Source organism: Thermus thalpophilus, assembly GCF_022760915.1.
Taxonomy (GTDB): Bacteria; Deinococcota; Deinococci; order Deinococcales; family Thermaceae; genus Thermus; species Thermus thalpophilus.
Genome location: NZ_JAKTNS010000015.1, coordinates 1 through 53,074 on the forward strand (window position 1 = coordinate 1; position 53,074 = coordinate 53,074).

The window sequence follows — 53,074 nt, forward strand, 5'->3', positions numbered from 1 at the left end:
AAGCGGCTGGCTAGGGCCGCGTAGCTGGCCGTGGAGGACTTTTACGACAGCCTCTAAGGCCGGGCTTCCGCTTCCGCATCATGGATCTGGCCCAGACGGAGCGGGATAGCCACATCACCCTGGACGCCCCCGAGCGGCTTTACGATATCGCCACCCTGCTCCGCGACTCCCACCGCTTCGCCATAGAGTCCATCTGGTCCCGCAGGCACGGGGAGATCGCCGCGGTGGTGAGCACCACCCGGCTGCGGAACATCGCGGGGCGCTACGTGGGCAAGGACGATCCGGTGGCCCTCATCCGCACCCAGAAGATCTTCCCCGCCACCGAGGAGTTCGGTCCCCCCTTCGCCCTGGCCCCCTTTGTGGCCGGGGACACCCGGGGAAGCCACCATATGCCCCTGATGCCGGTGAGGGCCAACACCCAGGCTTCCAGCTTTTTCTGCGTGCCCATGGTCTGCGCCCTGGCCTTCTCCCTCAAGGAGGGGAAGCTTTCCGAGCCCGTGGACCTCTTCGCCGACCCCGTGTGGGACGCGGTGCGGGCCAAGGTGGTGGAGAAGGCCCAGGAGATGCGCCGGCAGGGCTTTTACGGCCCCGCCATGCTCCCCATGGAGGAGCTGGAGTACACGGGGATCGCCGAGCGGTTGAAGGAATTGGCCCAGGAGTTTAGCTAGCGCCCTTGCGGGCCACCAGGGTGAGGAGGGTGTAGCTGGCCACGGTCTTGCCCTCCTGGTTCACCACCTCCACCGCCCACTCCACCACCCCGGTACGCTCGTCCCGGGGGCGTTTGGCCTTCACCGTGAGGCGGGCCTGCAGGGTGTCCCCCGCGGCCACGGGCTCGGTGAAGCGGAGGCCCTCCAGGCCGTAGTTGGCGAGGACCGGCCCCGGGGCGGGGTCCACGAAGAGCCCAGCGGCCGCGGCCAGGACGAAGTACCCGTGGGCCACCCGCTTGCCGAAGAGGCTTTTTTGGGCGGCGAGCTCGTCCGTGTGGGCATAGAAGTGGTCCCAGGAGAGGTGGGCGAAGAAGGCGATGTCCGCCTCGGTGACGGTGCGGCGGTGGGTGGTGAGGGTTTCCCCCACCGCGAGCTCCTCGTAATGCTTCCGGAAGGGGTGGACCTGGGCGGGGGTCTCCGCCCCCTTGGCGTACTCCGAGAGGAGGGATTGGAGGGTCTTGGGGTCCCCCTGGAGGGCGAGGCGGGAGAGGTGGCGCTTCACGGAGAGGAGCCCGCCGAGCTCCTCCCCGCCCCCCGCCCGGCCCGGCCCCCCGTGGAGGAGGCGGGGAAGGGGAGAGCCGTGGCCCGTGGAGGTGTGGGCGTCGTGGCGGTTTAAGAGGTGGAGCCTCCCCACCTCTCCCGAGAGCCCCTGGAGGAAGAAGCGGGCCTCCTCGAGGTCCAAGGTGGCCAAGGTGGCCACGAGCATGCCCCCGCCCATGCGGGCGAGGCGCAGGGCCTCCTCCCGGGTGCGGTAGGGGAAGAAGGTGGCCACGGGCCCGAAGGGCTCCACCCGGTGGAGGGCCTCCTTCCAGGGGTCTCGGGCCAGGAGGAGGGTGGGGGGGAAGAAGGCTCCATCCCTTCGCCCCTCGTGCTGCCAGTAGACCTGGGCGCCCGCTTTCCGTAGGGCCGCCACCGCCGCCTCCACCTCCTCCTTCTGGGCTGAGGAGGCCAGGGGGCCCAGGTCCACCCCCTCCTCCCGGGGGTCGCCCAGGCGCAGGGGGGCGAGGCGGGCTTGGGTGGCCTCGAGGAGGTCCTGGAGCCTTCCCTCCGGCACCAAAACCCGGCGGATGGCGGTGCAGCGCTGCCCCGATTTGATGGTGAGCTCCTGGGCGATCTCCTCCGCCAGGCGCAAGAGCTCCTCTTCCCCCGCCCCTTCCCCCAGGATGGCGGCGTTTAAGGAGTCCGTTTCGGCGTTGAAGTGGGCCCCCCGTTCCAGGAAGGCGGGGTGGCGCCGGAGCTGGTCCGCCGTGGCCTTGGAGCCCGTGAAGTAGAGGCTGTCCCGGTAATCCAGGGCCTCCAGGGCGTCCCCTAGGCCGCCCGCCACGAACTGGAGGCTGCCTTCGGGGAGGAGGCCCGACTCCAGCATCATCCGGGCCAGGGCCTCCGCCACGTGGGCCGTGGGGGTGGCGGGCTTGACCAGGGTGGGAACCCCGGCCAGGAAAGCGGGGGCGAACTTCTCCAAAAGCCCCCAGACGGGAAAGTTGAAGGCGTTCACCTGGAGGGTGATCCCGCCCTTGGGCCCGAGGACGTGCCGCCCCTGGAAGGAGAGGTCCTTGGAAAGGGGGAGGTAGTCCTCCTCGGGGAGGAGGTTGCCCTCGGGGAGGGTGCGGGCGAGGCTGGCGTAAGCGTAGAGGACCCCGATGCCCCCGTCCACGTCGTACCAAGCGTCCCGCCGCGTGCCCCCGGTGGTGGCGTAGAGCCGGTAGAGGACCTCCTTGCGCTCGGAAAGGTACTGGGCCAGGGCCCTAAGCCGCCTTCCCCGCTCCTGGAAGCCTAAGGCCAAAAGGCCCTTTCCCCCCACCTCCCGCCCATGGGCCACGGCCTCCTTGAGGGGAAGCCCCCCCGCCGTGACCCGGGCGATCTCCTCGCCCGTGGCGGCGTCCCGAATGGGAACGCCCTCGCCTTCGCCTTCCCACCAAGCGCCTAGAAGGTAGCTTTGGAGCTTCATCCTCACACCGCCTTAAAGGCCTCAAACACCTCGCCGCAGGCACCGCACTGGTAGAGCATCTTGCAGAGGGTGGCCCCGAAGGCGTTTTTGAGGACCACCTCCCGGCTACCGCACCGGGGGCAAGGGGGGTCCTGGTGGGCCAGGGGGAGGGGCAGGGGTGGGGCGATGCCGTAGGCGGCAAGCTTTTCCTTGGCCTCCCCCGCCATGGCCTCCGTGGACCAAGGGGTGCGGGCCTCCTCCACCTCCACCGCCTCTGCCCCCGCCGCCTTCAGGGCCCGCACGATCTCCTCGCGGATGAGCCTAAGGGCGGGGCAGCCGGAGAAGGTGGGGCGGAAGCGCACCTTAACCCGGGATCCTTCCGCCTCCACCCCCAGGACCATCCCCATCTCCACGATGTTGAGGACGGGGATCTCGGGGTCCTTGACCCCCTTTAGGGCCTCCCAGTAGCGGTCTACCACGCCTTGGCCTCCGGGTCCCAGCGGGCCACGGACTGCATCTCCGCCAGCAGCGACCATAGGTACTCCGTGTGCTCCTTCCGGCTTTTGGGCACATAGCCCCCCTGGGGAGGCTTGAGCCCCGAGCGCTCCAGGTGCCGGGTGACCTCTTCCAGGTAGGGGGCCTCGAGGGCCCTCAGGTCCGGCACCACCCCCGCCTCCGCCAAGGCCTCCTCCTCCGGGAGGGGGATGAAAAGCTGCTTGGCGTAGGGGAAGAGGAGCTCTAAAGCTTCCTGGGCCCGGCGGTGGCTCTCCTCGGTGCCCAGGCCCAGGCGCTCCACCCAAAGGGCGGAGTGCCTCAGGTGGAAGCGCTCCTCCTTCAGGATGCGGCTTGCCGCTTCGGCCAAGGGTTCATAGGCGCTCCCTTGCGCCTCCTTGAGCCAAAGGTTCTCGTAGGCGTCAAAGAGGTACTGCCGCACCAGGGTGAAGGCCCAGTCCCCCTTGGGAAGCTCCACCAGGATGGCGTTTTGGTACTCCAGGGGGTCGCGGAGGAAGATCAGGCGGTCGGGGTCAGCGCCGTCCAGCTCCTGGCGGAGCTCCAGGTAGAGCTTGGCGTGGCCCAGCTCGTCCTGGGCCAGGTTGGCGATGGCGATGTCCTCCTCGAGGATGGGCGCGTGGCCCACCCACTCGGAAAGGCGCTGGGCCAGCACCACCTCGTCGTCGGCCAAGGCGGTTAGCTTGGCCACCAGGGCTTCCTTGAGGTAAGGGTCAAGGGGCATCCTCCACCTCCTTGGCGGTGACGAGGCCATAGTAGCTCTGCAGGCGGTAGGTCTTGTCCTTGGCCGGGGCGAACCAGCTCTCTATGACCTCCTCCTTGGGCTCCGTCCCCACCACCAGCCGCTCCGGCACCGCCCAGAAGGCCACCCCTTGGGCGTGGAGGAGGGCCTCCCGGATGGCCGAGGCTGGGCCCTTGGCCAGGAAGCGGCCCACCAGGTCCCCATACACCATGCTCCGGCGGTGGCTCCGCTTGGCGAAGACCCAGTAGGCCTCCTCCGGGCCCTCCTCCAACCCTTCGCTCCATGGGCCCTTCAGCCCCTCCTGGGTCACGTGGAAGAAGGCCTCCGCCGGAGCCACAAAGAGGGCGTAGGCGGAAGGCCGGCGCACGAAGACGTGCCGGGCCAGAAGGAGGGCGTGCTCGGGGTCGGTGGCGTGCACCGAGCCCACCATCTGGGGCGGGCTTTTGGGGGTGTCCTGCTTGATCACCTCGTAGCGGGGCCACTCGGTTCCCCACATGGCCGCCTCCTAGTCCGCCGCCTGCGCCAGGCGGCGCTTGGCGTGGGCCTCCATGGCCTCCCGCACCCAGCGCCCCTCCTCGTGGGCCCGCTCTCTTGCCAAAAGGCGGTGGCGGTTCATGGGGCCCTCCCCGTTGATGACCTTCCAGAACTCGTCCCAAGGGATGGGGCCGTGGACCCAGTTCCCCGTCTTCTCGTCGTAGCGGAGCTCGGGGTCTGGGGGGGTAAGCCCCGCCTCCAAAAGCTCCGGCACGTGCTCGTTCAGGAACTCCTGGCGGATCTGGTCGTTGGTCTTGGTCTTGATGCCCCAGCGCAGGAGGAGGGGAGTGTGGGGGGAGTCGGTGTCGTGGGGCCCCGCCATCATCAGGGTGGGCCACCACCAGCGGTTTAGGGCGTCCTGCACCATCTGCCGCTGCTTCCTGGACCCCCGGGCGTAGAGGAGGACCGCCTCCTTGCCCTGCTTGTGGTGGAAGGTTTCCTCGGCGCAGATGCGCACCATGGCCCGGGAATAGGGCCCGTAGGAGCACTGGGCCAGCATGGTCTGGTTCTTGATGGCCATGCCGTCCACCAGCCAGCCGATGATGCCCACATCGGCCCAGGTGAGGGTGGGGTAGTTGAAGATGTTGGAGTACTTGGCCCTTCCCGAAAGCAGGGCCTCCACCATCTCCTCCCGGGTCACCCCAAGGGTTTCCGCGGCGTGGTAGAGGTACTGGCCGTGCCCGGCCTCGTCCTGCACCTTGGCCAGGAGGATGAGCTTGCGCCTCAGGGAGGGGGCCCGGGTGATCCAGGCGCCCTCGGGAAGCATGCCCACCCACTCGCTGTGGGCGTGCTGGGAGATCATGCGGATGAGTTGCCTGCGGTACTCCGCCGGCATCCAGTCCCCGGGCTCAATCTTCTCCCCCCGGGCGATCCTGGCCTCAAACTCCGCAAGCCTTTCCGGGTAGTCTGGGTCCTCCGGGTAGCCGATCCTAAGCTTCACCATCCTTGCCTCCTTCCTCCACGCCCAGGGCCCGAAGCACGAGCCTGGCGTAGGCTTCCGCAAGCTCCTCCAGGGAAAGCGGCCCATCCGGGCGGTACCACTGGTAGGTCCAGTTGAGGGCGGAAAGGACGAAGAGGGTGGCGAGGCGCACGTTTTCCACGCGGAAGGCGCCCTTCTCCACCCCTTGCTGGATCACCCCTTGCACTCCTTCCTCGTAGCGGCGTCTGAGCGCCTTGGCCTCCTCCAGTAGGGGAGGCGAGAGGTGCTTCCACTCGTGGAAGAAGACCGTGGCCCGGGGGAGTTCCTCGGCGATGACCCGAAGGTGGCCCTTCACCAAGGCCCTCACCCGATCCACGGGGCTGCCTTCGGGAAGGCTTTCCAAAACGGCGAGGAAGCGCTCCGCCGCCTGGCGCACCACCTCCAGGAGGATCTCCTCCTTGGACTGGATGTGGGCGTAGAGGCTTCCCCCTTGCAGGTTCAGGTGGCGGGCGAGCTCCCGCATGCTGGTGGCGTGGTAGCCCCGCTGGCTGAAGAGGGTTCCGGCCACGTGGAGGATCTCGTCCCGGCGCTCCATGGCTAACGATCGTTTGTTAGTTTTGCACACCCGGGGCGAAGGGACAAGTGTCCCAGCTCACCTTTTCCCTTGACACAGGAGGGCGGTGGGTATAGGGTGTACTTACCGACCGGTCGGTGAGCCATGGTGACCACGACCAAAGACCGCATCCTCGAGGAGGCCGCCAAGCTCTTCACCGAGAAGGGCTACGAGGCCACCGGCGTCCAGGACATCGCCCAGGCCCTGGGCCTTTCCAAGGCGGCGCTGTACCATCACTTCCGGAGCAAGGAGGAGATCCTTTACGAGATCAGCTTGAAAGCCCTTTGGGGCCTGGTGCGGGCGGGGGAAGAGGCCATGGCCCACCCTGACCCGGAGGAGGCCCTTCTCCGCTTCATGGAGGCCCACGCCCGCTACTTTGAGGAGAACTACCCCTTCTTTGTCACCATGCTGCAAGGCATCAAAAGCCTTTCCCCGGAAAACCGGGCGGCCACCAATGAACTGCGGGACCGGCACGAGGCGAACCTCAGAAACATCCTCCGGCGGGGGGTGGAAGCGGGAGCCTTCCGCCCCGTGGACGTGGCCCTGGCGGGGCGGGCGGTGCTTTCCCTGCTCAACTGGATGATCCGCTGGTTCCGCCCCGGCAGCCCTAAGCGGGCGGTGGAGTTCGCCCGGGCTTACCATGACCTCATCTTGAGGGGGTTGAAGGATGGAGATCCCGGAGCACAAGGAGCTTAGAGAGGTGGCGCGTCGCTTCCTGCAGGAGGCGGCGCCCAAGCTAAAGGAGTACGAGGAAAAGGAGGTCTTCCCCTGGCCCCTGGTGGAGCGCATGGGGCATCTGGGCTTTTTGGGCGTCTTCGTCCCGGAGGAGCTGGGCGGGGCGGGGCTGGATTTCTTCGCCTACCTCGCCCTCTTGGAGGAGATGGGGGGGTACGCTTCCTTGCGCTCCATCCTCTCCGTGCAGCAGAGCCTGGTCCTAACCCCCCTCCTCGCCTACGGCACCGAGGCGCAGAAGCGGCGCTACGTGCCCCGCTTGGCCCGGGGGGAGATCCTCGGGGCCTTTGGCCTCACCGAGCCCGAGGCGGGCTCGGATGCGGCAAGCCTCCGCACCCGGGCCTACCGGGAAGGCGACCACTACGTGCTGGAGGGGCAGAAGACCTTCATCTCCCACGGCAACGTGGCGGAGGTCTTCCTCATCTTCGCCAAGACGGACCCGGAAAAGGGGGCTAGGGGCATTACTTGCTTCCTGGTGGAGCGGCAAGACGGGGTGAGGACGAGCCCCCTAAAGGGGAAGCTCGGCCTGAAGGCGGCGGATACGGGGATGGTGTTCTTGGATGGGGTGCGGGTGCCGAAGGAAAGGGTTTTGGGACGGGAGGGGGAGGGCTTTAAGATCGCCCTTTCCACCTTGGACACGGGCCGCATCTCCTTGGCGGCGGGGGCGGTGGGGCTTATGCAAAGGGCTTTGGATCTCTCCCTCGCCTACGCCCGGGAGAGGAAGCAGTTTGGCAAGCCCCTGGCGGCCTTCCAGCTCATCCAGGAGCACCTTGCGGCCATGAAGCTGGACCTCGAGGCGAGCCGCCTCCTCACCTACCGGGCGGCCCAAAAGAAGGTGAGGGGGGAGGCGTATACCCTCGAGGCCAGCATGGCCAAGCTCTTCGCCTCCGAGGCCGCCAACCGGGTGGCTTACCGGGCCATCCAGGTCCACGGGGGGTACGGCTTCTTTGAGGAGTACGAGGTGGCGAGGCTCTATCGGGATGCCCGCATCCTCACCCTTTACGAGGGGACGAGCGAGGTGCAGAAGCTCATCATCGGGGCCCACCTCACGGGGATTCGGGCCTTCGCCTAAGGAGGGAACCCATGCCCATGTACTTTGAGGACTTTGAGGTCGGCCAGCGCTTCACCACCCCGGCCCGCACCGTCACCGAGGCGGACGTGGTGAACTTCGCTGGGGTCTCGGGGGACTACAACCCCATTCACACCGACGCCGAGTTCGCCAAGTCCACCCCCTTCGGCCAGCGCATTGCCCACGGGCTTCTGGTCCTTTCCATGCTCACGGGGCTCAGGCAGCGCGCGGGCCACTTTGAGGGGACGATCATCGCTTGGCTGGAGATCCGGAACTACAGGTTCCTGAAGCCCGTCTTCATCGGGGACACGGTCCGGGGGGAAAGCGAGATCCTGGAGAAGCGGGAGACCTCCAAGCCCGACCGGGGCATCCTGGTGCAGCGGGTGAGGGTCTACAACCAAAGGGGCGAGGTGGTGCAGGAAGGGGAGTTCGTGACCATGGTGCGGCGGAGGCCCTCCCCGGGCGCCTAAGGGTTATACTGGGTCTAACCCAATGGAGGGGGAAAGGATGAACGCGTTCCCGAGCACCATGATGGACGAGGAATTGAACCTTTGGGACTTCCTGGAGCGGGCGGCGGAGCTTTTCGGGAGGAAGGAGGTGGTCTCCCGCCTCCACACCGGGGAAATCCACCGCACCACCTACGCCGAGGTCTACCAAAGGGCCAGGAGGCTCATGGGGGGCCTCAAGGCCCTAGGGGTGGGGGTGGGAGACCGGGTGGCTACCTTGGCCTTCAACCACTTCCGCCACCTCGAGGCCTACTTCGCCGTCCCCGGAATGGGGGCGGTCCTCCACACGGCCAACCCAAGGCTTTCCCCCAAGGAGATCGCCTACATCCTAAACCACGCCGAGGACAAGGTCCTCCTCTTTGACCCCAACCTCCTGCCCTTGGTGGAGGCCATCCGGCCCGAACTGAAAACGGTGCAGCACTTCGTGGTTATGGACGAGCAGGCCCCGGAGGGCTACCTGGCCTACGAGGAGGTCCTGGGGGAGGAACAGGACCCCGTGCGGGTGCCGGAGCGGGCCGCCTGCGGCATGGCCTACACCACCGGGACCACCGGCCTGCCCAAGGGGGTGGTCTACAGCCACCGGGCCCTGGTCCTCCAGAGCCTGGCGGGCAGCCTCACGGACGGCACCGCCCTCTCGGAGGCGGACGTGGTCCTCCCGGTGGTCCCCATGTTCCACGTGAACGCCTGGTGCCTGCCCTACGCCGCCACTATGGTGGGGGCCAAGCAGGTCCTGCCCGGGCCCAGGCTGGACCCCGCCTCCCTGGTGGAGCTCTTTGACGGGGAAGGGGTGACCTTCACCGCCGGGGTGCCCACGGTCTGGCTCGCCCTGGCAGACTACCTGGAAAGCACGGGCCACCGCCTCAGGACCCTAAAGCGCCTGGTGGTGGGGGGCTCGGCGGCTCCCCGGAGCCTTATCGCCCGCTTTGAGGCCATGGGGGTGGAGGTGCGCCAGGGCTACGGCCTCACCGAGACCTCCCCCGTGGTGGTGGTGAACTTCATCAAAAGCCACCTGGAGAAAGATCTTACCCCCGAGGCCCGCATCGCCTTCAAGGCCAAAACCGGCCTCCCCATCCCCCTGGTGCGCCTAAGGGTGGCGGACGAGGAGGGCCGCCCCGTGCCCAAGGACGGGAAGGCCCTGGGGGAGGTCCAGCTCAAGGGGCCCTGGATCACCGGGGGCTACTACAAGAACGAGGAGGCCACGCGGAGCGCCCTCACCCCGGACGGCTTCTTCCGCACCGGGGACATCGCCACCTGGGACGAGGAAGGGTACATAGAGATCAAGGACCGGCTCAAGGACCTGATCAAATCGGGCGGGGAGTGGATCTCCAGCGTGGACCTGGAAAACGCCCTCATGGGCCACCCCAAGGTGAAGGAGGCGGCGGTGGTGGCCATCCCCCACCCCAAGTGGCAGGAGAGGCCCTTGGCGGTGGTGGTGCCCAGGGGCGAGAAGCCCACCCCGGAGGAGCTGAACGAACACCTCCTAAAGGCCGGCTTCGCCAAGTGGCAGCTTCCCGACGCCTACGTCTTCGTGGAGGAGATCCCGAGGACCTCGGCGGGCAAGTTCCTCAAGCGGGCCCTTAGGGAGCAGTACAAGGACCTCTACCAGGGGGCCTCCTGAGGATGTTCCTGGGGAAGTTTCGCTTGGACGGGAAAGCGGCCCTGGTGACGGGAGGGTCGCGGGGGCTTGGCCTCGAGGCCGCCCTGGCCCTCAAGGAGGCGGGGGCTAAGGTGGCGGTGATGGCCCGGCGGGCGAGCTTTTTTGAGGAGGCCCGGGCCCAGTTGGGCGAAGATGCCCTCTACTTAGAAGGGGACGTGCGGGACGAGGCCCGCCTCGAGGCCATCGCCGAGGAGGTGGAGGAGAAGCTCGGGCCCCTCACCATCCTGGTGAACGCCGCCGGAATCACCTGGGGGGCGCCTTCCCTGGAGATGCCCGTGGAGAAGGTGCGGGAGGTTTTGGAAGTGAACCTGGTGGGGGCCTTTCTGGCGAGCCGGGTGGCGGCCCGGCGCATGAAGGAAAGGGGCTACGGCAAGATCGTCCACATCGCCTCCGTGGCCGGGCTCAAGGGGGAGTACCCCGAGGTGCTGGACGCCGTGGGCTACTCCGCCTCCAAGGGGGGCCTCATCGCCATGACGCGGGATTTGGCGGTGAAGTGGGGGCGGTGGGGCATCCGGGTGAACGCCTTGGCCCCCGGCTTTTTCCCCACCCGCATGACGGAAAAGGTCCTGCCTCGGGCCGAGCCCCTCCTCAAGGCCACCCTACCCCTAGGCCGCCCGGGAAGGCCCGGGGAGCTTGGGGGGGCGGTGCTTTTCCTGGCCAGCCCCGCCTCGGACTACATCACGGGGGTGGTGCTGCCCGTGGATGGGGGGGCCACGGCGCTTTAGAGGTCGGGAAGTCTCCCGGCCGCCTCCTTGAGCCTTTCCCGGGAGGCGTGGAGGTAGATTTGGGTGGTGGCGATGGACTCGTGACCAAGGAGGTCCTTCACCGCATCCAGCTCCACCCCCACCTCCACCAGGAGGGTGGCGTAGGCGTGGCGGAGCTTGTGGGGGGTGAAGCGCCGGGGGTCCAGGCCCGCCCGGAGGGCGGCCTCCCGGAACTTGGCCTCCACGTAGCGGGCGGAGGGGACGCGGCCCTGGCGGCGCCCCTGCGAGAAAGTGAAAACGGGCACATTACCCTGGGGAGGGCCCAGTTCCATCAGTACCTCCCGGGCCGTCTTGGAAAGGGGCACGAGCCGTTCCTTGTTACCCTTGCCCACCACCCGCACCGCCGCCGGCAGGCCCCCTTCCAGCACCACGTTGCGCCCCTTGAGGGAAAGGGCCTCGGAGATGCGAAGGCCGGTGCCGTAGAGGAAGCGGGCCAAGGCGGTGAGAAGCCTCGCCTCCTTTTCCTCGGAAAAGGCCGAAAGGAAGCGCTTTAGCTCCTCGGGGGTTGGGTGCAGGGGAAGCCTGCGGCCCGCCTTGGGCCGACCGATGCCCTCCGTGGGGTCTTCCACCGCCTCGCCCCGCACCTGGGCCAGGTAGCGGTAGTAGCTCCTTAGGGCCGCGAGGAACCCCTGGACCCGCCTGGGGGCCCAGCGCTCCTGCAAGAGGAGGACCCGCACCGCCTCGGGGCCTGGGGGAAGCTCCTGGGCCTTTAGGAAGCGGAACCAGAAGGCCAGGTCCTGGAGGTAGCGGCGCACCCCCCGGGGGGAGTAGCCCCGTTCCAGGAGGAGGTATTCCGCATAGGGGGCAAGGGGAAGGAGGGCGCTGTCGGGGCTTGTAATGCCTAGGGTTTTCCAAAGAATGTGGGCGGGGGCGCTGGGGTCCATGGGGGCATTATACATGCGCGAAATGTACCTTTCGCGAACACAGGGGAAGCCACCACCAGAGCGCCCAGTCCCAGCCCCGCCACAGGTCCGGCCGCTTCCGCCCAGACGGAAAAAGGCTTCCTGGGCCTCGAGGGAAAGTTCCAGCCGCAGGGGGTGAGGTCGTGCCCGCCATCGTTAGGGCTCGGCGGCGGCGGAAAGGCGTACCGGGGGTGGACCTTCACCGCTAGGCCCGGCGCCTCCTCTTCCACCATCCGGGGGTGTTCCTACCCCAATCGCCCGCCTAACCCCCTAAACCCCTACCCCTTGCCGGAGCCCCGCCTGGGCGGCGGCCAGGCGGGCGGTGAGGACCCGGTAGGGGCTCGCCGAGGTGTAGTCCAGAAGCTCCGCCACGAAGCGAACGCTTCCCGCCTCGCCCCCGTGCTCCCCGCAGAGGCCGAGCTTGAGCCTGGGGTTGGCCCGCCTGCCCTCCTCCTCCGCCAGCCTTAGAAGCTTCCCCACCCCCTTCTCGTCCAGGCGCTCCGTGGGGTCAAAGGGGAACAGCCCCTCCTCCACGTACCGGGGCAGGAACTTCCCGGCGTCGTCCCGGGAGAGGCCAAAGGTCATCTGGGTGAGGTCGTTGGTGCCGAAGCTGAAGAAGTCCACCAAGGGAGCGATCTCCCCCGCCAGGAGGGCGGCCCTCGGGGTTTCTATCATGGTGCCGAAGGGGATGGGGCCGTACTGGGCGAAGAGTTCCTCCGCCAACAGGCGGGCCCTTTCCACCTCCTTGGGGTCCGCCACCAGGGGAACCATGACCTCGGGGTGGGGGTCAAGCCCCTCTTCCCTTAGCTCCTTGGCCGCCTCGAGGAGGGCCTTAAGCTGCATGCGGAAGATGGCGGGCCTTAAGAGGAGGAGCCTAACTCCCCGGAAGCCCAGCATGGGGTTCGCCTCCTGGAGGGCCTTCGCCCGCTCCAATAGGCGGGCGGCTTCCCCGTCCCCCGCCTTGACCGCCTCTTCCAGCTCGGCCAAGGGCGGTAGGAACTCGTGAAGGGGCGGGTCCAAAAGCCGCACGGTGACGGGAAGCCCGTCCATGGCCCGGAGGATTTCCTTGAAGTCCTCCTTTTGGAAGCGGAAAAGCTCCTCCAGGGCTTCCCTTTCCTCCTCCTCCGTCTGGGCCAGGATGAGCCGGCGCACCCAGGGGAGCCGCTCTTCCTGGAAGAACATGTGCTCGGTGCGGCAAAGCCCAATCCCCTCGGCGCCGAAGGCGCGGGCCCTTCGGGCGTCCTCTGGGGTGTCGGCGTTGGCCCTCACCCCAAGGCGCCTGAAGGGCTCGGCCCAGGAAAGGAGCTTCTGCAAAAGGGCTTCCCCTTCCGCCTCCACCAGGGGCACCGTCCCCAGGTAAATCTCTCCCGTGCTCCCGTCCAGGGTGAGGAGGTCCCCTTCCCGGATCTCCACCCCGTCCACCACGGCCCTCCCCTCCTCCGGGTAGACCCTTAGGACCTCGGCCCCCACCACCGCCGGCACCCCCAGGCCCCGGGCCACCACCGCCGCGTGGGAGGTGAGGCCGCCCCGGGCGGTGAGGATGCCCCTGGAGAGGTACATGCCCGTGATGTCCTCCGGGGTGGTCTCCGGGCGAATAAGGATGGTGGGGAGGCCCTGGGCGTTAAGGCGCTCCGCCCCCTCGTTGGAGAAGACGGCGTGGCCGCTGGCGGCCCCCGGGCTTGCGGGAAGCCCCTTGAGGAGGGGCCTGGGGGCCTTGTCCCGGTCCACGCTGGGTTTGAGGAGGCCGGGGAGGGCGTTGGCCTCCACCCTCAAGACCGCCTCCTCCTTGGAGATGAGGCCCTCCTCCGCCATCTCCACGGCGATGCGCACCGCCGCCTTGGCCGTGCGTTTGCCGGAGCGGGTCTGCAGGAGGTAAAGCCGCCCCTTTTCCACGGTGAACTCAAAGTCCTGCATGTCGCGGAAATGGCGCTCCAGCCGCTCCGCCACCTCTAGGAGCTCGGCGTAAAGGGCGGGGGCGTAGTCCTGGAGGCGCTCCAGGGGCTCGGGGGTGCGGATGCCCGCCACCACGTCCTCCCCTTGGGCGTTGCGCAGGTACTCCCCGTAGAGGCGCTTCTCCCCGGTGACGGGGCTCCGGGTGAAGCCCACCCCGGTGCCCGAGTCCTCCCCCAGGTTGCCGTAGACCATGGCCTGGACCACCACCGCCGTGCCCAGGTCCTCGGGGATGCCGTAGATGCGGCGGTAGGTTCTGGCCCGGGGGTTGAGCCAGCTCCGGAAGACCGCCTCCACGGCGGCGGAAAGCTGCGCCCAAGGGTCCATCACCCTCCGCTCCGCCTTCAAGGCGGCGAGCATCCCCTCAAAAACCTCCGCCTTCTCCCCCAGGACCACCTCCCCGTACATGGCCAGGAGGCGGCGGAAGGTGTCCCAGGCGAAGCGGGGGTTTTCCGCGGCCCGGGCCAGGGCCTCCACCCCTTCCAGGGTGAGGCCCAGGTTCAAGATGGTGTCCATCATCCCCGGCATGGACACCGGGGCCCCGCTCCGCACGGAGACCAAAAGGGGAGGGGTCTTCCCCTCCCCCTGGCCGAAGCGCTTCCCGGTTAGGCCCTCGAGGGCCGCCATCTTAAGGCGTACCTCCTCCATAAGGCCCGGCACCTCGCCCCGCTCCAGGTAGGCGCGGCAGGCCTCCGTGGTGATAATCAAGGCCGGGGGTACGGGAAGCCCCGCCCCCGCCATGGCCACAAGGCCATACCCCTTGCCCCCGAGGAGGTCCTTGGAAAGGCCCTGGGCCTCCGAAAGCAGGAATACACGGCTTTCCACATCCCGAGTATCCGGGAGGGCGTGGAAACGTGGAAAGGTGTACTCCCGGGAAGGCTACACCGTTCGCCCTTGGGGAACCAGGAGGGCTCGCCACTCGGCCAGCATGGCCTGGGCGAAGCGGGGAAAGGCCTCGTGGTAGCGGCGCAAGAGCTCCCCCGGGGGCACCCCCTCCGCCTTGAGCTTCCCCAAGAAGGCGCGGGCCTCCCCGGGGGGCCCGTGCCAGCGGGCAAGCTCCTCCCAATCCTCCCCCAGGAAGACCACGGTGGGAACGATGCGCTTGCCCTCCTTGGCGTACCGCTCGGCCAGGTCCGGGTTCTCGTCCCGGAAGAGGAAACGGACCCCTAAGGGAAGCCTCGCCAACACGGGGATGGCCTGGAGGCAGTCCGGGCACCAGGCTTCCACCAGGGCCAGGACCCGGGCCGCCCCCGGAAGGGGATCCAAAGGTTCCAGGAGCTGGTAAAAGGCCTCCACCCGTGTCCGCCCTGCGCCTAGCCTGGGAAGAAGTGCCTCATAGGAAAGCCCCTGGGTCCAACGCTCGGAAAGCATGGCCCCATGGTGCGCCCAAGCCCCCCTGAAGGGCAAGGAGGGCCATCACACCCGTTCCGGCGCGCGGGAATTAGGCTTAGCCCATGGACCGGCGGCTTTTCGCCCTCCTTTCCGGGGTGCTCCTGGGGACGATCAACGAAAGCAGCCTGGCCCCAGCGCTTCCCCTCCTTCAGAAGACCTTCGCCGTGGGGCCGGAGGCGGCCCAGGGCGTGGTGTCCATGGGACTTCTGGGGGCGGCCCTGGCCTACTTGCCCGTGGCGGGCCTGGCGGGGCGGGTGGGGGCGGCGAAGCTCTTCCGGCTGGGGCTTCTCCTCCACGCCCTCTTCGCCCTCCTCCTGGCCTTGGCCCCAGGGGTGTGGGCCCTTTACCTCCTCCGCTTCCTCCAGGGGTTGGCCACGGCCATGGTGGTGGGGCTCGTGCCCGGCCTGGCCGCCACCGCCTTCCCCAGCGCCCGGGGCTACGCCCTGGGTATGGTGGCGAGCACGGTGGCCACGGGCACCCTCCTGGGCCCGGCCTTAGGGGGGCTTGCCGCTGGCAAAAGCCTCTCCCTCGTTTTCCTCCTCCCCCTTCCCGCCGCCTTTTTGGCCCTTCTCCTTTCGGGCGATCTGCCAAGCCTACCGGAACAAGGAGGTTCTCTGAAACAACTCCTCTCCGCCCCCGGGTTCCTCCGGGCCCTTCTCGCCACGGGGCTTTACTTCGCCCACACCCTGGGGACCACGGTGGCCTTAAGCTTCCACCTGGGGGCCGAGGGGCTATCCTCCAGGGCCATCGGGGGGCTTCTCCTCCTGGGGCCCTTGCAGCTCCTCCTCCTCGGGGCTTGGGCGGGCAGGCTGGCGGACCGGAAGGGCTACCGGCGGGTGGCTCGCCTCGGGGCCCACCTCCTCCTGGGGACGGGAGTGGCCTTCGCCTTCTTGCCCCTGATTCACCCCCTTTGGGGGGCTGCCTTGGGCCTCGCCCTCCTCGGGGTGGGGCGGGCCCTGTTCCAGGCGGCTAACAACGCCCTGGTCCTTTCCCTCGCCCCTTCGGGCACGGAGGGGCTCGCCTCGGGGGCCCTTTCCGTGGCCCGCTCCTTGGGGCAGGCCCTGGGAAGCGCCCTGGCCGGGGGGAGCCTGGGGCTTTTCCACCGGGCTTTCCCCCACCATGGCCCGGCCTTCGCTGCCGCCGCCCTTCTCCTCGCGGGGCTCATGGGGCTCGCCGCCCTTTTGGTGCGGGGGAAGGACCTAGCCCAGGAGGTGGGCCATGCGGCGCCCGATGATCCGGGCAGCGAGGAGGGGGCTTAAGCGGTGGAGGAGGTCCATGGTGCGGGCGTCCCGGCCCAGGAGCACCCGGAAGGCATCCCGCTCCACGGCGTCCAGGAGGATGCGGGCGGCTGCCTGGGGTTCCAAAACGGGCACCTTCGCCCCCTCGGCCCCAGGGGCTTCCACCCCCGAGTGCTGCGCGATCCCCGTGCGCATGGCCCCGGGCAGGGCCAAGGTGACCCGCACGGGGGTGCCCTGGAGCTCGGCCCAAAGGGCCTCGGTGAGGAGCATCACCGCCGCCTTGGAGGCCCCGTAGACCGCCTGCCCCGGCACCGGCACGAAAGCCCCCATGCTGGAAACGTTCACCAGGTGGGCCTCGGGGCGCTTGAGGAGCCTGGGCAGAAAGGCTCGGGTCATGTGGAGGGTCCCGTAGAAGTTCACCCGCATCACCCGCTCCATGGCCGCCTCGTCCAGGTCCAGGAGCCGCTTAAAGGGCTGGATGATGCCGGCGTTGTTGATGAGGCCGTCCACCCGCCCGTGCGCTTCTTCCACCTCCTCGGGCAAGGCTAGCACCCTCGCCTTATCGGTGACGTCCAAAGGGTGAAGGCTAAGCCCAGGGGCCAGGCTCCCCGCCTGGGCCTGGGTTTCCCGTAGGCCCTCCTCCCTTAGGTCCACCGCCGCCACCCTTGCCCCCCGCCGGAGGAGTTCCAGGGTGAGGGCCTGGCCCAATCCGCTTCCCGCCCCCGTGACCACCACCACCTTGCCGGCGAGCTTCATGGGCCCAGCATACCCTTCTTCACCTGCCAGCGCTCCCGGAGCTGGGCGAAGAGGGCTTCCACCTTGGCCTTGGGCAGGATTACCTGCTCCGTGCGCCCCACGCCGATGAGGTCGCCGAGCTCGTTATAGGCCTCCATGGTGGCGTGGACCCGGTTGCCCTCGGTCCGCTCGTGCCGGGCGACGATCCTGACCCGCATCCCCGGGAGGGCCGAGGCCAGGTGGCGCACCTCCACGTAGCTCCCGATCCCCTCCTCCCCTTCCTCCAGAAAGGGGAGGATGATCTTCCGCCCGGCGAGCTCCATGTGCTTGGCCATCCAGTAGGTGGCGTAAACGGGGTGGACGGGCCCGAGCTCCTCAAAGTCCACGGTCATGGCCTCGGTGACCACCGTTTCAAAGGTGGCCTCGTAGCCTTCGGGTATGGGGCGCATGGCTACTTGCGCAGGTCCAAAACCCGCCTTAGCTTCCCCCCTTCACTCCTCGGGGCCTCCCCGGGGGCGAGGAGGGTGACCCGCATGCTAACGCCGATGGTGTCCTTGATCTTGTGGGCCACCTTTTCCCGAAGGGCGTGGAGGCGGTGGTCCGCCTCAATCACCTCGTCGGAGAGGGCTTTTCTGCCGATTTCCTGGAAGAAAGCCTCGGACACCTCCACCTTAAGCTCCGCCTCGTCCAAGGTGCCCTCCCGCCGCACCACGATCTGGTAGTAGGGCTCCACCTCGGGGATGCCCAAAAGCACCGCCTCCACCTGGGTGGGGTAGACGTTCACCCCGCGGATGATGAGCATGTCGTCCGTGCGGCCCAGAATGGGCCCCATGCGCACGTGGGTGCGGCCGCAGGTGCAGGGCGCGTAGGTGAGGAAGGTCAGGTCCCCTGTCCAGTAGCGAAGGAGGGGCATGGCTTCCTTGGTGAGGGTGGTGAGGACCAGGACCCCCACCCTGCCCTCGGGAAGGGGCTCTCCCGTGTCCGGGTCCACCACCTCGGGCAGGAAGTGGTCCTCCCAGATGTGGCTCCCCTGGCGTTCCTCCACGCACTCGTTGGCCACCCCGGGGCCGATGATCTCGGAGAGGCCGTAGATGTTGGTGCTCTTCACCCCAAGCCCCTCGTCCACCTGCTTGCGGATAGCCTCCGTCCAAGGTTCGGCGCCCAGGACGGCGTACTCCAGGGAAAGGGCCTCGGGGGGAACCCCCCGCTTCCTGAACTCCTCCGCCAGGGTCTGGGCGTAGGAGGGGGTGCAGGAGATCACCTCGGGGCGGAAATCCTGGATGAGCATGACCTGGCGCTCCGTCATGCCCCCGGAAACCGGCACCACGGTCATGCCCAAGGCCTCCGCCCCCCCGTGGAGGCCAAGCCCCCCGGTGAAGAGGCCGTAGCCGTAGGCGTTGTGGAGCATCATCCCGGGCCTCGCCCCCGCCGCCGCCAGGGAACGGGCCACCACCTGGGCGAAGACCTCGAGGTCGCCCCGGGTGTAGCCCACCACCGTGGGCTTGCCCGTGGTGCCACTGGAGGCGTGGATGCGGGCCAACTTCTCCCGGGGTACGGCGAAGAGGCCAAAGGGGTAGTTTTCCCGCAGGTGGTCCTTTTTAGTGAAGGGGAGCTTGGGGAGGTCCATGAGGCCCCGGATCTCCCCCGGGCTCACCCCCGCCTCGTCTAGAAGCCTTCGGTAAAAGGGCACCCGCTCGTAGACGTAGGCCACCACCTGGCGCAGCCGCTCCTCCTGAAGCGCCCTAAGCTTCTCCCTGGGAAGGGTTTCCAACTCTGGCTGGTACATCCTCACCTCCTAAGCGAAAGACGGTGCCCGTGAAGAGGGCCACCAGTTTTCCCTCCGAAACCACCTCCACCCGGTAGGTGGCGGTGCGCCGGGAGAGGTTCACCTCCACCGCCCTTGCTTCCACGAGGGCCCCGGGGTAGAGGGGCCGGAAGTAGTCCATGCGGCAGGAAAGGGCCACCGCGGGCCCCCGGGAGTTGGAGGCGAGGGCGAAGGCGCTGTCCGCCAGGGCGTAGAGGAACCCCCCGTGGGCGGTGCCGTGGAGGTTCAGGTGCGCCTTCTCCACCCGGCCCACCACCTTGGCTTCCCCCGGGGCCAGGTGCACCACCTCGAGGCCCAAGGCCTCCATGAAGGGATCCCTCATCCCTCCCCCACCTCCCGCTTAAGGCCCAGGTAAGCCTCCACCACCTTCGGGTTTTGCCAAAGCTCCTTGGCGCTTCCCTCCAGGGCCACCTCCCCCGCCTCCAGCACAAGCCCCCGGTCGGCGAGCTCCAGGGCCACCTTGGCGTTTTGCTCCACCACGAGAAGCGTCACCCCCTCCCCCTTTAGGGCGGCCAGGATGCGGTAGATCTCCCGCACCATCAAGGGGGCAAGCCCCAAGGAGGGCTCGTCCAGGAGGAGGAGGCGGGGCCTCGCCATGAGGGCGCGGCCGATGGCCAGCATCTGCTGCTCCCCCCCGGAAAGCGTCCCGGCGAGCTGCCCCCGCCTCTCCTTTAGCCGGGGGAAGAGGCCGTAGACCCGCGCCAAATCCGGCCTCAAGTCCTCGCCCTTCCGGAAGCGGAGGAACCCCCCAAGGCGGAGGTTGTCCTCCACGGAAAGCCCGGGGAAGAGGGCCCGCCCCTCCGGCACCAGGACGAGGCCCCGCTGGAGGAGGTCCTCGGGGCTTCGCCTGACCAGGACCTCCCCATCCAGGGCGACGCGGCCCTCCGTCCGGGCCAGGCCCAAAAGCCCCCGCAGGAGGCTCGTCTTCCCCGCCCCGTTGGGGCCGATCACCGCCAAAGCCTCCCCCTCCCGGAGGTGGAAGGATACCCCCCGCACCGCCTCCAAGGGCCCGTAGCGCACGGAAAGGCCTTCCACCCGGAGCATCAGGCCACCTCCTCCCCCAGGTAGGCGGCCCGCACCAGGGGGTTCTTCTGCACCTCCGCCGGGGTTCCCTCGGCGATCTTCTCCCCGTAGTTCATCACCACCACCCGGTCCGCCAGGCCCATGACGAGGTCCATGTCGTGGTCCACCAGAAGGAGGGTGTACCCCTCCTGGGCCAGGGCCCTAAGGAGGTGGGCGAGCTCCCGCTTCTCCCCCGCCCGCAGCCCCGCCCCCGGCTCGTCCAAAAGGAGGACCTCCGCCCCCGAGGCCAGGAGGCGGGCGATCTCCAAAAGCCTTTGCTGCCCCACGCTAAGCCGCTCCGCCCGCTCCCAGGCCAGGGACTCCAGGCCCACCCGCTTCAGCGCCCGGTGGGCGGTGGCGAGGGCCCTCGCCTCCTCCTTCCGGTGGAGGCCCAGGAGGACCGGGAGGAAGCCCGCGCGGGTGCGGGCGTGGGTGCCCAAGGCGGCGTTTTCCAAGACGGAAAGCTCGGGGAAGAGGTGGGGGTGCTGGAAGGTGCGCCCGAGGCCCAGGCGGTGGATGCGGTAGGGGGGAAGCCCCGTCACCTCCTGGCCGAAGAGGAAGACCCGGCCCCCATCCGGGGCCAGGGCCCCGGTGATGAGGTTGAAGGTGGTGCTCTTCCCCGCCCCGTTGGGGCCGATGAGGGCCAGGATCTCCCCCCGCCTCAGGGCGAAGGAGACCCCGTTCACGGCGAGGAGGCCGCCGAAGGCCTTTTTCAGGTTCTCCACCCGGAGGACCACCTCCCCCCTCGCCCCCTGGGGCGGGGTGAGGGGGAGGGGTTCGGCCTCAAGGAGGCGTCCTTCCCTTCGGGGAAGCCTCGCCGCCAGGAGGGGCCAAAGCCCCTTGGGGGCCAGGAGGAGGATGAGGGCCAGGAGGAGGCCGTAGGCGATGACCTCGTAGTTCCCCTCCCGGCCCAGGAGGAGGGGGAGGAGGTCCTTGAGCCAGTCCTCCAGGCCCGTGAAGAAGGCCGCCCCCAGCACCACCCCGGGGATGGTCCCCACCCCGCCCGCCACCGCCATCACCAGGTACTTGATGGAGGCCTCCAGGGAGAAGGGGGTGGGGTTCACGAAGCGCAGGAAGTGGGCGTAGAGGAAGCCCGCAAGCCCCGCCATGGCCCCCGCCAGGAGGAAGGCCTGGAGGCGGAGGCGCGCCGGCTCCACCCCGAAGCTGGCCGCCGCCAGGGCGTCCCCCCGCAGGGCTAAAAGGGCCCGGCCCAGGCGGCTCGCCCGCAGGTTGTCCAGGGCCAAAAGGCAGAGGACCAGGAGGAACAGGCTGAAGAGGGCGTAGCGGAAGCCCGTGTCCAGGGGGAGGCCGAAGAGGTGGAGCGCCGGCAGGTCGGTGATCCCCGTGTGCCCCCCGGTGAGGTCCACCAGGTTCCCCGCCAGGATGTAGAGGGCCACCTGCCAGGCGATGGTGGAAAGGGGCAGGAAGTGTCCCTTGAGCCGCACCGTGAGCCCCCCCAGGACCAGGGCCAGGAGGAGGGAGAGGAGAAGGCCCACCAGGAGCCCGAGCCAAGGGGATAGCCCCGCCTTCGCCGTGAGGAGGGCGGTGGCGTAGGCCCCCATCCCCATGAAGGCCGCCTGGGCGAAGCTGGTCATCCCCGCCAGGCCCGTGAGCACGTAGAGGGAGAGGGCCACCAGGGCCGAGAGGGCGAAGAAGTTGAGGAGGGTGAGGTAAAAGGGAAAGGGAAGGAGCAAAAAGGGCAAAAGGAGCAGGAGAAACCAAAGGTGGCGCATCACTCCTCCACCGCCCGCGCCCTTAGGCTTTGGTAGAAGAGGGCGGGCACCAAAAGGAGAAACACCAAGGCCTCCTTGTAGGCGCTGGCGAAAAAGCTGGTGAAGCTCTCAAAGAAGCCCACCAAGAGCGCCCCCAAAAAGGCCACCGGGTAGCTGGCAAGCCCCCCCAGGATGGCGGCCACGAACCCCTTCAGCCCCAGCATGAAGCCCATGAAGTAGGCGGCGTTGATGAGGGGGGCGAGGAGGAGGCCGGATAGCCCCGCCAACAGGCTCGCGATGCCGAAGGCCACCATCCCCGCCTCCTCCGGGGAGATGCCCGTGAGCCTCGCCCCAAGCCGGCTCTCCGCCGCGGCCAAAAGGGCCTTCCCGTAAAGGGAAAAACGGAAGAAGCCGTAAAGGGCCAAGACGCTCAGGAGGGCGAAGAGGAGGACCAAAACCCCCTGCCAGGAAAGCCCCACCACCACCTCTCCCTTTAGAAGGGGCTCGGGGCGGAACTGCTCCGGGCCGAAGAAGACCAGACCCAGGCCCTGGTAGGCCACGTGGAGCCCCACCGCCATGATGAGGAGGGAAAGCACCGTGGCCTCCCGCAGGGGCTGGAAGAAGACCCGGTACGTGGCCACCCCCAGGTAGACCACGAGGAGGACCGCCGCCACGTAGGCCAGGGGCTTAAGGAAGAGGGCGAGGAAAAAGAGGGCGGAAAGCCCCAGGGCCCCAAGCAGGGGCCCCCAAGCCCCCCGCCCCCGCACCCGCCCCGCCCAAACGAGCCCCAGGGCCAAGGCCAGCCAGAGCGTCCCCGGGACCTTCCCCTCCAAAAGCCAGACCAGGGAAAGGGGGGCGAACATGAGGAGCTCCCCGATGGGCACCAGGATCACCCGGGTTACGGCGAAGACCAGGACCATGGCGATGGCCAAAAGCCCGTAGATGACCCCGTTCTGGAGCCCGTCCAGGAGGAGAAAGCCCAGGATGGTGGCGTCCATGGCTTAGCGGAAGGTGCGCTCCAGCCTCCAGCGGCCGCCCTCCACCCGGACCATCACCGCCGCGTCCTCAAAGCGGAGGCCCAGGTGGTCCTCCTTGGTGAAGGTGAAGACCCCGTGGGTGGCCACCACGTTCCTCGTGGCCTCAATCTCGTCCCGCAAGGCGGCGCGGAAGGCGGCCAGGTCCTTGTCGGGATCGGCCTTCTTCAAGGCCCGCTCCAGGGCGGGGCGCAGGATGAGCCAGGCGTCCCAAGCGTGGGCCCCAAAGGTGGAGTAGCTGCCGATGCCGTACTTGGCCTCGTAGCGCTGGATGTAGTCCAGGGCCACCCGCTTGGAGGGGAAGGCGCTAGGGAGCTGCTCCGCCACCAGGATGGGCCCGGCGGGAAGAAGGGTCCCCTCCACGTCCTTGCCCCCCACCCGCAGGAAGTCGGGGTTCGCCACCCCGTGGGTCTGGTAGATGAGGCCCGGGTAGCCCCGCTCCTTCAGGGTGCGCTGGGGCAGCACCGCGGGGGTGCCGCTCGCCCCGATCAGGACGGCGTCGGGCCGGCGGGCGATGATCCTTAGCACCTGGCCGGTGACGCTGGTGTCCGTGCGGTTGTAGCGTTCGTTCGCCACCACCTGAAGCCCCTTGGCCTTGGCCTCCGCCTCAAAGAAGCGGGCCCAGCCTTCCCCGTAGGCGTCGTTGAAGCCGATGTAGCCCACGGTCTTCACCCCCCGGGCCACCATGTCCGCCACGATGGCCCGGGCCATGAGCTCCTCTGTCTGAGGCGTCTTGAAGACCCAGAAGCGCTGGGCGTCCACCGGGTGGATGATGTCCTTGCTGGCGGCCAGGGAGATCATGGGCACCTTGGCCTCCGCCACCACCGGGATCATGCCCAAGGAGGCGGGGGTGGTGGTGGTGCCCACGATGGCCACGGCGCCTTCCTCCACCAGGCGCCTGGTGTTCCGCACCGCCTGGGTGGTGTCCGAGGCGTCGTCCAGAATGACGAACTGGACCTTCCGCCCCGCCACGCCGCCCTGGCGGTCCAGGAGCTCTTGCAACATGAGGAAGGTGTTGCGCTCGGGGATGCCTAAGGAGGCGGCGGGCCCCGTGGCCGAGACCACCACCCCCACCTTCAAGACCCCCTGGGCCCAAGCGGAAAGGGCCAGGACCAAAGCTACCGCCAACCAACGCTTCATCCTTTACCTCCTTTTTCCCACCGGGCGTGGCCCGGATTGGGTCTAACGAACACCCGTTTGGTTCGGCCTTCAGTTTAGGAAGGGACCTTTGTCCCGTCAAGCCCCGGGGTGGGACCGGGGCCTTTAGGTCACGTGCTCGGGAAGGCCCAAGAGGGCGGGGCTTTGCGTGGGCACCGGGTTCCCTTCCAGGTCCAAAAGGGTGCTCCCCTCCAAAAACCAGCTCTTGGGGGTGCGGTGGCCCCAAAGGGTCTGGCGCCGGGGGTCGTTGAGGCTCCAGCGCACCGGGGGCAGGTCCGGGTCCACGGTGAGGTAGTCGGAGGTGTAGAGCTCCACCCGGTGCCCATCGGGGTCCCGGAGGTAGAGGAACATGGCGTTGGAGATGCCGTGCCGCCCCGGGCCCCGCTCAATTCCGTCCGTGCGCCGGGCGCCCGCCAGGATGTCCGCCGCCCGGATCACCGCCATGGCGTCGGGAAGCCAGTAGGCGAAGTGGTGGAGCCTGGGGCCTTCCCCGTTGGTGAAGGCCACATCGTGCACGTTCCCCTTGCGGTGGAGCCAGCTCGCCCAAAGCCGGCCCTCCTCGTCCTCCGTGTACTCCGTGAGGCGGAAGCCCAAGACCTCCTGGTAGTAGCGGGTGGCCCGGCCCACCTCCGGGGCGAAGAGGTTCACGTGGTCCATGCGGAGGAGGCCGGGCCCCCGGTAGAGGTGGTACTCCTGAAGCATGCGGGGAAGCTTCTCCGCCTGGAAGTAGAAGGCCAGGGGGTAGCCGAAGGGGTCCTGCACCCGGAGGACCTTGGGCCTTCCCCAGTCCGCCTCGAGGCGGTGGGGAAGTCCCTCCCTTTGGGCCCAGGCCAGGGCCTCCTCCAGGCCCTCCTCCCCGTCCACCTTAAAACCGATGGCGGCCACGGCGGCCACGGGGGCCTCCCGAAGCTTGAGGCTCCATTCCCGCTCCTCGTAGCCCCTAAGGTAGGCCGCCTTTCCCTCCCGCCTCTCCAGGAGCATCCCCAAAAGCCCTTGGTAGAACTCCAGGCTCCGCTCCAGATCCCTGACCCAAAGCTCTAGGAAACCCACCCTCACGATGGCCATAAAAGCCTCCTGTAGCCGCGGGCGAAGTAGAGGAGGGGCGGGCCCATCTCGGCAAGCTCCACCTCCTCCACCCGCCCCACCACGATCCGGTGGTCCCCGCCGGGGTAAAGGGCCTCCAGGCGGCATCGGAGCGCCGCCAAGGCCCCTTCCACCCTTCCCCCCACCAGGCCCACCCCCTCCTTGGGCCTTCCGGCGAAGTGCTCGGAAACCGCCTCCTGCCCCTCCCGGAGGAGGCTCACCGTGAAGGCCCCCGCCCTTTCCAGAAGGGGAAGGAGCTTCGCCCGCTCGCTCACCGCCAGGGCCACCAGGGGGGGCTCGAGGCTCAAGGACATGAAGGCGGTGGCGGTCATGCCCCTTTCCTCCTCCCCCGCCCTCACCGCCACCACGGTGACGCCGCTGGCGAAGCGGCTTAAGGCCTCCTTGAAGGCCTCCTTCACGCCCGCACCTCCGCGAAGACCTCGAGGCTCCTCTGTAGGAAGCTGCGGATGCGCTCCTTATAAGGCTCCTTATCGTAGACCTGGTAGAGGGTCTGGTACATGCGCACGGGGTCGCCGAAGAAGAAGCGCTCGTAAAGCTCCTGCCGCGCTCCGAAGCCGGAAAGGGTCATGTCCCAGGCCAGGCGGAAGAGGGCCACCCGCTCCCGGGCCTCCAGGGTGGCCCCTTGCAGGTACTTGTCCAGAAGGGGCGCAAGGGGTCCCTTGAAGTCCTTCTCCGAAGGGAGGGTGATGAGGCCCGAGGCCCCTATCTGCTCCAGGATTTCCCGGATCCTGGGGTAAAGCCTCGGGTAAAGGTTGCGCGCCCCGTCCAGGGCCTTGCGGTCCGGGACCAAGAGGCCGTAGGCGTTCTCCCTGGCCTCCTCCTCCGCCCGGGTCCAGAAGGCCTTCATGGCCTCCAGGTAGACGATGATCTCGGCGATCTTCTCCTGCACGTGGCCGTAGGCGTCGGCCCCGATGCCCTCGGCCATGAGGGCGGCCACCCCCAAGAAGGCCTCCGTCTTGGCGGTCTTCAGGGCCACCACCTGGTGGGCCATGTGGTTTAGGGCGCCCGTGGCGGCGTAAGCGTTGTTGCAAAGCTCCACGCTCCCCAGGATGAAAACCCGCTCCCAAGGGACCAGGACGTCGTCAAAGATGACCAGGCAGTCCATCTCCTCGAGGCGGCTAGAGAGGGGGTAGTCAAAGGGGCTATCCCCCCCCACCAGGGCCTCCCGGCAGACGAAGTGGAGCCCGGGGGTGGAGGTGGGAAGGGCAAAGGCGATGGCGTACTTCTCGCTTCCCGGCCCCTCTTTGAGGAGGGTGGAGGGGAAGATGAGAACCTCGTCCGCCAGGGGGAAGGTGGCGGTCATCCGGGCCCCCCGCACCACGATGCCCTTTTCCGTCTGCCGCACCACCCCCACGGGGATGTAGGGGTCGGGCTGGGCGGAAGGGGGCTTGGCCCGGTTCACCTGGGGGTTGGTGAGGGCGTGGGTGGTGGCCAGGTCGTGGTCCCGGAGGTACCGGTAGTAGTTCCGGACGTTCTCGGCGAACTCCCCGAAGTACTCGGCGCTCGCCGCATAGGCCATGACCACGGCGTTCAGGTAATCGGGGCTTCGGCCCATCATGCCCAGGTTCTGGTCCGCCCAGAGCTTGTAGGCCTGGCCCCGCCGCTTTAGGTCCTCCTTGGTCTTGGGGATGAGGAAGCTCGTGCCGTGGCGCTTCCCCTCCGCCTCGTAGGTGAGGACCTCCCGGTAGCGGGGGTCGTGCTGCAGGTCATATAGGGCCGCCATGGCGCGCACGATGCCCCGGAAGACCGGGTGGGTGGTGGGGTCCTCCACCTTCTCCCCCTTGTACCAGAGGTTCGGGGGCCTCTCCCGTAGGGCCTCCATGTACTCCGCTCCCGTCCTCGCCATACCTTCACCTCCTCACTTGCCGAACCTGGGAATGTGGGGCGGCCTTAGGGGGAGGGCCACGCCCTTCAGGTCGGTGTAGAACTCCAGGGCGTAGAAGCCCCCTTCCCGCCGGTCGCCGCTTTCCTTCACCCCCCCGAAGGGGGTGGGCAGGTGGCGCACGTTGTGGCTATTCAGGTAGACCATCCCCGCCTCCAACTCCAGGGCCAGGCGGTGGGCCCGCTCCAGGTCCCGGGTGAAGACGTAGGCGGCGAGGCCGTACTTGGTGTCGTTGGCCTTTCTCAGGGCGTCCTCCTCGTCCTTGAAGGGGATGGCCACCAACACGGGCCCGAAGATTTCCTCCTGGGCGATTTTCATGGAGTTTTCCCCCACGAAGAGGGTGGGCTCCAGGTAGTTGCCCAGGGAGAGGTCCTCCCCGCGGAAGGAGCGGGTGGCCCTTTTGCCCCCCACGAGGAGCTTGGCACCCTCCTCGAGGCCCACCCGGACGTAGCCCAAAACCCGCTCCAGGTGCTCGGGGTGGATGAGGGGCCCCACCTCCGTCTCGGGGTCCAGGGGATGGCCCACCCGGATGGCCTTGGCCCTTTCCGCCACCCTTCCCACGAAGTCTTCAAAGACGCTTTCCTCCACGAGGAGCCGGGAGCTCGCCGTGCACCTTTCCCCGTTGAAGGAGTAAATCTGGAAGACCACGGCGTCCAAGGCCCGCTCCAGGTCGGCGTCGGCGAAGACCAAAGCCGGGCTTTTGCCGCCGAGCTCGGGGGAAAGCCTCTTTAGGTGTTGGGCGGCGTTTCGCATGACGATCTTCCCCGTCTCCGTCTCCCCGGTGAGGGTGAGGAGGGGCACCAAGGGGTGGGCCACCAAGGCCGCCCCCGCCTCCTCGCCAAAGCCCTGGACCAGGTTGAAGACCCCAGGGGGCAGGTCCGCCTCCTGGAGGATCTCGGCGAGCTTGCTGGCGGTGAAGGGGCTCCACTCCGCCGGCTTCAGGACCACGGTGTCCCCAAAGGCCAGGGCGGGGGCGATGCGCCAGGTGGAGAGCATCAGGGGGGCGTTCCAGGGGGTGATGATCCCCACGGGGCCCACCGGAACCCGCACCGTGTAGTAAAGCCAGTCCCGGTCCACGGGGAAGGTGCGGTCCTCCATGGCGTGCTCGGCGTACTCGGCGTAGAAGGCGAAGTTCTCCGCCGCCCGCGCCACCTGGGCCCGGACGATGCGGAGGACCTGGCCCGCATCCAGGCACTCCATGACGGCGAGCTCGTCGGCGTGCTTTTCTATGAGCTCGGCGATCTTTAGGAGGTAGCGCTTCCGCTCCTTGGCCTTGGTGCGGCTCCACCTTTGAAAGGCCTCGTGGGCCGCTCGGGCCGCCTTGTCCACCTCCCTTTCCCCGCCCCGGGCGGCGTGGCCCAAGACCTCGTTGCTGGCGGGGTCCAAGGAGGGGAAGGTCTCCCCGCTTTCCGAGGGGAGGAACTCCCCTTTGATGAAGTGGAGGGCGGGCTTCTCCCGTAGGCGCTTCCGCACCGCCTCAATGGTCTCCCAAGGAATGCCGGCCACGGCGTCGGCGTACCTCATGGCTCCTCCTCTATGGGGTTTTCCAGGGCGCCCAGGCCCTCAATCTCCAAGCGCATCACGTCCCCCGGGTGCACCTGGCTGATCCCCTTGGGGGTGCCGGTGAGGAGGACGTCGTAGGGCTCCAGGGTCATGAACTCCGAGATGTACGCCAAAAGCTCCGCCACGGAGTAGAGCATCCTCGAGGTGTGCCCCTCCTGCCGAAGCTCCCCGTTCACGTAGGCCTTTAGCCAAAGGTTCTGGGGGTCCTCCACCTCCCCCACCACCAAAAAGGGCCCCAGGGGCAAGAAGGTGTCCCGCCCCTTGGCCCGGATGGGGGGGCGGAAGGTGTTGGTCACGTAGTCCCGCACCACCAGGTCGTTGGCGATGGTGTAGCCCAGGACGTAGTCCAGGGCGTCCCCCGCCTTCACCCGCTTCATGGGCCTCCCCACCACCACGGCGAGCTCCACCTCGTAGTGGACGAACCTTGCCCCCTTGGGGTAAAGCACCACCCCTTGGTGGGGAAGGAGGCTGGTGTTCGGCTTCCAAAAGAGGGCGGGCTCGTCGGGGCGCCCTAGCCCCAGCTCCTCCGCGTGCTCGGCGTAGTTTAGGGCGACCCCTAGGATCTTCCCTGGGGTGAAGGGAAGGAGCCAGGTGACGGCCTTGGGGTCGTGGGCCTCCCCCGCCTCGTCCAGCAGGAGGCCCTCCCGGAAGACCCCTTGGTGGACCCGGCCCTTGGCAAGGAAGCGGGCGAGCTTCATGCCGCCTCCACGGGGATTAGGCCGTAGCGCTCGGCCATCCGCCGAAGCCGCTCCTCCACCTCGGGGGTGGTGGGGCCCAAGGGAAGCCGCCATTCCTTCTCCAAAAGGCCCATCCAGGAGAGGACCGTCTTGAGGGGAATGGGGTTCGTGTCCCAGAAGATCGCTTCGTTGGCCTCGAGGAGGTGGTAGTGCATCTCCCTGGCCCCCTCGTAGTCCCCCGCCAAGGCCCTTTCGCAGAGGAGGGCCACCTCCTTGGGAAGCCAGTTGGCGGTGGCGGCGATGGTGCCCACCGCCCCCAGGCTCATCATGGGCAGGGTGAGGCTTTCCAGGCCGCAGAAGACCAAAAAGTCCCGCCCCGCCTCGGCGAAGAGGTGGGAGAGGTACTCCAGGTCCTTGGAGGAGTGCTTCAGGCCCACGATGTTGGGGAAGTCCCGCCGGAGGCGGGCCACGGTCTTGGGGGCGATCTCCACCCCCGCCCGCCCGGGGATGTTGTAGATGAGGACGGGGAAGTCCGGCACCGCCCGCGCCACCTCGGCGAAGTAGCGGTAAAGCCCCTCCTGGTTGGGCTTCACGTAGTAAGGCACGATGACCAAGGCCCCTTGGGCCCCCGCCTCCTTGGCGAAGCGGGTGAGCTCCAGGGTTTCCTCCAGGCGCAAGGCCCCCGTGCCGGGGATCACCGGCACCCTCCCCGCCACCTGGTCCAGGACCACCTCCATGGCCCGCTTGCGCTCCTCCAGGGTCTGGGTGCCGGGCTCCCCCGTGGTCCCCCCCACGCTCACCCCATGGGAACCCCCCTGCACCACCCGCTCCACCAGGCGGCGCAGGGCCTCCTCGTCCAGCTTTCCCTTGCGGAAGGGTGTGGGTAAGGGCGGTATGGAACCGCGGAACATGCGCGTCTCCTTTCGCCCTCCAGGATGCGGGGGGCGCGGGAAGAGGGCAAGTGTGGTAAAAGACAAGTTCTCCAAGAAGTTTGGTGATTTGAACAAGACCTCCCTTCTTGCCTTCAGGGAATGGGCGTGGTATTGGTGAATTACACAATGCTTGGGCTTAGTTTTGGCGAAGACCCCACCTCCTTCACCGCCTTGATGGAGGGCCTGGGGCTACAGGTCCTGGTACCGGGAGGGCGCCCCGTGCTCTACCTACTTCCCGAGCCCCGCCCCCTCTTCGCCGTGGAGGGGGCTCTCCTCCTCTTCCGCCCCGAGGGGAGCCTTTTCCGCTACCGGGCCGCCGCGGGCTTCCTCCTACCCGAGCCCGAGGCCGAGGTGGAGGCCTTTGCCCGCAAGGAGGGGCTGGGGCTCGCCCTCTACCCGCCTTGGCTCAAGCGGGAGGAGGTGGAAAGGGCCTTGGCCCTGAGGCTCTTCGCCTTGGGCCCGGGGCTTGCCCTTTCCGGGGTGGTGGACCTCCTCCTGAAGCTTCCGGACCGCCCCTTTCTGGAGGTCCTCCACCAGGCCACGGGCCTTCCCCTGGCCCGGGTGGCCCCTTGGGGGGAGGTCTTGGGCTTCGCCGGGCCCGTGCCCCCCAGGCACCCTGAGGCCCCGGGGGAGGGGCGGGGGTGGGTGGCCCTCGAGGCCGGGGAAGGGGTCCTGGTGGCCTACGGCGAGGAGGAGGCCCTAAGGCGGGCGCGGGGGCTTCTGGAGGTGGCGGCCCGCCTCCTCAAGGTGCGCTCCCTGGAAAGGAGCTTGGAAAGGATGCGGGAAGAGTCCTTGGGGGCGGCCCTTTTGGAGGGCCTCATCCTGGGGGAGGCGGAGGCGGAGCGGCTCTTCGCCTTCGGCTTCGCCGAGGGGGTGGAGTGGGTCTTGGCCCTGGCCGAGCCGCCCGAGGTTCCGGGCCGCCACCGCTTGGCGGAGGAGAGGAGGCGGGAGGCCACCTTGGAGCTCCGCCGCCAGGCCGGGGCTTACCTGGACCGGCTTGGGGTGCCTTACCTCCTCGCCACCCGGGGGAACCGGGTGGCGGCCATGTGGCAGGTGCATAGCCCAAGGAAGGAAGCGGAGGGGCTCCTTAAAGCCCTGGTCCCGGGAAGCCGTTTGGGCTACTCCGGCGTCCACGCCGACCGCGCGGTGCAGGAGGCCTACCGGGAGGCCCTGATCGCCCTGAAGGCGGCGAGGCCGGGGGAGGCCCTTTCCTTTAGCGGCCTGGACCCCGTGGCCTTTGTCCTCCTGCAGCAGTCCCCCGAGGACCTGAAGGCCCTGGTGGAGCGGTACCTGCCCCTGCCGCCTAAACTTCTAAAGACCCTCGAGGCCTACATGGCCTCGGGCAGCGTGGAGGAAGCGGCAAGCAGGCTCCACGTTCACCCCAACACCCTCCGCTACCGCCTGAAGCGCATTGAAGGGGTGGTGGGTCCCTTGAGCCAACCGGAAACCCTGGCCCGGGTGCACCTCGCCTTGCGGGCGCGCGACCTCCTCTTGGGCTAAGATGGCTTTTATGGGAAAGCTTAGGCTTTGGCTTCTGGTCCTCTTGGCGTTGGGAACGGGCTTAGCCCAAACCTTGGTGGAGGTGACGGCGGTGGCGGCCTTGAGCGCCAGCCTGGACCCGGCGGTGCGCCTTCCCTCCGGCACTTACAAGGCCCGAAGCCCCGAGCCCCTCCTCGCCCGCTTCCCCGAGGCCAAGGGGTACGCCCTCGAGGCCTTCGCCGCCAAGGGCATCGCCGCTAGGCTCCACGCCACCTTCGTCCAGCAGGTCCTCACCGCCTTCGCCGCCGCCGGGTACTTCGTGGAGGCCCAGGAGGAGCGGGTGGTGGACGGGGAGATTCGCACCAAGTACGTGCTCAAGGACAGCTTGGGCCGCCCGGCGCTTCTTCTCGTGGTGCGGAAGGGGGATGAGCTTGTGTACGGGTTTGGGAAGCATAAGTGAGTTGTTTCACGATACCCAGGGCTTGTGCTAAAAATCCCCTCTAACCGCAAACCCCCACGCCCACACCCCTCCAAACCGCCCAAGCTTTAACCAAAAGGCATCCCCCTCCAACCCCACCCAGCCCCACCACCCGGGCCCATACCCCAAGCTTCCAGCCACGCTCACCCCCTCCAGAGGCCAAACCACCCCCACCGCCCCCGCCCAAGGGTAAGTTCCTTCCAAGGTAACCGCCCCCTCCCCCAGGGCAAAAGTCGCCCCCAAGAGGCCAAAGAACCCGCCCCTTTGTAGGCGCCCCTCCCCGTACGCCACCACCTCCCCCAGGCGGGCGCTTCCCGCCACGCCACCCCCCTTCTCCTCCAGCCAAAGCCGCGCCTCGCTCCAGGCCACCTCCAGGAAGCCGCCCCGCTCCCAGGCGTAGCCCAAGCGCAGGCGCACGGGGCCGTACCAGGTGAGGGCCCCGCCCCACACCCCCTCCTCTCCCCCGGCGGGGCCCGGGGTGTTCCAGGTGTAGGGGAAAAGCCGCCCTTCTCCCAAGGTCAAGGGAAAACGCCCCAGCACCAAGCCCCACTCCCCTTCCTCCGCCGCCAGGTAGAGCCTTTCCAGAGAAATCCCGCCCCCTCCCTCCGCCAGGTACGGGGCGAGGGCGTAGGCGGCCCGCACCCCCTCTCCGAGAAGCTCACCTGTCCCGTGCTCATACGTGACGGATTTCACGATTTTTGCGACTTGTGACTACAATATCCGCCACATCCTTCCGGTTCACCCCATCTCCGCCAGGTCCACCCGCTCCAACACGGGCAATGCCCGCAAGGCCTCCAGCACCTCAGGCGTGGGCTTCTGGTCCACGGCGAGGACGAAGAGCGCCCTTCCCCCCGGCACGTCGCGGCCAAGCTGCATCCCGGCGATGTTTACCCCCGCCTCGCCCAAGAGGGTCCCCACCTGGCCCACCACCCCAGGCCGGTCGTAGTTCACGCACACCAGCAGGTACCCTTCCGGCACCACCTCCAGGGCGTAGTCGTCTATCCCCACCAGCCGGGGCTTCCCCCCCATCACCACCCCCCGGGCCCGGCGCTCCTCCTGGTCCGTGGTGAGGCGCACCTCCACCAGGCGGGCGTACTCCCCCGCCTCCTCGGAGCGGCGGGTCACGAGGCCAATGCCCCGGTCCTTGAGGAGGGGCCGGGCGGAGACCAGGTTCACCGCCCCCTCGCCCAATACCCGGGCCAAAAGCCCCTTGGCCACGGCGCTGGCGATGGGCTCGGGATCCTTGTCAAACTGGCCGAGGAAGCTCACCTCCAAAGCCTGGGGGCGACCCTTGGTAATCTGGGCGAGGAGCTTCCCCAAAGCCTCGCCCAAGGGCAAGAAACCCCGGAGGGCCGCCAGGGCCTCGGGGTCAAAGCCGGTGTTCAGGGCGTAGGAGAGATCCCCCTCGAGGGTCCGCACCACCCGCTCCAAAATGGCCTCCCCTACCCGCTCCTGGGCCTCCAAGGTGTTCGCCCCCAAGTGGGCGGTGAGGACCACCTTGGGGTGGTGGAGGAGGGGATGGTCCTTAGGCGGCGGCTCCTGGCTAAAGACGTCCAGGCCTGCGGCGAAGAGGTGACCTTCCTCCAGAACCTCCAAAAGCGCCTTCTCGTCCACGATGCCGCCCCGGGCGGCGTTCACCACCACCGCCCCCCGGGGCAGGAGGTAGAGCTCACGCCTTCCGATCATCCCCCGGGTTTCCTCCGTGAGGGGGGTGTGGACCGTGAGGAAGTGGCTTTGGCGAAGGAGGTCCTCCAGATGCTCCATGAGTTCCACCCCTAGGCTTTCCGCCCGGGTCCGGGGGATATAGGGGTCGTAGGCCAAAACCCGCATCTCAAAGCCCTTGGCGAAGCGGGCCACCTGGCCGCCGATGCGCCCGAGGCCCACGATGCCCAAGGTCTTGCCCTTAAGCTCTAGCCCCAAAAACTTGCGGTCCCACTCCCCCTCTCGGATCTTGCGGTCGGAAAGGGCGATGCCCCGGGCGGCGGCGAGAAGGAGGCCGAAGGCGAGCTCGGCGGCGGAGCGGGTGTTGGCCTCGGGCACGTTCACCACCAGGATGCCGAGCCGGCTTGCCGCCTCCAGGTCCACGTTGTCCACCCCCACCCCGCCCCGGCCCACCACCTTGAGCCGCTTGCCCCTTCCTAAGAGCTCGGCGTCCACCTGGGTCCGGCTTCGGGTGATGAGGGCGTCGTAAGCCGGGATCACCTCCAGAAGCTCCTCCCGAGCGATGCCGGGGCGGTAGTCCACCAGGACCCCCGGGTACTTCACGTCCCCAAGCCGCATATCATCGGACACCAGCACCCGCCACATATACCCTTGACCCTAGCAAAAACCCCGCCTTGGAGCAACTTCTCCGCTACACTACACCGCCTTGTGGTATCCTGGGCCGGACAACAAGGAGGCGTTGATGAAGGTAGCCTTGGTGACGGACTCCACCGCCGATCTGCCCAAGCCCCTGCGGGAGCGCCTGGGCATCCGGGTGGTGCCCCTCTACGTCCATCTGGGAGGACGGGTCTACCGCGACTGGGAGGAGATCACCCCCGAGGAGGTCTTCCAGAAGGTGCGGGAGGGGACCGCCTTCCCCACCACCAGCCAACCTTCCCCCGAGGACTTCATGAAAGCCTATGGGGAGGCTTTGCAGGAAGCGGATCACGTGCTTTCCGTGCACATCTCCAGCAAGCTCTCCGGCACGGTGCAGTCGGCGGAGCTCGCCGCCCAGGAGTTCCCGGGCCGGGTCACGGTCTTTGACTCCCAGGCCGCCTCCTTGGGCATCGGCATGATGGTCCTCCGGGCCCACGAGCTCCTGGCCCAAGGCCAGGCGCTCTCCGAAGTCTTGGAAGAGCTCAAGCGCATCCGCCAGGACCACTTCGTGCGCTTCAGCGTGGCCACCTTGGAGTTTTTGCGCCGGGGCGGGCGCATCGGTGGGGCCCAGGCCCTTTTGGGCACCCTTTTGGGCATCAAGCCCATCCTCACCCTCAAGGAGGGACGGGTGGAGGCGGTGGGCCGGGCCAGGGGGGAAAGGAAGGCGCGGGAGGAGATCGTGAAGGACTTCCGCGCGTGGGGCGAAGGGCGGAAGCGGATCCGGGCCTTCTTCCTCTACAGCGCCGAGGAACAGGCGGTGCGGGAGCTAAAGGCAATGGTCTTCGCCTCGGGCCTTCCCGTGGAGGAGGCCCTGGTGAGCGAGCTTGGGGCAGTGATCGCCAGCCACACGGGGCCGGGCACCTATGGCTTCTACGCCTACAGCCTCTAGCGTGGCCTTCGTGGCCGACTCCACCTTGGGGCTTTCCCCCAAGGAAGCGGAGGCCCAGGGCATCCACCTGGTGCCCCAGCAAGTGATCTGGAAAGACCGGGCTTTCCGCGACCTATGGGAAATCACCCCCGAGGAGGTGGTCCGCCTCTTGGAAGAGGGGGAGCGCCTCACCACGAGCCAAGTGGCCCCCGAGGACCTGAAGGCCACCTACGAGAAGCTTTTAAAGACCCACGAGCGGGTGGTTTCCGTCCACGTTTCCGGGAAGCTTTCCGGCACCGTGGCCACCGCCCAAAGCGTGGCCCAGGCCTTCGGGGGGCGGGTGAAGGTCCTGGACTCAGGGTCGCTGAACGGCGGGCTTCTTTTGGTGTTGCAGGAGGCGAGGCGCCTCCTCGCCACCGGCACCCCTTGGGAGCGCCTGGAGGAGGCCCTCGCCCCCTACCGGGAGCGGGTCTTCGGCTACGTCCTTCCCAAAACCCTCACCCACCTGCACCGCTCGGGGCGGATTTCCGGGCTCAAGCACCTGGTGGGGAGCCTGCTTCGGATTTTGCCGGTCCTCGAGGTCCGGCGGGGGGAGGTCCTCCCCGGCCCCAGGGTGCGGGGCTTCGCCGAGGGCCTGAAGAAGATCGCCGAGCTCTTCCGCCGCGACTTCCCCGAAGGGGCCTTGGCCCACGTGGCCCACGTGGCGAACCCCGAAGGGGCAAAGGCCCTCCTGCAGGCGGTGAAGGCGGAAGGGGTGGAAGTCCAAGCCACCCTCTTCGCCGGTGCGGCGGTGAGCGTCCACGCCGGGCCCGGGACCGTGGCCCTTTTCGCCGGGCCAAGGAGGTGAGGGCGTGCGGGCGGTGGTGCAACGGGTGAGCGAGGCCTTCGTGGAGGTGGAGGGCGAGGTGGTGGGAAGGATCGGTCTAGGGCTCCTCGTCCTTTTGGGGGTGGGCCAGAAGGACGCCCCAGAGGACGCCCACTACCTGGCCCGGAAGATCGTAAACCTTAGGATCTTCCCCGACGCCGAAGACAAGATGAACCTCTCCCTCAAGGAGGTGGGGGGCGAGGTCCTTCTGGTGAGCCAGTTCACCCTTTACGGCGACACCCGCAAGGGCAACCGCCCCTCCTTCGTCCAGGCGGCCCCTCCCGATGTGGGCAAGCGGCTTTACGAAGATGCCATAGAAGCCTTCCTGGCTCAAGGGGTCCACGTGGAAACCGGGGTGTACGGGGCCCACATGCGGGTGCACCTGGTGAACGACGGGCCCGTAACCCTCCTCCTGGACTCGGAAGAACGCCTAAGGCCCAGGTAGCCTCACCCCTCTCATCTTTTGCTGAAGTACGGTAAGGCACTCCCCGAAAGAGGAGCGCCTATGCATAAGGTAGAACCCAAAGACTGGATCCCCCTCATCAAGCCCTACACCAAGCCCAACACCCTGCGAAGCCTGCGCCAGGTGGCGGATACCCTCCTGCCCCTCCTCGCCCTCTTTTACCTCGCCCACAAGGCCCTTTCCGTTTCCTTGCTCCTCGCCTTGGCCTTGGACCTCGTGGCGGCGCTATTCCTGGTGCGGCTTTTCATCCTGCAGCACGACGCCGGGCACGGCTCCTTCTTCCCCAAGAAGTGGATGAACGACGCCCTGGGCTTTTTCGCCGGGGTGCTCACCCTGGTGCCCTACCACCACTGGCAGCTTTCCCACGCCCGGCACCACGCCACCAGCGGCAACCTGGACAAAAGGGGCGTGGGGGACATCTACACCATGACCCTGGAAGAGTACCTGCAGGCCACCCCTCGGCAGCGCCTCGCCTACCGCCTTTACCGCAACCCCTTTGTCATGTTCTTCCTGGGGCCCATCTACGTCTTCATGCTCTCCTACCGCCTGCCCCTGGGCTACGGGTCTGAGCGCCCCTCGGTGCGCCACAGCGTGGCCCTCACCAACCTGGCCCTGGTCCTTTTGCTCGTGGGCATCGGCCTCCTTTTTGGCCTTAAGACCCTCCTCTTCGTCTACCTCCCCATCCAGTACCTGGCGGGGATGGTGGGCATCTTCCTCTTTTACGTGCAGCACCAGTTTGAAGACGCCTACTGGGAGCACGACCCCCGCTGGGAACACCTCAAGGCCGCCATGGAGGGAAGCACCTACTTAAAGCTTCCCAAGGTCCTCCAGTGGCTCACCGGGAACATCGGCTTCCACCACATCCACCACCTGGCTCCCAAGATCCCCAACTACCACCTCCCCAAGGTGCAGGAGGAGGTGGACCTGGTGAAGGTGGCCCCCACCGTGACCCTCAAGGACGCCTTCCAGATCGCTTTCGCCGACATGCACCTCCACGACGAGGAAAGCCGCAAGCTCGTGGGCTTCAAGGAGGCCCACCGGCGGCTCAGGGCCGTTCGGGGCAGGCTTTCCCTCTAGTGGCGGAAGTGGCGCACCCCGGTGAAGACCATGGCCATGCCCGCCTCGTCCGCCGCCTGGATGGAGTCCTGGTCCCGCACGCTCCCCCCCGGCTGGATGATGGCGGCGATGCCGAAGTCCGCCGCCAGGCGCACCACGTCGTCAAAGGGGAAGAAGGCGTCGGAGGCCAAGACCGCCCCCCGCGCCCCCTCCTTGGCGGTCTTTAGGGCGTGCTTGGCGGCGGCGTAGCGGTTCGTCTGCCCCACCCCGATGCCCAGGGTCATCCCTCCTTTGGCCACCACGATGGCGTTGGAGCGCACGTGCTTCACCACCTTCCAGGCGAAGAGGAGGTCGCGCCACTCCGCCTCCGTGGGAGCCCGCTTGGTCACCACCTGGGGGGCGATGGGGTCAAGGGTGTCGGCATCTTGAAGGAGCACCCCGCCCCGGATGCGCCGTACGTCCAGGTAGGGGCCTTGGGCTAGGGCCGGGACCTCGAGGAGGCGCAGGTTCTTCTTCCTGGCGAAGACCCTTAAGGCCTCCTCGCTAAAGGCGGGGGCCAGGACCACCTCCAAAAAGACCTCGGCCATGGCCGAGGCGGTCTCCTCGTCCACATAGCGGTTCAAGGCCACGATGCCCCCGAAGATGGAAACGGGGTCCGCCTGGTAGGCCCTCCGGTAGGCTTCCAAGGGGGTTTCCCCCAGGGCCACCCCGCAGGGGTTCTGGTGCTTCACCGCCACGCAGGCGGGCTCGGCGAACTCCGAAACCAGGTTCCAGGCGGCCTCGGCGTCCAGGTAGTTGTTGAAGCTCATGGTTTTGCCCTGGAGGACCCGGGCGGCAAGGAGGGGGCCCTCCTCCCCCGCCACCCGGTAAAGGGCGGCCTCCTGGTGAGGGTTCTCCCCGTAACGCAAGGGGGAAACCCGCCTCAGGACCAAGAACTTGTCCTCGGGGAACTTCTCCCCGGAAAGCCACTCGGCGATGGCGGCGTCGTAGGCGGCGGTGTGGGCGAAGGCTTTACGGGCCAGGGCCCGGCGGAACTCCGGGCTTGGCCCCTCCCTTAGCGCCTCGAGGACCCGGGGGTAGTCCTCGGGGTCGCACACGGGAAGCACCGCCAGGTGGTTCTTGGCCGCGGCCCGGAGCATGGCGGGGCCGCCTATATCCACCTGCTCCAAAGCTTCCTCGTAGGAGGCCCCCCGGGCCACCGCCTCCCGGAAGGGGTAGAGGTTCACCGCCACCACGCCGATCCGCTCCAAGCCCAAGGCCCTAAGCTCCTCCTCCTGGTCGGGTCGGGCCAGGAGGGCGGCGTGCACCTTGGGGTGGAGGGTCTTCACCCGGCCCTCCAGGATCTCGGGGAAGCCGGTGAAGTCCGAGATGTAGGTGACGGGCAAGGAGGCTTCCCTTAGGGCCCGGTACGTTCCCCCCGTGGCGAGAAGGCGGAAGCCCAGGTCCAAAAGCCCCCGGGCGAAGTCCACGATCCCCCGCTTATCCGAAACGGAAAGGAGCGCCCACATGGAAGGGATTGTACTCCCGGACGGTGGGCCTCCCCCAAGGCACCTTGAGGGGCGTTCGCATTTTTGCTAACATCTAACCTGGCCCCCGGGTCCAACCCCTGCGGGCGGAGGATACTTAGGCAAATGGGCTTTTCCCCTTAGCCTCGGCGCGGGAAGGGAGACCACGAGGTCTGGAAACACCCCGACGGCCGGATCGTGGTCCTGGACCCCGGCAACGATCCCCCGCCCGTGGGCACCTTCAAGAGGATCTTGAAGCAAGCGGGAATCCCAGAGGAGATGTCCCTTTAGGGAAAGGGAGGGGGTGGGGGATCTTTCCCCACCCCGATAGGCAAAGCCATGGGAAAAGACGTCTTGGTAAAGAAGTGGCCTTACCGCTACCCAGTAGTCCTAGAGGTGGACCCTGAAGGGAAAACCTACGCCGGCTATGCCTTGGATCTCCCGGTGTTCGCCTGGGGGAAGGCGAGCCGGGCGGGGGCCATGGATAGCCTGGCGCGGGGGCTGGCCTTGGCGCTTTTGGAGCTTGAGGAAGCGGGGAAGCCTCTCCCCGCGCCTTCCGAAAGGGTGGATCCAGAAGGCTTGGCCAAGCTGCACCAACCTGAGGTGGTCTTTCTAGAACCCGCCCCCGTGAACCCCGTAAGCCTAGAACTCTGGCGGGCCCTAAAGGTCCGGGGTCTTTCCCAACGGGAGCTTGCCCGGCGCATGGGCACCTCCCCTTCGGCGGTCCACCGCCTCCTGGACCCCTTTTACTTCGGCCACAGCCTGGAAAGCCTGAGGCGGGCGGCCAGGGCTTTGGGGGTGGGCCTCGAGGTGCGGCTCGCCGTCTAGCCACCTTTCCGTTAGAGTGGTAAGGATGACGATCTACGAGGCCATCAAGGAAACCATCAAGGAGGCCATGAAGGCCCGGGACCAGAAGACCCTGGACTTCGCCCGGGTGGTGAAGGCGGAGCTGGACCGCAAGGGGGACGGCAAGCCCCTCCCCGACACCGAGGCGGTGAAGGTCCTCAAGGCCCTCAAGGAGATCGCCTTGGAGCAGGGGAACGCCTTTGAGGCGGAGTTCTTGGACCGCTTTCTGCCTAAGGAGATGAGCGAGGAGGAGATAGAGGCCTGGATCCGGGAAAACCTGGACCTTTCCCAGTTCAAGACCCCCCTGGCCGCCATCGGGGTGGTGACCAAGGCCCTGGGGCCCCGGGCCCCCGGGGAGAAGGTGCGGCGGGTGATTGAGCGCTTGACCTCATGAGCCCCTGGAAGCGGCTTTCCCTGGAAGAGATCCTCTCCGAGCCCGTGCGCCTGGTGCGGGAACGCCTCAGGACCCACACGGGCAAGGAGCTCACCTACATCTACCGCCCGGGGCCGGTGGCGGCGAGCTTCGTCCTCCCCGTCACCGCCCGGACCACCGCCCTCCTCGTCCGGCAGTACCGCCACCCCACGGGGAAGTTCCTCCTGGAGGTACCCGCGGGCAAGGTGGACCCCGGGGAAACCCCCGAGGAGGCGGCGCGGCGGGAGCTTTTGGAGGAGGTGGGGGCGAGGGCCAAGGAGGTCATCCCCCTGCCCCCCTTCCACCCCCAACCCTCCTTCACCGCCGTGGTCTTCCACCCCTTCTTGGCCCTGGGGGCAGAGGTGGTGGCGGCCCCGAGCCTCGAGGACGGCGAGCTCCTGGAAGCCGTGGAACTTCCCTTGCCGGAACTCTACGCCCTCCTGGAGGCGGGGGAGGTGGAGGACGCCGCCACCGCCCTCACCCTCTTCTACGCCCGGCCCCACCTGGTGGCCCGGGGCCTCCTTTCGGTATAGCCTTGCGCCGTGGCGCATAAAGCGCCGGTGGGACGCTCGTCCCGCCCTTGGTAGACTGGCCACGTATGAAACCCAAGGTAAAGACACCCCTTCCCGGACCCATGGCGCAAGCGCTCACCGAGCGGGCCGAGCGGGTGCTCTCCCCTTCCTACATCCGCCCCTACCCCTTCGTCCCCGCCCGGGGGCAAGGCGTCTTCCTGGAGGACGTGGACGGGAACGTTTTTTTGGACTTCATGGCGGGCATCGCCGTGAACACCACGGGCTACGCCCACCCCAAGGTCCTCGAGGCGGTACGGTCCCAGGCGGAGCGCTTCGCCCACGTCTGCTTCTCCGACTTCACCCACGAGCCCACCCTCTCCCTGGCGGAGCGCCTGGTAAAGCGGCTTGGAGGAAGGTACAGGGTCTTCTTCGGCAACTCCGGCACCGAGGGGATTGAGGCCGCCATCAAGCTGGTGCGCCACCACACGGGCCGCCCCTACCTCCTCGCCTTCACCGGGGCCTTCCACGGGAGGAGCCTCGGGGCCCTATCCCTCACCGCCAGCAAAAGCGCCTACCGCAAGGGGTTTTCCCCCCTGTTGCCCGGCGTGGTGCACGTACCCTTCCCCAACCCCTTCCGCCCCCCTCTGGGCGCCCGGCCCGAGGAGGTGGGGGAGGCAGTCTTAGACCACCTGGAGCACCTTTTCCGCACCACCCTGCCCCCCGAGGAGGTGGCCGCCTTCTTCCTGGAACCCATCCAGGGGGAAGGGGGGTATGTGCTTCCCCCCAAGGGCTTCCTCCCCAAGCTTAAGGACCTCCTGGAGCGCCACGGCATCCTCCTGGTGGCGGACGAGGTGCAGTCGGGGGCGGGGCGCACGGGGCTTTTCTTCGCCCTGGAGCACGAGGGGATAGAGGCGGACGTCTACGTCCTGGCCAAGGGGCTGGCCTCGGGCTACCCCTTGAGCGCCCTCCTCTTCCGGGAGGAGCTCGGAAGCTGGCACCCCGGGGCCCACGGCACCACCTTCGGCGGGCAGGCGGTGGCGGCGGCGGCGGCCCACGCCACCCTGGACCTTTTGGAAGGGGGCCTCATGGAAAACGCCGCCCGGGTGGGGGCCTACCTCCTGGAGGAGCTAAGGAAGATGCAAAGGCGCTTCCCCTTCCTGGGGGACGTGCGGGGGAGGGGCCTCATGATCGGGGTGGACTTCGGAAGCCCCGAGGAGGAGCGGCCCGACCTCCGGGACAAGGCGGTGGAGCGGGCCTTCCAAAAGGGCCTCCTCCTCCTCGCCGCCGGCCCCTCCGCCCTCCGCATCGCCCCGCCCCTCACCCTCACGGAGAAGGAGGCGGCTTTGGGGCTGGAGATCCTGGAAGCGGTCTTCCAAAGCCTGTAGCCAAGGGGCCGGGCCCAAGGCCCGGCCCCCCAAAGGGCTTCCCTACTTGGGTTCCCCGGGCCAGTCCCCCACCACCCCAGGCGCCGCCCACTCCATGGTGAGGAGTTCCTGCAAGGTGGCCTTGCGCCCGGCGGGGATGCGCACCACCCCCTTGCGGTCCCGGATGGGCCCGGTGAAGGGATCAAAGGTGGGCTTGGGGCTGGACATGTCCCGAAGAAGGGCCATGATGCGCTCGTACACCGGCACCTCCTTCCCCGCCACCCGCATCCGGGCCCTCTGCAAGAGGGGGACGTGCTTGGGGTTGATGGGCACGCCGTAGTCCGCCCCCATCTCCACCGCCTTGTGCTGCAGGAGCCAGAAATAGTCCACGTTCTGCAGGTTCTTCGGGGTGTAGACGCCTTCCTTGACCTTCTTGAGGAAATCAATGTAGATCACGTCCCAGTGGACGATCTGGCCGGAAACCACGTGGTCGGAGGCGAACTTGAGCATGGGGGTGTAGTGTCCGAAGGAGTAGGCCCCCTTCTTGGCGGCGGTCTGGATCACCGTGGGGGTGTCCTCGGTGAAGGCGAAGACGTCCGCCCCTTGGGCGAGAAGGGCCTCCGTGGCCTCCCGGGCCTTGGCCGGGTCGTACCAGGCGTTGATCCAGCGCACCAGGACCTGGGCCTTGGGGTTCACCACCCGCACCCCCAGGGCGAAGGCGTTGATGTGCCGCTTCACCTCGGGGATGGGGAAGGCGGCCACGTAGCCTACTTTGCCCGACTGGGTGAGGGCCCCGGCGGCGAGGCCGTTAAGGTAGTAAACCTGGTAGAAGTCCGCCATGTAGGTGGCCACGTTGGGGGCCCGCTTGAACCCCGTGGCGTGGGCGAAGATCACGTCCGGGTACTTCTTGGCCGCCTCGAGGACCGCCTCCATGTAGCCAAAGCTGGTGGCGAAGATGACCTTGCACCCCTCCTTCACGAAGCGGTCTATCACCGGCAAGGCCTGGGCCTCGGGGACGCTTTCCACGTAGCGGGTTTCCAGCCAGGGAAGCGCCGCCTCCGCCTTCTTCCGCCCCACGTCGTGGGCGTAGGTCCAGCCAGCGTCCCCCACTGGACCCACGTAGATGAAACAAGCCTTTAGCTTCTCCCCTTGCGCCAGGCCCGTCCCGAAAAGCAGGGCCAAGAGCCAAACCAGTTTTCGCATCCTTCACCTCCCCCGCTCAAAGGGCTGGCCCAGGGCCTTGGGGGCCCGGGACCGGCCCGAGAGGGCCAGGACCAGGATAACCAGAAGGTAGGGCATGGCGGCAAAGGCCTCGGACGGTATAGGTACACTGCCCTGAAGCCGAAACTGCAGGAAGAAGAGGAGGCCAAAAAGGTAGGCGCCAAAAACCGCCCGCAAGGGCTCCCAGGCGGCCAGGATCACCAGGGCGATGGCCACCCAGCCGAGCCCCGCGGTCATCCCATCCGTCCAGGAGGGACGGTAGGCCAAGGAGAGGTAAGCCCCGCCCAAACCGATGAGCCCGCCCCCAAGCCCCAGGGCCAGGTAGCGCACCCCCTCCACGTTCACCCCAAAGAGGTCCGCCGCCTTGGGGTTCTCCCCCACGCTCCTCAGGTAAAGGCCAAACCGGCTCCGGTAGAGGAGGAGGTGAAGAACGAGGGCCAAAAGAAGGGCCAAAAGGGCCAAGGGCACCTCGGGAAGAACCTTCTGCAAGGGCACCCCTTCGTAGCGCTTCCCCAGCATTCCCGAAGCCCCAAGCCCCAAGGCGGCCACCGCCAGCCCCGCCACGAAGGGATTGGCCCTCAAGGTAATGGCAAAGAGCCCCAAGAAGAGGGCCAAAGCCACGCCCGCCCCCACCCCGGCCACCACCCCCAAGAAGGGCCCCACATCCAAGGCCACGGCGAAGGCGGCCAGGGCCGAAAGGGCCATGATCCCCTCCACCCCCAGGTTCACCACCCCGCTCCGCTCGGCGAGGAGCGCCCCCAAAGCGGCGAGGAGGATGGGGGTACCGAAAAGCACCGCGCGCACCAAGGCCTCTTCCATCACCGCCTCCAAATGAGGCGGTGGCGGCTCGCCGCCTCCGCCCCGATCAAGGCCAAAAGCAAAAGCCCCGCCACCACGTCCACCACCCTAAAGGGCATGGAAAAGGCGAGCTTCAAAGCGTCGCCCCCCGCCAGGATGAGCCCGAGGAGGGGCGCCGTGAGGAGGGTAAGCCCAGGCCTCCCCCTGGCGAGCCACGCCACCAAAATGGCGGTGAAGCCGTAGCCCAAGGAGATCTGGGCGGGCTCCAGAAGCCTCCCGTGGATCCCCGCCACCTCCCCCACCCCGGCAAACCCGGCCAGGAACCCCGAGGCCAAGGCCACGAGGAGGGTAAGCCTCCCCTCCTTGAGCCCCAGGTAGCGGGCCGCCTGGGGATTTTCCCCAAGCACCCTCAGCGAGAAGCCCCAAGGTGTGCGGAAGAGGAGGAGGTGGAGAAGCAGGGCCGCCCCCACCCCCAAAAGCAGGGTGGGCCAGTGAACCAAGGTGTCCCCCAGCCGGGGAAGCCGGGCCACCTCGGGGAAGCGGTCGGTGTAAAGGAAGCCGAAGACGAACTGCCCCTTCCACGGCCCCGCCACCAAATAGACCACCAGGTAGTAGGCCAGGTAGTTCTGCATGAGGGTGGTGAGGATCTCGCTCGCCCCAAAGCGCACCCTAAGCCAGGCGGCAAACCCCGCCCACAAGGCCCCCAAAGCCCCCCCGAGGAGGAACATGAGGAGAAGGGTGTAAGGCCCAGGGGGGAGGAAGAGCGCCACGTAAGCCGCCCCCACCGCCCCCATGAGGAGCTGCCCCTCGGCCCCAATGTTGAAAAACCCCACGCGGAAGGCCAAGCTCAAGCCCGCCCCGATGAGGAGGAGGGGAATGGCCCGCCGGGCCACCTCGGCCAGGCCCAAGGGGTCCAAGAGGGGGGAGAGAAGGAGGCCGTAGGCCCTAAGGGGGGAGACTCCATAGGCCAGGAAAAGAAAACCCAAGAGGAAGAGGGCCAGGAGCAAAAAGGCCCCATAGCTCAAGGCCACCTTGGTGGGGCTGGGGGCGGGGTCCAACTCCAGCCTCATGCCCGCCCCTCCGCCATCATCCGCCCCAGCCGCTCCCGGTCCGCCACCTCCCGGGGGATGGGCCCCACGAGCCTGCCGTGGTACAAGGCCGCCACCTGGTGGGAAAGGGCCAGGATCTCGTCCAGGTCCTCGCTCACCAGGAGGATGGCGGCCCCTTGCCGGGCCAGGTCCAAAAGCCGCCCGTGCACCTCCTCCGCCGCCCCCACGTCCACCCCGTAGGTGGGGTGCATGGCGAGGATCAGCCGGGGCCCGCCCTTTAGCTCCCGGGCCAGGATCACCTTCTGCACGTTGCCCCCAGAGAGGAACCGCACGGGGGTCCTGGGGGAAGGGGCTTTGACGGCATAGGCGGCCATGAGGGCTTCCGCCTCCTTTTCCATGGCGCGGTAATCCAAAAGGCCAAGGCGGGCGTAGGCGGGGTAGGTGCGCAGGGCCAGGTTCTCCGCCACGCTCATCCCCCCCACCACCCCCATGGACCGCTCCTCGGGAATGTGGGCCACCCCCAAGGAGAAGACCCGGGCCGGTTCCTTGGGCAAGGTCTGGCCCAGGAAGCGCACCCTTCCCCGGTAGGGCCTAAGCCCCGCCAGGGCTTCCAGTAGCTCCTTCTGCCCACTTCCCGCCACCCCGGCAACGCCCAACACCTCCCCCGCCCGCAGGCAAAAGGACACGCCCTGGACGGGGAAGCCATGCCGGGGCACCAGGAGGTTTTCCACCTCCAAGACCACCTCCGCCCGGGGCGGCGGGGCCTTGGGCGGGGGGCTTGGGCTCCGGCCCACCATGAGGCGCACCAGGCGTTCCTTGTCCGCCTCCGCCCGCGAAAGCTCCCCCACCTTCTCCCCCGCCCGGAGCACGGCGATGCGGTCGGCGAGGGCCAGCACCTCCTCCAGCTTGTGGCTGATGAAGATCACCGCCAGGCCCTCCCGCTTAAGCCGGGCGATCTCCTGGAAAAGCCCCTCCGCCTCCTTGGGGGTGAGGACGCTGGTGGGCTCGTCCAGGATCAGGACCCGGGGGCGGTTTAGGAGGGCCCTGAGGAGCTCCACCCGCTGCTTCTCCCCGGCGGAAAGCCGCTCCACCTTGGCCTCGAGGTCCACCCCCAAGGGATGGTCCTGAAGGAGGGCCCTAAGCCGCGCTATAAGGGCGCGCCGGGCGAAGACGGGGGGGAGGTCTAACCCCAAGGCCAGGTTTTCCGCCACGGTGTGGGCGTCAATGAGCTCGGGGTGCTGGGGCACCAGGGCGATGCCGAGCCGCTGGGCCGCCTTGGGGGAAGGAATGCGCACCTCCTTCCCCTCCAAGAGGATCCGCCCCTCGTCGGGGGCGTAGAGGCCGTAGAGGATGCTCACCAAGGTGGTTTTCCCCGCCCCGTTTTCCCCCAGGAGGGCGAGGACCTCCCCCCGGCCCACCTCGAGGGTGACGCCCCGGTTGGCCACCACCGGTCCAAAGCGCTTGGTGATGTTTTCCAGCCGCAACATGGAAGGGGCCAAGGCCCCGGGGCAAGAATACCACGGGAAGCTGGGAAAGCCCACCCCGGTCCCTAGCCTCTTCCCCCGCCAGGGCACGCTCCCCGGGGGTAGCAAGGCGGGGGTTTGAGGGCGGTTTGGCCAGGTGGCCATCACAACATAGGGCCTGCCCTAGACTGGGGGCATGCCGAGGAAGCTCCCGGCCCACCTGTGGAAGGAGGGGGATCTCTGGATAGCGCAATGCCTCGAGGTGGACGTGGCAAGCCAGGGGGGCACGGAGGAGGAGGCCTTGGCCAACCTCCGGGAAGCCCTGGAGCTCTACTTTGAACCCCCCACCCCGGCCCGGGTGCCCGAGGCGCGGGAGGTGGAGGTAGAGGTGGGGGCCTAGGCGGCCCCTTCCCCACCGGGAGGTGAAGCGCCGCCTCGAGGCCCTAGGCTTCCGGCTCCATTCCCAGAAGGGGAGCCCCGTCAACTTCGTCGGGTAGCACCCGGAAGGGCTTCAGGTGGTCCTCGCGCCCGCCCACAAGGAGAGCGCCGTGGGCACCCTCCGGAGCGTCCCCCGCCAGGCCGGGCTCACGCGGGGGGTGTTTGAAGCGCTTGGGCTAGGGCTCCTCGTACTCAAGAAGGTCCCCCAGCCCGTAGGGCTTCTCCGCGAGCTTGCGCAAGCCCCAAATCACCCAGGCGAGGGCCTCGAGGGCAGGCCTAGATAAGCTAACCGAACCACCCCCCGGCCACGCCACCGGGGGGTGAAGCTTTGTGTTCCGGTCTTGGCGGGCCCGGAGGGATTCGAACCCCCGACCTACCGCTTAGAAGGCGGCTGCTCTGTCCCCTGAGCTACGGGCCCATGCAAGGAGGCCGGGGTGGCGCTACACCCCGGCCGTTTGGAGCGGGAGACGGGACTCGAACCCGCGACCCTCGGCTTGGAAGGCCGATGCTCTACCAACTGAGCTACTCCCGCGTGGTCGGGGCGGCCCGATTTGAACGGGCGACCCCCTGCTCCCAAAGCAGGTGCGCTACCGGCCTGCGCTACGCCCCGGGGCCTGGCCACCCCAGAGGCCACGATAGCACCTGCCCCCAAGAGGGTCAAGGCGTGCTAAGATGGGCCCATGCGCTTAGGTCCGGTGGAAATCCTCCTCATCCTTCTGGTCATCCTCCTCCTCTTCGGCGCCAAAAAACTTCCCGAGCTCGCTCGGGGCATCGGCCAGTCGGCTCGGGAGTTCAAGAAAGGCCTCCAGGAGGGCGAGGAAAAGAAGGAAGAGCCCAAGGCTTAGAGGACCCCCTCTCCCACGGGCATCCCTCCTGGGGCATAGAGGCGGTAGCCCGTGGGGCGCACGTAGGCCGCCAGGGCTAGGCCGTATCGGTGGGCCAGGGCTACTGCGGGTGCGGTGGCCCCGGTGCGGCTTGCCAGGAGCACCGCCCCCATGCCCACCGCCTTGGCCGCCATCTCCAGGCTCACCCGGCCCGTGGAGGCCACGAGCACGGGCGGAGCGATGCCCTCCGCCAGCATGAACCCCGCCAAGCGGTCCACGGCGTTGTGGCGGCCGATGTCCTCGTTAAGGTAGAGGAGGTTGCCCTCGAGGTCAAAGAGGGCGGCGCCGTGGATGCCCCGGGTGCGGGCGTAGGCCCGGGTGCGGGCGCGAAGCTCGGCGAGGAGGCGAATGGGTAGCTCCGGGTCCAAAGGAACCTGGGGGAGAGGAATCAGCTTGGGCTCGCCAAAACGCAATCCAGCGGCGCAGCCGCTATCCCTTACCCCCACGCCCCGCATAGGGGTGCGGGGAAGGTCCACCAAGACCATCCCCTCCCCCACCAGAACCCGAACTCCCTCCAGGCTGGGTAGGGCCCCGCTTAGATGGAGGTGGCCCAAGGCCAAGTAAGCCTCATCTCCGGGGGTGTAGCTCAAAGCGGTCCAGGGCTCGCCGTTCACCACCAGGAGAAGGCAGGCCTCTTCAGGCAGGGGAAAGCTTTCCGCCGAGAAGCGCCCCCCCTCGTAACGCCACATAGACCCCCTCACGATCCCCCTCACGATAGCCCTCCCTCGCCCAATAAAAAAGCCCTGGGAGCACAAAGCCCCCAGGGCTCAGGGTCCGGCTAAAGCCGGCGCAGGACCTCCTCCGCCTCCTTGTAGCCGGGTTTTAGCTTCAGCGCCTCCTGGCACTGGTAGCGGGCCCCTTCCTTATCCCCGAGCTTCTCGTTGGCCAAGCAAAGCTGGTAGCGGTACTCGGGGCGCTTGGGCTCCAAGCGCACGGCCACCGTGAGCCGGCTTTTGGCCTTTTGCGCATCCCCCAGGGCCAAGTAAACCAGGCCCAGGTAGTAGTAGGCGGCCGGAAAGCGCAAGGGGGCCAGGGCGATGGCGTTCTCCAAGGCCACCCCTGCCTCCCTCATCCAACCTAGGGCCACGTACGCCTGCCCCAGGGTATACCATCCCTCGGCGTCCAGGGGCTTGAGCTTGTGCCCCTCCTCCAACACCCTGGCCGCCTCCTCCGCCCGGCCCTTGAGGAGGAGGGCCGAGGCATAGCGCACCCTTAAGTCGGCGTCCTTCGGGGCCAGCTGGAGGGCCCGCGCGTACTGCTCCAAGGCCTCGTCCAGCCGCCCCGCCGCCAGGTAAAGCTCCGCCATCGCTAGGCGCACCTCGGGGGTGTCCTGCAAGGAAAGAGCTTTCTTGAAGGCCTCCTCCGCCTTGTCCACCTGGCCCAAGAGAGCGTAGACCAAACCCCGCTGGGCGAAGAGGGGGGCGTAGCGGGGGTTGATGCGCTCCGCATCGCGAAGGACGCTCAAGGCTTGGTCTAGGTACGCCTTCCCCTTCTCCCGGTCCTCGCTGGCCCGGTAAAGGGCGATGTAAGCCTCCGCCAGGACCATGTAGCCCCCGATGTAGCGGGGGTTCTTGGCCACCAGGCCCTTGGCGTTTTCCAAGGCTGGGTTCAATAGGCCCACCTTGAGCTGGGCCCGGGCCAGCCAGTAGAGGACATCCGGGTCTTGGGGCTTCTCCTTGGCCGCCCGCTCAAAGGCCTCGAGGGCCGCCTCGTACCGCCCCAAAGCGTAAAGCTGCACCCCCAGCTTCAAGGCATCCTGGGTGGCCGTCTGCCCCGCTGAGGGCGGAGGGGTCTGGGCCAAGGCCGGAACCGCCAGCAAGCTAAAAGTCAGAAGCAACCAGCGCATGCCATCCTCCTAGAGCACGAACCGCGTCAGATCGGGGGAGGCAAAGACCTCCTCTAGCCGCTTTTCCACGTAGGCCCGGGTGATCTCCACCCGCCCGAGGTCGGTTTGAAAACTCACCTCTTCCAAAACCCGTTCCAGCACCGTGGCGAGCCTCCGGGCCCCGATGTCCTCCAGCTCCCGGTTGGCCCGGTGGGCCGCCTCGGCGATGGCCCAGAGGGCGTCCTCGTGAAAGACGAGCTCGGTACCGTCGGCCTTAAGGAGCTCGGTGTACTGGCGGATGAGGGAGTTCTCCGGCTCCTTCAGGATGCGGAAAAACTCCTCCGGGCCCAAGGGGGAAAGCTCCACCCGGATGGGAAACCGCCCCTGGAGCTCGGGGATCAGGTCCGAGGGCTTGGCCACGTGGAAGGCCCCAGCAGCGATGAAGAGGACGTGCTCCGTGGAGATGGGGCCGATGCGGGTGGAGACCACCGTGCCCTCCACGATGGGCAAGAGGTCCCGCTGCACCCCCTCCCCGGAAACGTCCGGGCCCACGGTGCCTTCCCTACGGGCCACCTTGTCAATCTCGTCAATGAAGACGATCCCCTCCTCCTGGGCCCGGCGCCGCGCCTCCTCCTTGAGCTCCTCCTTGTCAATGAGGCGCTCGGCGTGCTGGTTCTTCAGCACCTCCCGCGCCTCCTTCACCGTCATGCGCTTGCGAGCGGGCCGCTTGGGGAGAAGCCCTTTGAGCATCTCCCCCATGCCGCCGAACCCCTCGCCCCCCAGGACCCCCATAAAGGGCAGGCTCACCTCCTCCTCCACCTGCACCTCCACGGAAAGGCCGTCCAGCCGCCCCGAGCGCACCTCGGCCACGGAGGCCCTCAGAAGGGTGGCGAGCTCCTCCTCGGCGAAGGCCAGGGCCTTTTCCTCCACCTTCTTCTTCATCTCCTCCAAAACGAGCTGGTAGCTGGCCTCCGCCAGGTCGCGCACGATGGAGTCCACGTCCCGGCCCACGTAGCCCACCTCGGTGAACTTGGTGGCCTCCACCTTGACGAACGGGGCCCCCGCCAGGCGGGCCAGGCGGCGGGCGATCTCCGTCTTCCCCACCCCCGTGGGCCCGATCATGAGGATGTTCTTGGGCGTCACCTCCCGGGCGATCTCGGGGGGCAGTTGCTTCCTGCGGTAGCGGTTGCGCAAGGCCACGGCCACGGCCCGCTTGGCCGCCTCCTGGCCCACGATGTGCTTGGAAAGCTCCCGAACGATCTCGGCGGGCGTGAGGTTCATGCTTCCCCCAGGGTGAGAACGGTGACCTGGCCCGAGGTGTAAAGGTCCACCTCGGCGGCGATCCTTATGGCCTCCTCGGCGATCTCCCGGGCGGAAAGCCCAGAGTGGCGGTAAAGGGCCTTGGCGGCGGCCAAGGCGTACGGCCCCCCCGAGCCCACCGCCAATAGGGGCTCTTCCGGGGTGATGACCTCGCCGCTTCCCGATAGGAGGACCATGGTTTCCCGGTCGGCGGCCACGATCATGGCCTGAAGGTGGCGGAGAACCCGGTCCATGCGCCAGAGCTTGGCGGTTTCCACCGCCCCCCTCAAGAGGGCGCCCTTGGCCTCCTTGAGCTTCTCCTCGAAGCGCTCCAGAAGGGCCAAGGCGTCCGCCACCCCCCCAGCGAAGCCCACCAGAACTCCCTCCCCCACCTCCAGTTTCCGCACCTTCACCGCCCCGCGCTTAAGAACCGTCTGGCCAAAGGTCACCTGGCCGTCCCCGGCCAAGGCCGTGACCCCGTCCTTGCGGACGGCCAGGATGGTGGTGCCGTGGATCTCCACGCCGCCAAGATACCCCTTCGCCATGAGAAGGGCGTTAGGCAAGGAGCAACGCAGGGCGACCCGGGACACACACCCCTATTCCCGGACACCCTAAACTGGAAAGGGTGAAGGCCAAGACCTTAGGCGAGCTCAAGCGCACCTACCCCCTGGAAAAGCTCCGGCGCACGGTGAAGGACGAGGCCCGGGAAAACCTCCGGGAGAAGCTCAGGCGGGGGGAAAGGCTTTTCCCGGGCATCCACGGCTACGAGGACACGGTGATCCCCGCCCTGGTCCAAGCCATCCTGGCCAAGCAGAACTTCATCCTCCTGGGCACCCGGGGCCAGGCGAAAAGCCGGATCCTCCGGAGCCTGGTGAGCCTCCTGGACGAGGAGATCCCCGCCCTGCCCACCGAGCTTCGCGACAACCCTCTCGCCCCCATCTCCCCCGAGGGGAAAAGGCTGGTGGAAGAAGCCGGGGACGAGGCCCCCATCGTCTGGGTGGGGCGGGAGGATCGGTACGTGGAAAAGCTCGCCACCCCCGACACCACCGTGGCCGACCTCCTGGGGGACATGGACCCCATCAAGGCGGCGCGGCGGGGCACGGGGATGGCGGATTTGGAGAGCATCCACTACGGCCTCCTTCCCCGGGCCAACCGGGGCCTGTTCGCCGTGAACGAGCTCGCTGACCTGGCCCCCAAGGTGCAGGTGGCGCTGTTCAACATCCTCGAGGAGGGCGACATCCAGATCCGGGGCTATCCCATCCGCCTCCCCCTGGACGTCTGGCTCGTTTTCACCGCCAACCCCCAGGACTACACCGCCCGGGGCCGCATCGTCACCCCTCTAAAGGACCGCATCGGGAGCGAGATCCGCACCCACTACCCACGAAGCCTCGAGGAGGGGTCCAAAATCAGCGCCCAGGAGGCCTACGTGCCCGAGGGGGTGGAGGTGCCGGAGTGGGTGCGGCTCTCCGTGGAGGCGGTGGCCTTCGCCGCCCGGGAGGACCGCCGGGTGGACCAGAGCGCTGGGGTGAGCCAGCGCCTCCCCATCAGCCTCCTAGAGGTGGTGGCGGCGAGCGCCGAAAGGCGGGCTCTTCTTTTGGGCGTCCGGCCCGTGGCCCGGCCCCTGGACCTCTACCAGGGGCTTCCCGCCATCACGGGGAAGCTGGAGCTGGAGTACGAGGGGGAGCTCCAGGGGGCGGAGCGGGTGGCCAAGGAGCTCATCCAACGGGCCTTCGGCCTCGTCCTCCCCCGCTACCGCTTGAGGACCGAGCCCATCGTGGCCCACTTTGAGGCGGGGAACCTCCTCACCCTGCCCGAGGGGGCCCTGGAAGAAGCGTTGGCGGCGCTGGCGGAGGTGCCGGGGCTTCTGGAGGCGGCCCGTACCCTGGCGGAGGGCGAGGTTCCCGAGCTTCTCCTCTCCGCGGCGGAGTTCGTCCTGGAGGGCCTCGTGGGGCGGAGGAAGCTCGCCCGGGGCGAGGCCAGCTACCAAGCGGCGGAAAGGACAAGGGGCTATGGGAACTGACCTTCCCCGGGAGCGAGAAGCGGTG

The 53,074-nt window shown here is 67.9% G+C and carries 54 protein-coding genes, 3 tRNA genes and 2 pseudogenes (1 of these 59 cut by a window edge); 22 read left to right on the forward strand and 37 right to left on the reverse strand.

The window, feature by feature from the left end:
* Positions 1-35 precede the first annotated feature (35 nt).
* Positions 36-668, forward strand: a pseudogene (gene fbp / locus L0D17_RS06760) (fructose-1,6-bisphosphate aldolase/phosphatase); the annotation flags it as partial.
* Here fbp and paaZ read toward each other — a convergent pair.
* Genes paaZ through L0D17_RS06790 form a run of 6 tightly spaced genes read right to left on the reverse strand, consistent with a single transcriptional unit; the run spans position 661 to position 5,934 of the window.
* Positions 661-2,655, reverse strand: a complete 1,995-nt coding sequence (gene paaZ, locus L0D17_RS06765; protein WP_243094582.1) for a phenylacetic acid degradation bifunctional protein PaaZ — start codon at positions 2,653-2,655, stop codon at positions 661-663. The pseudogene fbp and the gene paaZ sit on opposite strands and share 8 nt — an antisense overlap.
* A gap of 2 nt (positions 2,656-2,657) precedes the next feature.
* Positions 2,658-3,113 carry a 1,2-phenylacetyl-CoA epoxidase subunit PaaD gene (gene paaD, locus L0D17_RS06770; protein ID WP_039460062.1) on the reverse strand — a complete coding sequence of 152 codons (456 nt, stop codon included), beginning with the start codon at positions 3,111-3,113 and terminating at the stop codon, positions 2,658-2,660.
* Complete coding sequence (gene paaC / locus L0D17_RS06775) at positions 3,107-3,868, reverse strand: 1,2-phenylacetyl-CoA epoxidase subunit PaaC (RefSeq protein ID WP_243094539.1); 762 nt, start codon at positions 3,866-3,868, stop codon at positions 3,107-3,109. The genes paaD and paaC overlap by 7 nt, the downstream gene beginning before the upstream one ends.
* Positions 3,858-4,382 carry a phenylacetic acid degradation protein gene (locus L0D17_RS06780; protein WP_039460066.1) on the reverse strand — a complete coding sequence of 175 codons (525 nt, stop codon included), beginning with the start codon at positions 4,380-4,382 and terminating at the stop codon, positions 3,858-3,860. The genes paaC and L0D17_RS06780 overlap by 11 nt, the downstream gene beginning before the upstream one ends.
* 9 nt (positions 4,383-4,391) lie before the next feature.
* Positions 4,392-5,363 carry a 1,2-phenylacetyl-CoA epoxidase subunit PaaA gene (gene paaA / locus L0D17_RS06785; RefSeq protein ID WP_039460067.1) on the reverse strand — a complete coding sequence of 324 codons (972 nt, stop codon included), beginning with the start codon at positions 5,361-5,363 and terminating at the stop codon, positions 4,392-4,394.
* Positions 5,350-5,934 (reverse strand): TetR/AcrR family transcriptional regulator, encoded by a 585-nt coding sequence (locus L0D17_RS06790; protein ID WP_039460069.1) that lies wholly within the window; start codon positions 5,932-5,934, stop codon positions 5,350-5,352. The genes paaA and L0D17_RS06790 overlap by 14 nt, the downstream gene beginning before the upstream one ends.
* Before the next feature lie 123 nt (positions 5,935-6,057).
* On the opposite strand from L0D17_RS06790, the gene L0D17_RS06795 reads away from it, so the two are divergent.
* Genes L0D17_RS06795 through L0D17_RS06815 form a run of 5 tightly spaced genes read left to right on the forward strand, consistent with a single transcriptional unit; the run spans position 6,058 to position 10,641 of the window.
* Positions 6,058-6,648, forward strand: coding sequence for a TetR/AcrR family transcriptional regulator (locus L0D17_RS06795; protein ID WP_243094540.1), 591 nt, complete (start codon positions 6,058-6,060; stop codon positions 6,646-6,648).
* Complete coding sequence (locus L0D17_RS06800) at positions 6,620-7,756, forward strand: acyl-CoA dehydrogenase family protein (RefSeq protein ID WP_243094541.1); 1,137 nt, start codon at positions 6,620-6,622, stop codon at positions 7,754-7,756. The genes L0D17_RS06795 and L0D17_RS06800 overlap by 29 nt, the downstream gene beginning before the upstream one ends.
* Before the next feature lie 11 nt (positions 7,757-7,767).
* Entirely contained in the window at positions 7,768-8,223 is a 456-nt protein-coding gene (locus L0D17_RS06805) for a MaoC family dehydratase (RefSeq protein ID WP_060384630.1), read from the forward strand.
* A 37-nt stretch (positions 8,224-8,260) separates the two neighbouring features.
* Complete coding sequence (locus L0D17_RS06810) at positions 8,261-9,877, forward strand: long-chain fatty acid--CoA ligase (RefSeq protein ID WP_243094542.1); 1,617 nt, start codon at positions 8,261-8,263, stop codon at positions 9,875-9,877.
* A gap of 2 nt (positions 9,878-9,879) precedes the next feature.
* Positions 9,880-10,641: an SDR family oxidoreductase gene (locus tag L0D17_RS06815; RefSeq protein WP_243094543.1), complete on the forward strand. Its 762-nt coding sequence runs from the start codon at positions 9,880-9,882 to the stop codon at positions 10,639-10,641.
* Here the strand turns inward: L0D17_RS06815 and L0D17_RS06820 are convergent.
* From L0D17_RS06820 to L0D17_RS06830, 3 genes are all read right to left on the reverse strand, one after another.
* Positions 10,638-11,579, reverse strand: a complete 942-nt coding sequence (locus L0D17_RS06820) for a tyrosine-type recombinase/integrase (protein ID WP_341474680.1) — start codon at positions 11,577-11,579, stop codon at positions 10,638-10,640. The two genes, L0D17_RS06815 and L0D17_RS06820, sit on opposite strands and share 4 nt — an antisense overlap.
* A gap of 273 nt (positions 11,580-11,852) precedes the next feature.
* A complete protein-coding gene (gene ppdK, locus L0D17_RS06825; RefSeq protein ID WP_243094545.1) occupies positions 11,853-14,357 on the reverse strand; it encodes a pyruvate, phosphate dikinase in 2,505 nt (834 codons plus the stop codon).
* Positions 14,358-14,411: 54 nt separating this feature from the next.
* Positions 14,412-14,903, reverse strand: coding sequence for a thioredoxin family protein (locus L0D17_RS06830; RefSeq protein WP_243094546.1), 492 nt, complete (start codon positions 14,901-14,903; stop codon positions 14,412-14,414).
* Positions 14,904-14,986: 83 nt separating this feature from the next.
* On the opposite strand from L0D17_RS06830, the gene L0D17_RS06835 reads away from it, so the two are divergent.
* Positions 14,987-16,183 (forward strand): MFS transporter, encoded by a 1,197-nt coding sequence (locus L0D17_RS06835; RefSeq protein WP_243094547.1) that lies wholly within the window; start codon positions 14,987-14,989, stop codon positions 16,181-16,183.
* Here L0D17_RS06835 and L0D17_RS06840 read toward each other — a convergent pair.
* The 14 genes from L0D17_RS06840 to hpaI form a co-directional block, all read right to left on the reverse strand.
* Complete coding sequence (locus L0D17_RS06840; RefSeq protein ID WP_243094548.1) at positions 16,124-16,918, reverse strand: SDR family NAD(P)-dependent oxidoreductase; 795 nt, start codon at positions 16,916-16,918, stop codon at positions 16,124-16,126. The two genes, L0D17_RS06835 and L0D17_RS06840, sit on opposite strands and share 60 nt — an antisense overlap.
* A complete protein-coding gene (locus L0D17_RS06845) occupies positions 16,915-17,346 on the reverse strand; it encodes a thioesterase family protein (protein WP_039459895.1) in 432 nt (143 codons plus the stop codon). Before L0D17_RS06845 ends, L0D17_RS06840 begins: the two co-directional genes overlap by 4 nt.
* Before the next feature lie 2 nt (positions 17,347-17,348).
* A complete protein-coding gene (locus L0D17_RS06850; RefSeq protein WP_243094549.1) occupies positions 17,349-18,683 on the reverse strand; it encodes a phenylacetate--CoA ligase family protein in 1,335 nt (444 codons plus the stop codon).
* Positions 18,640-19,044, reverse strand: coding sequence for a hydroxyphenylacetyl-CoA thioesterase PaaI (gene paaI / locus L0D17_RS06855; protein ID WP_243094550.1), 405 nt, complete (start codon positions 19,042-19,044; stop codon positions 18,640-18,642). The genes L0D17_RS06850 and paaI overlap by 44 nt, the downstream gene beginning before the upstream one ends.
* Positions 19,041-19,766 (reverse strand): ABC transporter ATP-binding protein, encoded by a 726-nt coding sequence (locus L0D17_RS06860; protein ID WP_243094551.1) that lies wholly within the window; start codon positions 19,764-19,766, stop codon positions 19,041-19,043. The genes paaI and L0D17_RS06860 overlap by 4 nt, the downstream gene beginning before the upstream one ends.
* On the reverse strand, positions 19,766-21,517 hold the full coding sequence (locus L0D17_RS06865) for a branched-chain amino acid ABC transporter ATP-binding protein/permease (protein WP_243094552.1): 1,752 nt from the start codon (positions 21,515-21,517) through the stop codon (positions 19,766-19,768). The genes L0D17_RS06860 and L0D17_RS06865 overlap by 1 nt, the downstream gene beginning before the upstream one ends.
* Positions 21,517-22,494, reverse strand: coding sequence for a branched-chain amino acid ABC transporter permease (locus L0D17_RS06870; protein ID WP_243094553.1), 978 nt, complete (start codon positions 22,492-22,494; stop codon positions 21,517-21,519). The genes L0D17_RS06865 and L0D17_RS06870 overlap by 1 nt, the downstream gene beginning before the upstream one ends.
* Positions 22,495-22,497: 3 nt before the next feature.
* A complete protein-coding gene (locus tag L0D17_RS06875; RefSeq protein WP_243094554.1) occupies positions 22,498-23,670 on the reverse strand; it encodes an ABC transporter substrate-binding protein in 1,173 nt (390 codons plus the stop codon).
* Between the two features lie 123 nt (positions 23,671-23,793).
* A complete protein-coding gene (hpaD, locus tag L0D17_RS06880) occupies positions 23,794-24,753 on the reverse strand; it encodes a 3,4-dihydroxyphenylacetate 2,3-dioxygenase (RefSeq protein WP_243094555.1) in 960 nt (319 codons plus the stop codon).
* Complete coding sequence (gene hpaC / locus L0D17_RS06885; protein WP_243094556.1) at positions 24,741-25,190, reverse strand: 4-hydroxyphenylacetate 3-monooxygenase reductase subunit; 450 nt, start codon at positions 25,188-25,190, stop codon at positions 24,741-24,743. Before hpaC ends, hpaD begins: the two co-directional genes overlap by 13 nt.
* A complete protein-coding gene (hpaB, locus tag L0D17_RS06890) occupies positions 25,187-26,638 on the reverse strand; it encodes a 4-hydroxyphenylacetate 3-monooxygenase, oxygenase component (RefSeq protein ID WP_243094557.1) in 1,452 nt (483 codons plus the stop codon). The genes hpaC and hpaB overlap by 4 nt, the downstream gene beginning before the upstream one ends.
* 12 nt (positions 26,639-26,650) lie before the next feature.
* Positions 26,651-28,198: a 5-carboxymethyl-2-hydroxymuconate semialdehyde dehydrogenase gene (hpaE, locus tag L0D17_RS06895; protein WP_243094558.1), complete on the reverse strand. Its 1,548-nt coding sequence runs from the start codon at positions 28,196-28,198 to the stop codon at positions 26,651-26,653.
* Positions 28,195-28,935 (reverse strand): fumarylacetoacetate hydrolase family protein, encoded by a 741-nt coding sequence (locus L0D17_RS06900; RefSeq protein ID WP_243094559.1) that lies wholly within the window; start codon positions 28,933-28,935, stop codon positions 28,195-28,197. Before L0D17_RS06900 ends, hpaE begins: the two co-directional genes overlap by 4 nt.
* Positions 28,932-29,825: a 2,4-dihydroxyhept-2-ene-1,7-dioic acid aldolase gene (hpaI, locus tag L0D17_RS06905; protein WP_243094560.1), complete on the reverse strand. Its 894-nt coding sequence runs from the start codon at positions 29,823-29,825 to the stop codon at positions 28,932-28,934. The genes L0D17_RS06900 and hpaI overlap by 4 nt, the downstream gene beginning before the upstream one ends.
* A gap of 147 nt (positions 29,826-29,972) precedes the next feature.
* Between hpaI and L0D17_RS06910 the strand changes: the two genes are divergently transcribed.
* Together L0D17_RS06910 and L0D17_RS06915 are read left to right on the forward strand one after the other, a co-directional pair.
* Entirely contained in the window at positions 29,973-31,346 is a 1,374-nt protein-coding gene (locus tag L0D17_RS06910; RefSeq protein WP_243094561.1) for a helix-turn-helix domain-containing protein, read from the forward strand.
* A gap of 10 nt (positions 31,347-31,356) precedes the next feature.
* Entirely contained in the window at positions 31,357-31,785 is a 429-nt protein-coding gene (locus tag L0D17_RS06915) for a hypothetical protein (protein WP_243094562.1), read from the forward strand.
* Between the two features lie 27 nt (positions 31,786-31,812).
* On the opposite strand, the gene L0D17_RS06920 is transcribed toward L0D17_RS06915, so the two are convergent.
* Positions 31,813-32,445 (reverse strand): hypothetical protein, encoded by a 633-nt coding sequence (locus tag L0D17_RS06920; protein WP_243094563.1) that lies wholly within the window; start codon positions 32,443-32,445, stop codon positions 31,813-31,815.
* 96 nt (positions 32,446-32,541) lie between these two features.
* Complete coding sequence (gene serA / locus L0D17_RS06925; protein ID WP_243094564.1) at positions 32,542-34,110, reverse strand: phosphoglycerate dehydrogenase; 1,569 nt, start codon at positions 34,108-34,110, stop codon at positions 32,542-32,544.
* Between the two features lie 97 nt (positions 34,111-34,207).
* On the opposite strand from serA, the gene L0D17_RS06930 reads away from it, so the two are divergent.
* From L0D17_RS06930 to L0D17_RS06945, 4 genes are read left to right on the forward strand one after another with little or no spacing between them, the layout of a single operon-like run.
* Positions 34,208-35,050 (forward strand): DegV family protein, encoded by an 843-nt coding sequence (locus L0D17_RS06930; RefSeq protein ID WP_243094565.1) that lies wholly within the window; start codon positions 34,208-34,210, stop codon positions 35,048-35,050.
* Position 35,051: 1 nt separating this feature from the next.
* Positions 35,052-35,876, forward strand: coding sequence for a DegV family protein (locus tag L0D17_RS06935; RefSeq protein WP_243094566.1), 825 nt, complete (start codon positions 35,052-35,054; stop codon positions 35,874-35,876).
* Between the two features lie 4 nt (positions 35,877-35,880).
* Positions 35,881-36,339 carry a D-aminoacyl-tRNA deacylase gene (gene dtd / locus L0D17_RS06940; RefSeq protein ID WP_039459867.1) on the forward strand — a complete coding sequence of 153 codons (459 nt, stop codon included), beginning with the start codon at positions 35,881-35,883 and terminating at the stop codon, positions 36,337-36,339.
* A 60-nt stretch (positions 36,340-36,399) separates the two neighbouring features.
* Positions 36,400-37,434, forward strand: coding sequence for a fatty acid desaturase (locus tag L0D17_RS06945; RefSeq protein WP_039459866.1), 1,035 nt, complete (start codon positions 36,400-36,402; stop codon positions 37,432-37,434).
* Here the strand turns inward: L0D17_RS06945 and purH are convergent.
* Positions 37,431-38,921, reverse strand: coding sequence for a bifunctional phosphoribosylaminoimidazolecarboxamide formyltransferase/IMP cyclohydrolase (purH, locus tag L0D17_RS06950; protein ID WP_243094567.1), 1,491 nt, complete (start codon positions 38,919-38,921; stop codon positions 37,431-37,433). The two genes, L0D17_RS06945 and purH, sit on opposite strands and share 4 nt — an antisense overlap.
* 159 nt (positions 38,922-39,080) lie before the next feature.
* Here purH and L0D17_RS06955 point away from each other — a divergent pair.
* From L0D17_RS06955 to L0D17_RS06975, 5 genes and pseudogenes are all read left to right on the forward strand, one after another.
* Positions 39,081-39,209, forward strand: a pseudogene (locus tag L0D17_RS06955) (type II toxin-antitoxin system HicA family toxin); the annotation flags it as partial.
* Positions 39,210-39,257: 48 nt separating this feature from the next.
* Entirely contained in the window at positions 39,258-39,746 is a 489-nt protein-coding gene (locus L0D17_RS06960) for a helix-turn-helix domain-containing protein (protein ID WP_243094569.1), read from the forward strand.
* A gap of 25 nt (positions 39,747-39,771) precedes the next feature.
* On the forward strand, positions 39,772-40,158 hold the full coding sequence (locus L0D17_RS06965; protein ID WP_039459863.1) for a GatB/YqeY domain-containing protein: 387 nt from the start codon (positions 39,772-39,774) through the stop codon (positions 40,156-40,158).
* Positions 40,155-40,709: an NUDIX hydrolase gene (locus L0D17_RS06970; protein WP_243094570.1), complete on the forward strand. Its 555-nt coding sequence runs from the start codon at positions 40,155-40,157 to the stop codon at positions 40,707-40,709. Before L0D17_RS06965 ends, L0D17_RS06970 begins: the two co-directional genes overlap by 4 nt.
* Before the next feature lie 65 nt (positions 40,710-40,774).
* A complete protein-coding gene (locus tag L0D17_RS06975; RefSeq protein ID WP_243094571.1) occupies positions 40,775-42,073 on the forward strand; it encodes an acetyl ornithine aminotransferase family protein in 1,299 nt (432 codons plus the stop codon).
* A 42-nt stretch (positions 42,074-42,115) separates the two neighbouring features.
* Here L0D17_RS06975 and L0D17_RS06980 read toward each other — a convergent pair whose 3' ends face one another.
* Genes L0D17_RS06980 through L0D17_RS06995 form a run of 4 tightly spaced genes read right to left on the reverse strand, consistent with a single transcriptional unit; the run spans position 42,116 to position 46,607 of the window.
* On the reverse strand, positions 42,116-43,255 hold the full coding sequence (locus L0D17_RS06980) for a BMP family ABC transporter substrate-binding protein (protein ID WP_243094572.1): 1,140 nt from the start codon (positions 43,253-43,255) through the stop codon (positions 42,116-42,118).
* 3 nt (positions 43,256-43,258) lie between these two features.
* Complete coding sequence (locus L0D17_RS06985) at positions 43,259-44,092, reverse strand: ABC transporter permease (protein WP_243094573.1); 834 nt, start codon at positions 44,090-44,092, stop codon at positions 43,259-43,261.
* On the reverse strand, positions 44,092-45,141 hold the full coding sequence (locus tag L0D17_RS06990; protein WP_039459857.1) for an ABC transporter permease: 1,050 nt from the start codon (positions 45,139-45,141) through the stop codon (positions 44,092-44,094). Before L0D17_RS06990 ends, L0D17_RS06985 begins: the two co-directional genes overlap by 1 nt.
* The gene (locus tag L0D17_RS06995) at positions 45,138-46,607 is read right to left on the reverse strand and encodes an ABC transporter ATP-binding protein (protein WP_243094574.1); all 1,470 of its coding nucleotides are present in this window, start codon (positions 46,605-46,607) and stop codon (positions 45,138-45,140) included. The genes L0D17_RS06990 and L0D17_RS06995 overlap by 4 nt, the downstream gene beginning before the upstream one ends.
* Positions 46,608-46,779: 172 nt before the next feature.
* Between L0D17_RS06995 and L0D17_RS13550 the strand changes: the two genes are divergently transcribed.
* A complete protein-coding gene (locus L0D17_RS13550) occupies positions 46,780-46,983 on the forward strand; it encodes a type II toxin-antitoxin system HicB family antitoxin (RefSeq protein ID WP_279231614.1) in 204 nt (67 codons plus the stop codon).
* 380 nt (positions 46,984-47,363) lie between these two features.
* Here L0D17_RS13550 and L0D17_RS07005 read toward each other — a convergent pair.
* The 3 genes from L0D17_RS07005 to L0D17_RS07015 form a co-directional block, all read right to left on the reverse strand.
* Positions 47,364-47,439: transfer RNA gene (locus L0D17_RS07005), tRNA-Arg, on the reverse strand.
* A gap of 38 nt (positions 47,440-47,477) precedes the next feature.
* Positions 47,478-47,553: transfer RNA gene (locus tag L0D17_RS07010), tRNA-Gly, on the reverse strand.
* A gap of 1 nt (position 47,554) precedes the next feature.
* Positions 47,555-47,631, reverse strand: a tRNA-Pro gene (locus tag L0D17_RS07015).
* 70 nt (positions 47,632-47,701) lie between these two features.
* On the opposite strand from L0D17_RS07015, the gene tatA reads away from it, so the two are divergent.
* Complete coding sequence (gene tatA / locus L0D17_RS07020; protein ID WP_018112255.1) at positions 47,702-47,866, forward strand: twin-arginine translocase TatA/TatE family subunit; 165 nt, start codon at positions 47,702-47,704, stop codon at positions 47,864-47,866.
* On the opposite strand, the gene L0D17_RS07025 is transcribed toward tatA, so the two are convergent.
* The 4 genes from L0D17_RS07025 to hslV all read right to left on the reverse strand — a co-directional run bounded on the left by L0D17_RS07025 (position 47,863) and on the right by hslV (position 51,574).
* Complete coding sequence (locus L0D17_RS07025) at positions 47,863-48,594, reverse strand: formate dehydrogenase accessory sulfurtransferase FdhD (protein WP_243094575.1); 732 nt, start codon at positions 48,592-48,594, stop codon at positions 47,863-47,865. The two genes, tatA and L0D17_RS07025, sit on opposite strands and share 4 nt — an antisense overlap.
* A gap of 89 nt (positions 48,595-48,683) precedes the next feature.
* On the reverse strand, positions 48,684-49,751 hold the full coding sequence (locus L0D17_RS07030) for a tetratricopeptide repeat protein (protein ID WP_243094576.1): 1,068 nt from the start codon (positions 49,749-49,751) through the stop codon (positions 48,684-48,686).
* Between the two features lie 9 nt (positions 49,752-49,760).
* Positions 49,761-51,011 (reverse strand): ATP-dependent protease ATPase subunit HslU, encoded by a 1,251-nt coding sequence (hslU, locus tag L0D17_RS07035; RefSeq protein WP_039459090.1) that lies wholly within the window; start codon positions 51,009-51,011, stop codon positions 49,761-49,763.
* A complete protein-coding gene (gene hslV / locus L0D17_RS07040; protein WP_152607366.1) occupies positions 51,008-51,574 on the reverse strand; it encodes an ATP-dependent protease subunit HslV in 567 nt (188 codons plus the stop codon). The genes hslU and hslV overlap by 4 nt, the downstream gene beginning before the upstream one ends.
* A gap of 80 nt (positions 51,575-51,654) precedes the next feature.
* Between hslV and L0D17_RS07045 the strand changes: the two genes are divergently transcribed.
* Both L0D17_RS07045 and L0D17_RS07050 read left to right on the forward strand, forming a co-directional pair.
* Positions 51,655-53,049: a sigma 54-interacting transcriptional regulator gene (locus L0D17_RS07045; protein WP_243094577.1), complete on the forward strand. Its 1,395-nt coding sequence runs from the start codon at positions 51,655-51,657 to the stop codon at positions 53,047-53,049.
* Positions 53,039-53,074 carry the beginning of a nucleotidyltransferase family protein gene (locus L0D17_RS07050; protein ID WP_243094578.1) on the forward strand. Its footprint extends 267 nt past the window's final position, so only the first 36 of its 303 coding nucleotides appear in the window; its start codon is at positions 53,039-53,041; the stop codon falls past the right edge of the window. Before L0D17_RS07045 ends, L0D17_RS07050 begins: the two co-directional genes overlap by 11 nt.

Excerpts from the sequence above, each read along its gene's own strand:
- L0D17_RS06830 (WP_243094546.1), bottom strand. The coding sequence starts at position 14,903 with ATGCTTTCCGAGCGTTGGACCCAGGGGCTTTCCTATGAGGCACTTCTT.
- hpaE (WP_243094558.1), bottom strand. The coding sequence starts at position 28,198 with ATGAGGTACGCCGACGCCGTGGCCGGCATTCCTTGGGAGACCATTGAG.
- L0D17_RS06900 (WP_243094559.1), bottom strand. The coding sequence starts at position 28,935 with ATGAAGCTCGCCCGCTTCCTTGCCAAGGGCCGGGTCCACCAAGGGGTC.
- L0D17_RS06795 (WP_243094540.1), top strand. The coding sequence starts at position 6,058 with ATGGTGACCACGACCAAAGACCGCATCCTCGAGGAGGCCGCCAAGCTC.
- L0D17_RS07030 (WP_243094576.1), bottom strand. The coding sequence starts at position 49,751 with ATGCGCTGGTTGCTTCTGACTTTTAGCTTGCTGGCGGTTCCGGCCTTG.
- L0D17_RS06835 (WP_243094547.1), top strand. The coding sequence starts at position 14,987 with ATGGACCGGCGGCTTTTCGCCCTCCTTTCCGGGGTGCTCCTGGGGACG.
- hpaI (WP_243094560.1), bottom strand. The coding sequence starts at position 29,825 with ATGTTCCGCGGTTCCATACCGCCCTTACCCACACCCTTCCGCAAGGGA.
- L0D17_RS13550 (WP_279231614.1), top strand. The coding sequence starts at position 46,780 with ATGCCGAGGAAGCTCCCGGCCCACCTGTGGAAGGAGGGGGATCTCTGG.
- paaA (WP_039460067.1), bottom strand. The coding sequence starts at position 5,363 with ATGGTGAAGCTTAGGATCGGCTACCCGGAGGACCCAGACTACCCGGAA.
- L0D17_RS06870 (WP_243094553.1), bottom strand. The coding sequence starts at position 22,494 with ATGGACGCCACCATCCTGGGCTTTCTCCTCCTGGACGGGCTCCAGAAC.
- L0D17_RS06850 (WP_243094549.1), bottom strand. The coding sequence starts at position 18,683 with ATGTACCAGCCAGAGTTGGAAACCCTTCCCAGGGAGAAGCTTAGGGCG.
- hpaD (WP_243094555.1), bottom strand. The coding sequence starts at position 24,753 with ATGGCCATCGTGAGGGTGGGTTTCCTAGAGCTTTGGGTCAGGGATCTG.
- L0D17_RS06860 (WP_243094551.1), bottom strand. The coding sequence starts at position 19,766 with ATGCTCCGGGTGGAAGGCCTTTCCGTGCGCTACGGGCCCTTGGAGGCG.
- L0D17_RS06840 (WP_243094548.1), bottom strand. The coding sequence starts at position 16,918 with ATGAAGCTCGCCGGCAAGGTGGTGGTGGTCACGGGGGCGGGAAGCGGA.
- purH (WP_243094567.1), bottom strand. The coding sequence starts at position 38,921 with ATGTGGGCGCTCCTTTCCGTTTCGGATAAGCGGGGGATCGTGGACTTC.
- L0D17_RS06975 (WP_243094571.1), top strand. The coding sequence starts at position 40,775 with ATGAAACCCAAGGTAAAGACACCCCTTCCCGGACCCATGGCGCAAGCG.
- hslV (WP_152607366.1), bottom strand. The coding sequence starts at position 51,574 with ATGGCGAAGGGGTATCTTGGCGGCGTGGAGATCCACGGCACCACCATC.
- L0D17_RS06780 (WP_039460066.1), bottom strand. The coding sequence starts at position 4,382 with ATGTGGGGAACCGAGTGGCCCCGCTACGAGGTGATCAAGCAGGACACC.
- L0D17_RS06930 (WP_243094565.1), top strand. The coding sequence starts at position 34,208 with ATGAAGGTAGCCTTGGTGACGGACTCCACCGCCGATCTGCCCAAGCCC.
- L0D17_RS06910 (WP_243094561.1), top strand. The coding sequence starts at position 29,973 with ATGCTTGGGCTTAGTTTTGGCGAAGACCCCACCTCCTTCACCGCCTTG.
- L0D17_RS06845 (WP_039459895.1), bottom strand. The coding sequence starts at position 17,346 with ATGCGCCCCATACCCGAAGGCTACGAGGCCACCTTTGAAACGGTGGTC.
- L0D17_RS06990 (WP_039459857.1), bottom strand. The coding sequence starts at position 45,141 with ATGAGGCTGGAGTTGGACCCCGCCCCCAGCCCCACCAAGGTGGCCTTG.
- L0D17_RS07025 (WP_243094575.1), bottom strand. The coding sequence starts at position 48,594 with ATGTGGCGTTACGAGGGGGGGCGCTTCTCGGCGGAAAGCTTTCCCCTG.
- L0D17_RS06875 (WP_243094554.1), bottom strand. The coding sequence starts at position 23,670 with ATGAAGCGTTGGTTGGCGGTAGCTTTGGTCCTGGCCCTTTCCGCTTGG.
- L0D17_RS06945 (WP_039459866.1), top strand. The coding sequence starts at position 36,400 with ATGCATAAGGTAGAACCCAAAGACTGGATCCCCCTCATCAAGCCCTAC.
- L0D17_RS06815 (WP_243094543.1), top strand. The coding sequence starts at position 9,880 with ATGTTCCTGGGGAAGTTTCGCTTGGACGGGAAAGCGGCCCTGGTGACG.
- paaI (WP_243094550.1), bottom strand. The coding sequence starts at position 19,044 with ATGAGGGATCCCTTCATGGAGGCCTTGGGCCTCGAGGTGGTGCACCTG.
- L0D17_RS06790 (WP_039460069.1), bottom strand. The coding sequence starts at position 5,934 with ATGGAGCGCCGGGACGAGATCCTCCACGTGGCCGGAACCCTCTTCAGC.
- L0D17_RS06820 (WP_341474680.1), bottom strand. The coding sequence starts at position 11,579 with ATGTATAATGCCCCCATGGACCCCAGCGCCCCCGCCCACATTCTTTGG.
- paaC (WP_243094539.1), bottom strand. The coding sequence starts at position 3,868 with ATGCCCCTTGACCCTTACCTCAAGGAAGCCCTGGTGGCCAAGCTAACC.
- L0D17_RS06970 (WP_243094570.1), top strand. The coding sequence starts at position 40,155 with ATGAGCCCCTGGAAGCGGCTTTCCCTGGAAGAGATCCTCTCCGAGCCC.
- L0D17_RS06800 (WP_243094541.1), top strand. The coding sequence starts at position 6,620 with ATGGAGATCCCGGAGCACAAGGAGCTTAGAGAGGTGGCGCGTCGCTTC.
- L0D17_RS06915 (WP_243094562.1), top strand. The coding sequence starts at position 31,357 with ATGGGAAAGCTTAGGCTTTGGCTTCTGGTCCTCTTGGCGTTGGGAACG.
- serA (WP_243094564.1), bottom strand. The coding sequence starts at position 34,110 with ATGTGGCGGGTGCTGGTGTCCGATGATATGCGGCTTGGGGACGTGAAG.
- paaZ (WP_243094582.1), bottom strand. The coding sequence starts at position 2,655 with ATGAAGCTCCAAAGCTACCTTCTAGGCGCTTGGTGGGAAGGCGAAGGC.
- L0D17_RS06965 (WP_039459863.1), top strand. The coding sequence starts at position 39,772 with ATGACGATCTACGAGGCCATCAAGGAAACCATCAAGGAGGCCATGAAG.
- L0D17_RS06980 (WP_243094572.1), bottom strand. The coding sequence starts at position 43,255 with ATGCGAAAACTGGTTTGGCTCTTGGCCCTGCTTTTCGGGACGGGCCTG.
- L0D17_RS06985 (WP_243094573.1), bottom strand. The coding sequence starts at position 44,092 with ATGGAAGAGGCCTTGGTGCGCGCGGTGCTTTTCGGTACCCCCATCCTC.
- hslU (WP_039459090.1), bottom strand. The coding sequence starts at position 51,011 with ATGAACCTCACGCCCGCCGAGATCGTTCGGGAGCTTTCCAAGCACATC.
- L0D17_RS06865 (WP_243094552.1), bottom strand. The coding sequence starts at position 21,517 with ATGCGCCACCTTTGGTTTCTCCTGCTCCTTTTGCCCTTTTTGCTCCTT.
- L0D17_RS06995 (WP_243094574.1), bottom strand. The coding sequence starts at position 46,607 with ATGTTGCGGCTGGAAAACATCACCAAGCGCTTTGGACCGGTGGTGGCC.
- L0D17_RS06960 (WP_243094569.1), top strand. The coding sequence starts at position 39,258 with ATGGGAAAAGACGTCTTGGTAAAGAAGTGGCCTTACCGCTACCCAGTA.
- L0D17_RS06805 (WP_060384630.1), top strand. The coding sequence starts at position 7,768 with ATGCCCATGTACTTTGAGGACTTTGAGGTCGGCCAGCGCTTCACCACC.
- tatA (WP_018112255.1), top strand. The coding sequence starts at position 47,702 with ATGCGCTTAGGTCCGGTGGAAATCCTCCTCATCCTTCTGGTCATCCTC.
- hpaB (WP_243094557.1), bottom strand. The coding sequence starts at position 26,638 with ATGGCGAGGACGGGAGCGGAGTACATGGAGGCCCTACGGGAGAGGCCC.
- L0D17_RS06810 (WP_243094542.1), top strand. The coding sequence starts at position 8,261 with ATGAACGCGTTCCCGAGCACCATGATGGACGAGGAATTGAACCTTTGG.